44 protein-coding genes and 1 tRNA gene (1 of these 45 running past the window's edge) are annotated in these 57,671 nt (G+C 63.0%); 19 read left to right on the plus strand and 26 right to left on the minus strand.

The genetic code is table 11. The annotated features are described in order from the left end of the window. Nucleotides 1–120 precede the first annotated feature (120 nt). Nucleotides 121–206: transfer RNA gene (locus ACODSP_RS04355), tRNA-Leu, on the minus strand. A gap of 151 nt (nt 207–357) precedes the next feature. Here ACODSP_RS04355 and ACODSP_RS04360 point away from each other — a divergent pair. After that, nucleotides 358–873: a GNAT family N-acetyltransferase gene (locus ACODSP_RS04360; RefSeq protein WP_488964406.1), complete on the plus strand. Its 516-nt coding sequence runs from the start codon at nt 358–360 to the stop codon at nt 871–873. Here the strand turns inward: ACODSP_RS04360 and ACODSP_RS04365 are convergent, their stop codons facing one another. Continuing rightward, the gene (locus ACODSP_RS04365) at nt 874–1,728 is read right to left on the minus strand and encodes a hypothetical protein (RefSeq protein ID WP_488964407.1); all 855 of its coding nucleotides are present in this window, start codon (nt 1,726–1,728) and stop codon (nt 874–876) included. A gap of 175 nt (nt 1,729–1,903) precedes the next feature. Between ACODSP_RS04365 and ACODSP_RS04370 the strand changes: the two genes are divergently transcribed. Further along, the gene (locus tag ACODSP_RS04370; RefSeq protein WP_488964408.1) at nt 1,904–2,113 is read left to right on the plus strand and encodes a hypothetical protein; all 210 of its coding nucleotides are present in this window, start codon (nt 1,904–1,906) and stop codon (nt 2,111–2,113) included. 36 nt (nt 2,114–2,149) lie between these two features. Here ACODSP_RS04370 and ACODSP_RS04375 read toward each other — a convergent pair whose 3' ends face one another. Next, nucleotides 2,150–2,845, minus strand: a complete 696-nt coding sequence (locus ACODSP_RS04375; RefSeq protein ID WP_488964409.1) for a tRNA-uridine aminocarboxypropyltransferase — start codon at nt 2,843–2,845, stop codon at nt 2,150–2,152. A gap of 201 nt (nt 2,846–3,046) precedes the next feature. Here ACODSP_RS04375 and map point away from each other — a divergent pair, with 201 nt between their 5' ends. From map to ACODSP_RS04390, 3 genes are all read left to right on the plus strand, one after another. Then, the gene (gene map / locus ACODSP_RS04380) at nt 3,047–3,865 is read left to right on the plus strand and encodes a type I methionyl aminopeptidase (RefSeq protein WP_054167742.1); all 819 of its coding nucleotides are present in this window, start codon (nt 3,047–3,049) and stop codon (nt 3,863–3,865) included. A gap of 246 nt (nt 3,866–4,111) precedes the next feature. Beyond that, nucleotides 4,112–4,939 (plus strand): RadC family protein, encoded by an 828-nt coding sequence (gene radC / locus ACODSP_RS04385; protein ID WP_488964410.1) that lies wholly within the window; start codon nt 4,112–4,114, stop codon nt 4,937–4,939. 109 nt (nt 4,940–5,048) lie between these two features. Then, a complete protein-coding gene (locus ACODSP_RS04390) occupies nt 5,049–6,614 on the plus strand; it encodes an alpha-N-arabinofuranosidase (protein ID WP_488964411.1) in 1,566 nt (521 codons plus the stop codon). A gap of 64 nt (nt 6,615–6,678) precedes the next feature. On the opposite strand, the gene araD1 is transcribed toward ACODSP_RS04390, so the two are convergent. Continuing rightward, the gene (gene araD1, locus ACODSP_RS04395; protein ID WP_488964412.1) at nt 6,679–7,674 is read right to left on the minus strand and encodes an AraD1 family protein; all 996 of its coding nucleotides are present in this window, start codon (nt 7,672–7,674) and stop codon (nt 6,679–6,681) included. Between the two features lie 186 nt (nt 7,675–7,860). Between araD1 and ytfQ the strand changes: the two genes are divergently transcribed. The 5 genes from ytfQ to ACODSP_RS04420 are packed head-to-tail and all read left to right on the plus strand — an operon-like array spanning nt 7,861 to nt 13,068. Then, nucleotides 7,861–8,856, plus strand: coding sequence for a galactofuranose ABC transporter, galactofuranose-binding protein YtfQ (ytfQ, locus tag ACODSP_RS04400; protein WP_488964413.1), 996 nt, complete (start codon nt 7,861–7,863; stop codon nt 8,854–8,856). Beyond that, nucleotides 8,856–10,388 carry a sugar ABC transporter ATP-binding protein gene (locus ACODSP_RS04405; RefSeq protein WP_488964414.1) on the plus strand — a complete coding sequence of 511 codons (1,533 nt, stop codon included), beginning with the start codon at nt 8,856–8,858 and terminating at the stop codon, nt 10,386–10,388. The genes ytfQ and ACODSP_RS04405 overlap by 1 nt, the downstream gene beginning before the upstream one ends. Further along, nucleotides 10,385–11,383 (plus strand): ABC transporter permease, encoded by a 999-nt coding sequence (locus tag ACODSP_RS04410; RefSeq protein ID WP_488964415.1) that lies wholly within the window; start codon nt 10,385–10,387, stop codon nt 11,381–11,383. Before ACODSP_RS04405 ends, ACODSP_RS04410 begins: the two co-directional genes overlap by 4 nt. Next, nucleotides 11,380–12,357, plus strand: a complete 978-nt coding sequence (yjfF, locus tag ACODSP_RS04415; RefSeq protein WP_488964416.1) for a galactofuranose ABC transporter, permease protein YjfF — start codon at nt 11,380–11,382, stop codon at nt 12,355–12,357. The genes ACODSP_RS04410 and yjfF overlap by 4 nt, the downstream gene beginning before the upstream one ends. Nucleotides 12,358–12,360: 3 nt before the next feature. Further along, the gene (locus ACODSP_RS04420) at nt 12,361–13,068 is read left to right on the plus strand and encodes a FadR/GntR family transcriptional regulator (RefSeq protein ID WP_054167737.1); all 708 of its coding nucleotides are present in this window, start codon (nt 12,361–12,363) and stop codon (nt 13,066–13,068) included. A 9-nt stretch (nt 13,069–13,077) separates the two neighbouring features. Here the strand turns inward: ACODSP_RS04420 and ACODSP_RS04425 are convergent, their stop codons facing one another. Next, nucleotides 13,078–14,004 carry a Gfo/Idh/MocA family protein gene (locus ACODSP_RS04425; protein ID WP_488964417.1) on the minus strand — a complete coding sequence of 309 codons (927 nt, stop codon included), beginning with the start codon at nt 14,002–14,004 and terminating at the stop codon, nt 13,078–13,080. 144 nt (nt 14,005–14,148) lie between these two features. On the opposite strand from ACODSP_RS04425, the gene ACODSP_RS04430 reads away from it, so the two are divergent. After that, entirely contained in the window at nt 14,149–15,231 is a 1,083-nt protein-coding gene (locus ACODSP_RS04430; protein WP_488964418.1) for an aldose epimerase family protein, read from the plus strand. Nucleotides 15,232–15,240: 9 nt separating this feature from the next. Here ACODSP_RS04430 and ACODSP_RS04435 read toward each other — a convergent pair whose 3' ends face one another. The 12 genes from ACODSP_RS04435 to rhaM all read right to left on the minus strand — a co-directional run bounded on the left by ACODSP_RS04435 (nt 15,241) and on the right by rhaM (nt 31,824). Continuing rightward, entirely contained in the window at nt 15,241–16,032 is a 792-nt protein-coding gene (locus ACODSP_RS04435) for an IclR family transcriptional regulator (protein WP_488964419.1), read from the minus strand. 117 nt (nt 16,033–16,149) lie between these two features. Further along, nucleotides 16,150–17,448, minus strand: a complete 1,299-nt coding sequence (locus ACODSP_RS04440) for an oligogalacturonate lyase family protein (protein ID WP_488964420.1) — start codon at nt 17,446–17,448, stop codon at nt 16,150–16,152. Beyond that, a complete protein-coding gene (locus tag ACODSP_RS04445; RefSeq protein ID WP_488964421.1) occupies nt 17,445–18,950 on the minus strand; it encodes a rhamnogalacturonidase in 1,506 nt (501 codons plus the stop codon). Before ACODSP_RS04445 ends, ACODSP_RS04440 begins: the two co-directional genes overlap by 4 nt. Continuing rightward, nucleotides 18,947–19,936 (minus strand): hypothetical protein, encoded by a 990-nt coding sequence (locus ACODSP_RS04450; protein ID WP_488964422.1) that lies wholly within the window; start codon nt 19,934–19,936, stop codon nt 18,947–18,949. The genes ACODSP_RS04445 and ACODSP_RS04450 overlap by 4 nt, the downstream gene beginning before the upstream one ends. Then, nucleotides 19,923–20,882, minus strand: a complete 960-nt coding sequence (locus ACODSP_RS04455; protein WP_488964423.1) for an alpha/beta hydrolase — start codon at nt 20,880–20,882, stop codon at nt 19,923–19,925. The genes ACODSP_RS04450 and ACODSP_RS04455 overlap by 14 nt, the downstream gene beginning before the upstream one ends. 111 nt (nt 20,883–20,993) lie before the next feature. After that, complete coding sequence (locus ACODSP_RS04460; protein WP_488964424.1) at nt 20,994–22,205, minus strand: rhamnogalacturonan acetylesterase; 1,212 nt, start codon at nt 22,203–22,205, stop codon at nt 20,994–20,996. A 179-nt stretch (nt 22,206–22,384) separates the two neighbouring features. Continuing rightward, complete coding sequence (locus ACODSP_RS04465) at nt 22,385–23,602, minus strand: glycosyl hydrolase 53 family protein (RefSeq protein WP_488964425.1); 1,218 nt, start codon at nt 23,600–23,602, stop codon at nt 22,385–22,387. Then, a complete protein-coding gene (locus ACODSP_RS04470; RefSeq protein ID WP_488964426.1) occupies nt 23,599–24,507 on the minus strand; it encodes an amidohydrolase family protein in 909 nt (302 codons plus the stop codon). The genes ACODSP_RS04465 and ACODSP_RS04470 overlap by 4 nt, the downstream gene beginning before the upstream one ends. A 184-nt stretch (nt 24,508–24,691) precedes the next feature. After that, complete coding sequence (locus ACODSP_RS04475) at nt 24,692–26,167, minus strand: MFS transporter (RefSeq protein WP_488964427.1); 1,476 nt, start codon at nt 26,165–26,167, stop codon at nt 24,692–24,694. 196 nt (nt 26,168–26,363) lie between these two features. Next, nucleotides 26,364–27,470 carry a beta-galactosidase BglB gene (gene bglB, locus ACODSP_RS04480; RefSeq protein ID WP_488964428.1) on the minus strand — a complete coding sequence of 369 codons (1,107 nt, stop codon included), beginning with the start codon at nt 27,468–27,470 and terminating at the stop codon, nt 26,364–26,366. Between the two features lie 200 nt (nt 27,471–27,670). Next, complete coding sequence (locus tag ACODSP_RS04485; RefSeq protein ID WP_488964429.1) at nt 27,671–31,492, minus strand: beta-galactosidase; 3,822 nt, start codon at nt 31,490–31,492, stop codon at nt 27,671–27,673. 17 nt (nt 31,493–31,509) lie between these two features. After that, entirely contained in the window at nt 31,510–31,824 is a 315-nt protein-coding gene (gene rhaM / locus ACODSP_RS04490; protein WP_488964430.1) for an L-rhamnose mutarotase, read from the minus strand. Between the two features lie 707 nt (nt 31,825–32,531). Here rhaM and ACODSP_RS04495 point away from each other — a divergent pair. Continuing rightward, nucleotides 32,532–35,450, plus strand: coding sequence for a TonB-dependent receptor (locus ACODSP_RS04495; protein WP_488964431.1), 2,919 nt, complete (start codon nt 32,532–32,534; stop codon nt 35,448–35,450). A gap of 69 nt (nt 35,451–35,519) precedes the next feature. Here the strand turns inward: ACODSP_RS04495 and ACODSP_RS04500 are convergent, their stop codons facing one another. The 3 genes from ACODSP_RS04500 to ACODSP_RS04510 all read right to left on the minus strand — a co-directional run bounded on the left by ACODSP_RS04500 (nt 35,520) and on the right by ACODSP_RS04510 (nt 38,570). Continuing rightward, nucleotides 35,520–36,221, minus strand: coding sequence for an RES family NAD+ phosphorylase (locus ACODSP_RS04500; RefSeq protein WP_488964432.1), 702 nt, complete (start codon nt 36,219–36,221; stop codon nt 35,520–35,522). Further along, on the minus strand, nt 36,218–36,607 hold the full coding sequence (locus ACODSP_RS04505; protein WP_488964433.1) for an antitoxin Xre-like helix-turn-helix domain-containing protein: 390 nt from the start codon (nt 36,605–36,607) through the stop codon (nt 36,218–36,220). The genes ACODSP_RS04500 and ACODSP_RS04505 overlap by 4 nt, the downstream gene beginning before the upstream one ends. 64 nt (nt 36,608–36,671) lie before the next feature. After that, a complete protein-coding gene (locus tag ACODSP_RS04510) occupies nt 36,672–38,570 on the minus strand; it encodes a rhamnogalacturonan lyase (protein WP_488964434.1) in 1,899 nt (632 codons plus the stop codon). A 266-nt stretch (nt 38,571–38,836) separates the two neighbouring features. Here ACODSP_RS04510 and ACODSP_RS04515 point away from each other — a divergent pair, with 266 nt between their 5' ends. Both ACODSP_RS04515 and ACODSP_RS04520 read left to right on the plus strand, forming a co-directional pair. Beyond that, nucleotides 38,837–41,515 carry an exo-rhamnogalacturonan lyase family protein gene (locus ACODSP_RS04515; RefSeq protein WP_488964435.1) on the plus strand — a complete coding sequence of 893 codons (2,679 nt, stop codon included), beginning with the start codon at nt 38,837–38,839 and terminating at the stop codon, nt 41,513–41,515. 239 nt (nt 41,516–41,754) lie between these two features. Beyond that, complete coding sequence (locus ACODSP_RS04520) at nt 41,755–42,975, plus strand: hypothetical protein (protein WP_488964436.1); 1,221 nt, start codon at nt 41,755–41,757, stop codon at nt 42,973–42,975. A 22-nt stretch (nt 42,976–42,997) separates the two neighbouring features. On the opposite strand, the gene ACODSP_RS04525 is transcribed toward ACODSP_RS04520, so the two are convergent. Both ACODSP_RS04525 and ACODSP_RS04530 read right to left on the minus strand, forming a co-directional pair. Continuing rightward, on the minus strand, nt 42,998–43,846 hold the full coding sequence (locus ACODSP_RS04525) for an alpha/beta hydrolase (RefSeq protein WP_488964437.1): 849 nt from the start codon (nt 43,844–43,846) through the stop codon (nt 42,998–43,000). After that, nucleotides 43,843–44,538, minus strand: coding sequence for a hypothetical protein (locus tag ACODSP_RS04530; protein WP_488964438.1), 696 nt, complete (start codon nt 44,536–44,538; stop codon nt 43,843–43,845). Before ACODSP_RS04530 ends, ACODSP_RS04525 begins: the two co-directional genes overlap by 4 nt. A 678-nt stretch (nt 44,539–45,216) precedes the next feature. Between ACODSP_RS04530 and ACODSP_RS04535 the strand changes: the two genes are divergently transcribed. The 3 genes from ACODSP_RS04535 to ACODSP_RS04545 all read left to right on the plus strand — a co-directional run bounded on the left by ACODSP_RS04535 (nt 45,217) and on the right by ACODSP_RS04545 (nt 48,381). Next, entirely contained in the window at nt 45,217–46,527 is a 1,311-nt protein-coding gene (locus ACODSP_RS04535; RefSeq protein ID WP_488964439.1) for a CmpA/NrtA family ABC transporter substrate-binding protein, read from the plus strand. A 20-nt stretch (nt 46,528–46,547) separates the two neighbouring features. Beyond that, nucleotides 46,548–47,420, plus strand: coding sequence for a nitrate ABC transporter permease (ntrB, locus tag ACODSP_RS04540; RefSeq protein ID WP_488964440.1), 873 nt, complete (start codon nt 46,548–46,550; stop codon nt 47,418–47,420). Between the two features lie 163 nt (nt 47,421–47,583). Further along, nucleotides 47,584–48,381 carry an ABC transporter ATP-binding protein gene (locus ACODSP_RS04545; RefSeq protein ID WP_488964441.1) on the plus strand — a complete coding sequence of 266 codons (798 nt, stop codon included), beginning with the start codon at nt 47,584–47,586 and terminating at the stop codon, nt 48,379–48,381. Here ACODSP_RS04545 and ACODSP_RS04550 read toward each other — a convergent pair whose 3' ends face one another. Then, nucleotides 48,382–48,873, minus strand: coding sequence for a DUF1579 domain-containing protein (locus tag ACODSP_RS04550; protein ID WP_488964442.1), 492 nt, complete (start codon nt 48,871–48,873; stop codon nt 48,382–48,384). 178 nt (nt 48,874–49,051) lie between these two features. On the opposite strand from ACODSP_RS04550, the gene ACODSP_RS04555 reads away from it, so the two are divergent. Then, nucleotides 49,052–49,681, plus strand: coding sequence for a flavin reductase family protein (locus ACODSP_RS04555; RefSeq protein ID WP_488964443.1), 630 nt, complete (start codon nt 49,052–49,054; stop codon nt 49,679–49,681). An 84-nt stretch (nt 49,682–49,765) separates the two neighbouring features. Next, a complete protein-coding gene (locus ACODSP_RS04560) occupies nt 49,766–50,959 on the plus strand; it encodes a class I SAM-dependent methyltransferase (RefSeq protein WP_488964444.1) in 1,194 nt (397 codons plus the stop codon). Nucleotides 50,960–51,055: 96 nt separating this feature from the next. Here the strand turns inward: ACODSP_RS04560 and ACODSP_RS04565 are convergent, their stop codons facing one another. The 3 genes from ACODSP_RS04565 to ACODSP_RS04575 all read right to left on the minus strand — a co-directional run. Further along, the gene (locus tag ACODSP_RS04565; protein ID WP_488964445.1) at nt 51,056–53,080 is read right to left on the minus strand and encodes a methyl-accepting chemotaxis protein; all 2,025 of its coding nucleotides are present in this window, start codon (nt 53,078–53,080) and stop codon (nt 51,056–51,058) included. A 138-nt stretch (nt 53,081–53,218) separates the two neighbouring features. Continuing rightward, on the minus strand, nt 53,219–55,780 hold the full coding sequence (locus ACODSP_RS04570) for a tetratricopeptide repeat protein (protein WP_488964446.1): 2,562 nt from the start codon (nt 55,778–55,780) through the stop codon (nt 53,219–53,221). Between the two features lie 82 nt (nt 55,781–55,862). Beyond that, nucleotides 55,863–57,671 carry the 3' portion of an FkbM family methyltransferase gene (locus ACODSP_RS04575; RefSeq protein WP_488964447.1) on the minus strand. 828 nt of this gene lie beyond the right edge of the window, so only the last 1,809 of its 2,637 coding nucleotides appear in the window; its start codon lies off the right edge, out of view; its stop codon occupies nt 55,863–55,865.

Genomic DNA, 57,671 nt, shown 5'->3' on the forward strand with positions numbered 1-57,671 from the left:
CAGGACCAAGCTTAACGCCGAACAAAAACTGTCCGCTCACCGGGGACCAGCTCTGTGCATGCCACCCGCACATTATATGATTTACCGAGTGCGCTAATTGGTGGTCGCTTCAAATCAAATTGGTGCCTGCTACCGGACTCGAACCGGTACGCCCCGGAGGACAACAGATTTTAAGTCTGTGGCGTCTACCATTCCGCCAAGCAGGCCCTTATAGGGATGGGGAACCTAGCCGAAGGTGGGGCTAAATGGCAAGCGTGTGGTTGTCTGTCAGCTAGCCATCACACGCTATTCCAGGTATGCCCCACCCCCGAACCTGTCATGGCGGCAGATGCCGCCCCTTGTTGAAGGACGCACCGCATGCTGATCCGCGACGCCGTTGATGCCGATGCCCAGGCCATCGCCGCCATCTATAATGACGCGGTGGTCAACACGACGGCCATCTGGAACGAGGTGCAGGTGGATGCGGCTAACCGGGTGGGCTGGATGGCGGACCGGCGGCGGCTGGGTTATCCCGTGCTGGTGGCGGTGGACGGTGACGGCACCGCCCTGGGTTACGCATCCTTCGGGGACTGGCGGGCGTTCGATGGCTACCGGCACACGGTGGAGCATTCCGTCTATGTCCGGGGTGACCGGCGTGGCGGTGGGATCGGCAAGGCATTGATGCAGGCGTTGATCGCGCGGGCGCGTTCCATCGGCAAGCATGTGATGGTGGCCGCCATTGAGGCGGGAAACCAGGGCTCCATCGCGCTGCATGAAGCCTTGGACTTCCAGCATACCGGCCTGATGCCGCAGGTGGGAATGAAGTTCGGGCGCTGGCTGGATCTGGCATTCCTGCAACTGATCCTGGACGACCGTCCCACCCCCGAAGCCTGATCAGGCCGCCGCCTTCGCGGCGCTGGTGCTGCCGCCACTCCCCTGCCCCAGTTCGGGTTGACCAGAGGCATTGTCGCCGCTGCTTTCACGACGGTCGCGGTCCTTCTTTTCGGCGGCCTCGGCGTCCTCTGCGGCGGCGACGACACCGGTACGGCGGGTGCGGTCGGTCAGGCGCATCATTTCGCGCCACATCTTTTCCTCGTCCGACACCTGCGTCGGTTCCGGCGGCATCAGTTCCTTGCCCATACCAGTACTTTCAAGGGACAGTTTGCCATCGGCATCCAGCGTGAAACCCTTGGCCCCGCTGATCTTCTGGCCCGCCGCCACCAGACGCTTTGATGCGGCCTCCGCATCGGCGCCGGCATTGACCTGGCTGTAATAGCCCTCTACCGCGTCGGCATGTTCCATCATCTGCGCGTCACCGACCAGCTTGCGCAGGCGGTTCTGCAACTCCGGTTCCCGCGACAGGACCTTGTTTACCTCCGCCGCGCGCGGGTCGTCGCCATCGACCTTCACCGTGCCGGATGTATCGACGCGGAAGGCCAACGGCGGCTCACTCTTGATGCCGGCCATGGCCAGCACCATGCGTAACTCGTCCCCCACCTTCTGCGTATCGGCGGCCACACTGTCACGGCTGGGCAGTTCCAGCGTGGGCAGCCCCTCCACCATGGAATGGTTGGTGGCCGTCAGGCCGCCCACCTGCATGGTCTGACCGGTAGGCGCACCGTGGAAGCCCACCTTGTCCCCGGCGTCCACCGATCCGGCCTTGCTGCCCGACACGCCGGTCGTGCCCGCGGCACCGGCGGCTGGTTGCCAGCGGACACGGTTGCTGCTGCTTGATCCCTGGATATCCATGGAACGATCCTTCCCATCACCAAGCAAAATTTGCCCATGCCCCTGGGCAGGCTTTGCCGGCACCCAGGCAGCGGAAAGAAGCGGTTACCCTTGGCATCCGGCGGTTTTTCCCGCATGCCTTTGTCCCGGACACCCCGCCCGCGCGGGGAAGGGTACGGGTTAAAAAGCAAGCGACGTGCCAGCCCTTGCGGCGGCAATGGGCACAGCCCATATCGAAGGAATGACAGAGAACCAGATACTGGCCCTTATCTCCTCCGTCCTGGTGTTGATCCTGGTGCTGCGCGGCGCGCGGTTCCCGCGTCAGGGCCTGTTGCCGCAGATCGCGGTCTGGCTGCTGATCTTCGCCCTGGTCGGGCTGTCCTATAAATTCTTCGGGCCGGGGTGACGCGGGCGGAGATATCAGCCCGCGTCCCAAGAAGGCTCACACCGGCGGCGGCAGGCCCGGCTTGACCGGACGGCTTTTGCGCTTGCGCCAACGGGACAGCAACTCGTCAAACGGCTTCAGCAGCCGTTCCTGCAGACCCGGATCGCCTTCCAGCTTGCCATAGACGAAGGCGCCCGCTTCCAGCGTGGAGACGCTTTCCTTGCGCGGTTCCTTGCGGACATTGCCATAGGCGGAGCGGAAATCCGGATGGATGACCATGCGGCGCAGCTTCAGCATCCAGGCATTGCGCCACCACAGGGTCTTAGCCTGTGCCCAGGTCCCGTCGATCAGGACGATGCCTTCCAGATCGGACAGGATCAGGTCGCTGTCAGGGGCCACATCCTTGCGCCCGAACACGGCGATGCCGCCGCGCGGCACCTTGGCCACTTCTTCCTTACCGCCCATGAAGAGCACGCCCCAGCGCTTGGCATCCACCTGCCGGCCCAACGCCTTGGACAGGGACGGCCAGGACAGGCCGATCTTCAGTACGCTGTTTTCAATCTGCCCGGTCAGCAGGCGGGCGGTGCCCAGCTCCACATCCTGTTCCTGCGGATGCATCAGCACCAGCAATTGCAGGCGCGTGCGTTCCGGTACCAGGGCGGCGCACAGGCACAAATCTTCGGGCTTGCCGCAGGTAGCGCAAGGGGGCGGCGGGGCCGGCGGTGGCGGAAGGATCAGGTCGTCTTCATTCATGGTGGCGGCACCATAGCGCATCACGCGCCAAGATGGCAGGGGGTGGGTACGCAATGCCGCCATGGCAAGGCGTGAAGCGCCCCCGATCCATGCTTGAGGCAGGTCCCAGGCATTGGGATGCCGGATTTGCGGCCCGGGCACCGGTTCGTGTAAGGTGCCCGGCTGAACCGTGAATTCCGTATCCTGAAAGTACCGATACCGATGACCCAGGCCGAACTCGCCGACGAATACGAAGACAAGCGCTCCATCAAGCTGCACAAGCCCGAGGATTTCGAAGGCATGCGCAAGGCTGGCCGTCTGGCCGCCGCCACGCTTGATTACATCACGCCCTTCGTCGTTCCCGGTGCCGTTACGGAAGAGCTGGACGACAAGATCCTGGCCTTTGTGGAGGCCAATGGCGGCACCTCGGCCACTGTCGGGTACAAGGGCTATACCAAGGCGTCCTGCATCTCCATCAACCATGTCGTGTGCCATGGCATTCCGGGGCCCAAGCGTCTGGTCAATGGCGACATCACCAATATCGACGTCACCGTCATCGTCGATGGCTGGTTCGGCGACACGTCGCGCATGTACATGGTGGGTGATGTCGGCGTGAAGGCGAAGCGTCTGGTCGATGTGACCTATGAGGCGCTGATGCGCGGCATTTCGGTGGTGAAGCCGGGGGCGACCCTGGGCGATATCGGCCACGCTATCCAGTCCTATGCCGAAAGCTTCCGGTTCTCGGTTGTGCGCGATTTCTGCGGCCACGGCCTGGGCCGCGTGTTCCATGATGCGCCGTCGGTGTTGCATTACGGCCAGAAGGGCCGGGGTGCCGTGCTGGAGGAAGGCATGTTCTTCACCATCGAGCCGATGATCAATGCTGGCCGGTATGAGGTGAAGGTCCTGTCCGATGGCTGGACCGCCGTGACGCGGGACAAGAGCCTGTCGGCGCAGTTCGAACATTCCATCGGCGTCACCAAGGACGGGTTTGAGATTTTCACCCTGTCGCCCGCCGGTTACACCAAGCCGCCCTACGCCTGATGCGAGCCGCCCTGATCATGAAGGCATGATCAGGGCCCTCAGTCGCCGGCGCGTCCATCCAGACGCTTGGCTTACGCGCGCATGAGCGCGCGGGCGCTCAACGCGCCAACCAAAGAAGACGAGACACATTCGTCTTCTTTGGTGTTTTCATCTTGTTCCGCTTCCCGTCTGGCATCCCATCATCACCGCTGCTACACTTGTAGGCAAGTGAGTGATGATGGTCTTACACATCATGGGTGTGGTGGGATGGCGGTGAAGCGGACGGCGAAAGCAACACGGATGGATGAGGCGGCGGTAAAATCGCCACCGCCCGACGATGACCTGCTGGCCGCCTTGTTGGCCGGCAAACCCGCCCCCGTGAAGCCGGCTGCGGTGGAAAAGCCGGAACCGGCGGAGGAAACACCGCATTATCACGGCCACCGCGACCGGCTGCGTCAGCGTTTCATCGCATCCGGTCCCGATGCGCTGCAGGACTATGAACTGCTGGAACTGCTGCTGTTCCAGGCCATTCCTCGGCGGGATGTGAAGCCGCTGGCCAAGGAACTGATGACGGCGTTCGGCAGCCTGTGGGCCGTCACCCAGGCATCGGCAGAGGCGCTGCGCAACCGTTTCAATTTCTCCGACGCGACCATCGCCCATATCCGTGTGGTCGGGGCCATCGGCCTGCGTATGGCGCGCCAGCAGGTGATGGGGCAGCCCATCCTGTCATCCTGGCAGAAGCTTCTGGATTACTGCGCCGGGGCCATGGCGCATGAACCGGTGGAACAGTTCCGCCTGCTGTTCCTGGATCGCAAGAACACCCTGATAGCGGACGAGGTGCAGCAGCGCGGCACCATCGACCATACGCCTGTCTATCCGCGTGAGGTGGTGCGCCGCGCCCTGGAACTGGGTGCCAGTGCCGTGATCCTGGTCCATAATCATCCCAGCGGTGACCCCACGCCCAGCCGGGCCGATATCGACATGACCAAACAGATCGTCACCGCCGCCACGGCGCTGGGCGTGGTAATCCATGACCATATCATCATCGGCAAGGGTGGAAAGTATGTGAGCTTCAAGAGTGCCGGACTGATGTAGCCATCGCCAATCATCTCAATAATCATATTATATGATGATCCTACCTTTAAATTCGGGTAGGATGCGCCCCCGTTGGAAAAATCAGAAACATGCGGGGGAGGAAATACGCATGAAGGGTTTGCATCGCAGCCTGGCCTTGTGCCTGGGCTTGCTGACCGCCGTTCCGGCCTTTGGCCAGGATGCCAAGGTCACCGTCAATGGCGTACAGCCCGGCCCCGTCCTGGCGCCGGAAATCCAGGGCCAGTTCGCCGAACATCTGGGCCGCCTGATCTATGAAGGCATCTGGGTGGGGGAAAAGTCATCCATCCCCAATGTCCGGGGTTATCGCAAGGATGTGCTCGACGCGCTGAAGGCCATCCGCGTGCCACTGATCCGCTGGCCCGGCGGCTGCTTTGCCGATGAGTATCACTGGCGCGACGGTATCGGCCCCCGTGCCAAGCGGCCCGTGGGCGTCAACACCAACTGGGGCGGTGTCGCCGAAACCAACGAGTTCGGCACCCATGAATTCATGGATTTCTCCGAACTGGTCGGGGCCAAGACCTATGTGAATGGCAATATCGGCACCGGCTCTGCCCGCGAAATGGCGGACTGGGTCGAATATATGACCAATCCGTCCAAATCCACTCTGGCCCAGACGCGCCGCGCCAATGGCCGTGACAAGCCCTGGACGTTGGACTGGTTCGCCATCGGGAACGAGACCTGGGGCTGCGGCGGCAATATGCGGCCGGAATTCTATACCGACCAGTTGCGCCAGATCCGCACCTTCATCAAGCCCGCCCCCGGACAGCCGACCAAGATCATCGCCAGCGGCGGCAATTCCGACGATCTGAAATGGACCGATGTCGTCATGGCCGGGTCGGCCAACATGATCGACGCCATCAGCCTGCATCATTACGCCCTGCCCTCCTTCGGCCGGCCCACGCGCGGCACCTGGAAGGAAAAGGGATCGGCAACCGAGTTCGGGGAAAGCGACTGGTTCGCGCTGATGGTGACGGCCACGCAGATGGATGATCTGCTGACCAAGCACAGTGCGGTCATGGACAAATATGACCCGAAGAAGAAGGTGGCCCTGGTCGTCGATGAATGGGGCAACTGGTTCGACCCCACGCCCGGCACCAATCCTGGGTTCCTTGAGCAGCAGAACACGCTGCGCGATGCCGTGACGGCGGCGATCAACCTGAACATCTTCCACAAGCATGGCGAACGTGTGCGCATGGCCAACATCGCGCAGATGGTCAATGTGCTGCAGGCCCTGATCCTGACCGACGGGCCGAAGATGCTGCTGACCCCCACCTATCATGTCTTTGACATGTATAAGGATTTCCAGGGCGCGACGCAGTTCCCGGTGACCGTGGCGGGTCCCAAATACAGCTATGCCGAACGTAGCCTACCCGCGATCAGCGCCTCTGCCGCCCGTGCCAAGGATGGCAGTGTGCTGGTGGCCCTGACCAACATCAACCCGAATGAGGCGGTGCCAGTCACAGTCAGCCTGGATGGCGTGACGGCGGCGGGCGTGTCGGGCCGCATCCTGACGGCCCCGGCCATGAACGCCCATAACAGCTTTGCCCAGCCGGACGCCGTGAAGCCGGCTTCGTTCACCGGGGCAACGCTGACCGGGTCTACCCTGTCAGTGACCCTGCCGGCCAAGTCGGTCGTGGTGCTGGTGGTGAAGTAGCGCGGATTAGCGAAGCGTAATCCGCGGGACCTCGCATCGGGGTTCCGCGGATTACGGCTACGCCTTACAACCCCTTCACAACCACCGGCACCGTTGTCGCCTGTGCCAGACGGTTGCGCAGCGGCAGGCCGAAGGGGGCGGCCTCCATCTCGAACACATCGCCGGGCTGGGTGGTGAACCCGTCGCTGAAGGACAGGGTGGCGGTGCCGAAATAATGCACATGCGCGTCGCCGGGCCAGCGGAACCCATCATACTTGAAATGATGATATTCCAGGTTCGACAGGCTGTGGGACATGTTGGCCTCCCCGGACAGGAAGGGCTTCTCCCAGACAATCTTGCCATCGCGCACGATGCGCGTCGTGCCCCGAATATCGGCGGGCAGGTCACCCAGCAGCAGTTCCGGGCCGATGGCGCAGACGCGCAGTTTGGAATGGGCCAGATAGAGATAGTTCTGGCGTTCCGTCACATGGTCCGAAAACTCGTTGCCCAAGGCATAGCCCAGGCGGAAGACACTGCCATCCGGCCCCACAATATAAAGCCCCGCAATCTCTGGCTCCTCCCCGCCATCCAGGGCGAAAAAGGGTGAGACAAGGTCGCCATCGGGCCGGGCCAGGATGGAGCCATCGCCCTTGTAAAACCATTCCGGCTGCACGCCGACCTGTCCGGGGGCCGGCTTGCCACCATCCAGGCCCATGCGGAACATGCGCATGCTGTCGGTCTGCTTGGCGGGATCGGCCAGATCACGATGCATCTTGTCCCGCCCCTCGGCGGAACCCAGATGCGTCAGGCCCGTACCGGCCACCAGCAGATGGGCCGCATCCGGGTGGTCCAGCGGCGGCAGAACGCGGCCATCGGCCAGGGCGGCGGCCAGATCAACTGGGTCCCCCGTCGCCTGCGCCTGGGCCAGCGACAGCAGGGAACTGCCCGCCGCGATGGCCTGCTGCGCCAGTTCATAGGTGGTGGTGGCACCGCTCAGGCGACGGGCCTGCGCATCATCCTGGCGCAGGGCCACGGCCCGCTTGCCCTGCTTGTCCACAAACTGCGTCAGACGCCACGCCATCGCGCTCACTCCTTGGGATTTGGTATATTCTGTCTCAGGTCATGCCCCGCGCCGCCAGGATATGGCATTTGGCGCTGGACTAAATGATATAATAATACTAATCATTTTTTCCTAGCATGAAATGGCAGGGCAGCCCCGGCAAGAAGGCGGTGCCCGGTCCGGGGACGGAAACGACAGAGGGTTGCGATGAAGGCTTTCGCGAAATATGGGGCCGTGGCGTTGATGCTGGCCGCCATGACGGGCTGCGGCGACAAGGGCGGGGCGGACAAGGCGGCGGATGCCGGCAAGGCCGCCGGCGCCCTGACCATCGGCTTCTCGCAGATCGGGTCGGAATCCGGCTGGCGTGCCGCAGAAACCAAGCTGGCCAAGTCAGAGGCAGAAAAGCGCGGCATCACCCTGAAAGTCTCCGACGCGCAGCAGCAGCAGGCCAACCAGATCAAGGCCATCCGGTCCTTCATCGCCCAGGGCGTGGATGCCATCCTGCTGGCTCCCGTCATCTCGTCCGGTTGGGACGAAGTGCTGGGAGAGGCCAAGGCCGCCAATATCCCCGTGGTTCTGCTGGACCGGCAGATCGATACCGCAGACGCTGGCCTGTACCTCTCCGCCGTCACCTCTGACACGGTGGAGGAAGGGCGTGTGGCGGGCCGCTGGCTGGTTTCGACGCTGGCGGGCCGTGACTGCCGCGTTGTGGAAATCCAGGGCACCATCGGCGCATCACTGGTCGCCAACCGCAAGAAGGGGTTCGAGGAAGGCATTTCCACCGCCGCCAATGTGCAGATCGTCCGCACCCAGTCCGGCGAATTCACCCGCGCCAAGGGCAAAGAGGTGATGGAAGGCTTCATCAAGGCCGAAGCGCCGGGCAGCATCTGCGCCGTCTATGCCCATAATGACGATATGATGATCGGGGCCATCCAGGCCATGAAGGAAGCGGGCCTGAAGCCGGGCAGCGATATCCTGGCCGTGTCCATCGACGCCGTGCCCGACATCTTCAAGGCCATGGCCGATGGTGATGCCAATGCCACCGTCGAACTGACGCCCGACATGGCCAGCCGCGCCTATGACCTGCTGGCCGCGTACAAGAAGGACGGGACGCAGCCGCCGAAATGGGTGCAGACGCCGTCCACCCTGTACCTGCCCGACAATGCTGCGGCGGAGTATGAGCGGCGCAAGGACCTGTACTGATGACCGATACGGCGGCGACGCTGCTGTCGGCACGCGGGCTGACGCGCACCTATCCAGGTGTGCGGGCCCTGGACGGGGTGGATCTGACCCTGCGCGCCGGGGAAATCCATGCGCTGCTGGGCGAAAACGGGGCCGGAAAATCCACCCTGATCAACCTGCTGACGGGCGCGCAACCTGTCGAAGCGGGGTCCATCCATCTGGATGGGCTGGAGGTGCGGCCCAAAAGCCCCGCCAATGCGGCGGCCAGTGGCATCGTCGCCGTCTATCAGGAAATCACCCTGCTGCCCAACCTGTCGGTGGCGGAGAATATCTATCTGGGGCGGGAGCCGACGCGGTTCGGTCTGGTGGACCGGGCGCGGATGCGGCGTGAGGCGGCGATATTGCTGTCCCGCTTCGGTCTGTCCATCGATCCGGCCCAGCCGCTGTCGGCCTTTTCCACAGCGATCCAGCAATTGATCGCCATTGCGCGTGCCGTCGACATGTCGGCGCGTGTCCTGATCCTGGATGAACCGACGGCCAGCCTGGACAGCGCGGAGGTGGCCGTTTTATTCCGCCTGATGCGCGAACTGGCAGCGTCGGGAATGGCGGTACTGTTCGTCACCCATTTCCTGGATCAGGTCTATGAAATCACCCACCGCATCACCGTCCTGCGCGGTGGAAAGCTGGTGGGCGAGCGGCTGACAGCGGAGCTGCCGCGCCTGGACCTTGTCGCCATGATGCTGGGCAAGCTGCCCAGTGGCGACAGCCATCTGCAACGCCATGCCGCGCGCGAACCGGGTGCGCCGTTTGTGACCGTAAAGGGCCTGGGCAAGCGGCATCTGGTGGCGCCGTTCAGTGCCGAGATGCGGCAAGGCGAGGTGCTGGGCGTAGCCGGCCTGCTGGGGTCTGGCCGGACGGAGACGGCGCTGCTGCTGTTCGGGGCCGAACGGGCCGATGCGGGCGAGATCATTGTGGATGGGGCGGCGGTCACGCTGCGCGGCCCGCGCGATGCCATCCGCTTAGGGTTCGGCTTTTGTCCGGAGGATCGAAAGCTGGACGGGATCGTGCCCGACCTGTCGATCCGGGAAAACATCGTGCTGGCCTTGCAGGCCCGCCTGGGCTGGGTCCGCCAACTGCCCTTGGCGCAGCAGCGGGAACTGGCTGACACCTATATCAAGCTGTTGAACATCCGCACGCCCGACGCGGAAAAACCGATCCAGCTTCTGTCGGGCGGCAATCAGCAGAAGGCGCTGCTGGCCCGCTGGCTGGCGACCAAGCCGCGCCTGCTGATCCTGGACGAACCGACGCGCGGCATCGATGTCGGCGCGCATGCGGAGATCATCCTGTTGCTGGAAAAACTGCGGGACGAGGGCATGGCGCTCTATGTCATCTCGTCGGAGGTGGAAGAGGTCGCGGCCTATGCCGACCGGGTCATGGTGATGCGTGAACGCCGTCAGGCCGGCATGCTGACCGGGGGGGATGTCACCCCATCGGCCATCATCGACGCCATCGTCACGCCGATGGATATGCCGCCGCCGGGATGTGCAGCATGAGCGGTTGGTTCATGGAAGCGCGGTCGCGGCTCGCTCTTCTGGCGCTGGTTTTGCTGGCCAATGTGCTGGTGGCGCCGGGCTTTCTGGAATTGCGGCTGGTTGATGGGCGGTTGTTCGGTGGGATCATCGATATCCTGAACCGGGGTGCGCCCGTCATGCTGCTGGCGGTCGGCATGGCACCGGTCATTGCCACGCGCGGTATCGACCTGTCGGTGGGGGCCGTCATGGCCATCGCGGGGGCCGTCGCCGCAGCAACGGTGAATGCCGGCCATGCATGGCCCGTCGCGGTAATGGCGGCACTGGGAACCGGCCTGGCCTGCGGCCTGTGGAATGGCGTCCTGGTCACGATTTTCCGCATGCAGCCCATTGTCGCCACCCTGATCCTGATGGTGGCGGGGCGTGGCATCGCGCAGATGATCACGCAAGGCCGCGTTCTGACCTTCACCGATGATGGTCTGGCGGGTGTCAGTTCGGCCAGCCTTCTGGGCCTACCCCTGCCGGTCCTGATCGCGCTGGCCGCCGCCATCATTACGGGCCTGCTGGTGCGTGCAACGGCGCTGGGATTGTTCGTCGAGGCGGTGGGGACCAGTCCGCGGGCCGCGCGTCTGGCCGGCGTGCCGGCGCCCGGTATCCTGATCGGCGTCTATGTCTGGTCGGGACTGATGGCGGCCCTGGCCGGGCTGATCGCCGCCGCCGATATCCGGGGTGCAGATGCTAATAATGCCGGCCTGTGGCTGGAACTGGATGCCATCCTGGCCGTCGTCATCGGCGGGACCAGCCTTTATGGCGGGCGGTTCAGCATCGGCCTGTCGGTGCTGGGTGCCCTCGTCCTGCAGGGCATGCGGACCTGCATCCTGCGTTCCGGCCTGCCCCCGGAACTGAACCTGCTGCTGATGGCGCTGGTGATCGCCCTGGTCCTGGTAGTGCAGTCCCCCGCCTGCCAGCCAGCCATCGCACGCCTGACAGCCCGTCTGACACGAAAGGGAACGGCATGATGCGCATCAATGCCCGCACCCTTCCCTTCCTGGCCACGCTGGGCGTCTTCATCCTGCTCTATGCCCTTTGCGCCATCCAGTATCCGTCGATGCTGAGCACCCGTGTGATCGGCAATCTGTTGACCGACAATGCATTTCTGGGCGTGCTGGCGGTCGGCATGACGTTCGTCATCCTGTCGGGCGGCATCGACCTGTCGGTGGGGGCCGTGATGGGCTTCACCACGGTGGCGCTGGCGGTAATGATCGAAGGGGCAGGCCTACACCCATTGGTCTCCTTCACCATCGTGCTGGTTGGGGGGGCTGCGTTCGGGTGCGGCGTGGGGGCGGCGATCCACTGGCTGAAGGCCCCACCTTTCATCGTCACCCTGACGGCCATGTTCCTGGCGCGCGGGGCGGCGCTGCTGCTGTCCACCGACAGCATTCCGGTGCGGCACGAATTCTATCAGACCCTATCGGGCCTTTCGCTTTCCCTGCCCGGCGGCGGGCGTCTGGGCCTGATCGCGATGCTGATGCTGCTGGCCTTTTTGGTGGGCGGGGTGCTGCTGCATTTCACAAGGGTCGGCCTGAAAATCTATGCGCTGGGCGGCAATGCCCGCTTTGCCGGCCTGATGGGCATCGACACGGCCCGGACCACCATCCTGGTCTATGGCGTGTCCAGCACCATGGCCGCCCTGGCCGGCATCATCTTCTCCCTCTATACCCGTTCCGGCTATGCCTTGACCGGTGTGGGAGTGGAACTGGATGCCATCGCGGCGGTGGTGATCGGCGGTACCTTGCTGTCGGGCGGGGTGGGCGGCATGGCGGGATCGCTGATCGGTGTGCTGATCCAGGGGTTGATCCTGACCTGGATTACTTTCGATGGCAGCCTGTCATCCTGGTGGACGAAGATTGCCATCGGCATGCTTTTGTTCATATTCATCGGGCTGCAACGCCTGATACTACAATTCTCCGCTCCCACCGGGCGCACGGGGTAGAACATGTCCATTGCCCGCTGGGCCGCCGACCGTCCGCTGTCCAACCATGAACAGATCGTCCGCACCCTGGGCCTGGAGATCCTGACCGGGGTGCATGCGCCCGGTGCCAATCTGCCGCCGGAACCGGTGTTGCTGTCCCGGTTCGGTATCTCCCGCACGGCCCTGCGCGAGGTTTTGAAGACCTTGTCGGCCAAGGGGCTGCTGATTTCCAAGACGCGGGTGGGTACCAAGGTGCAGGACCCGATCCATTGGAACTATTTCGATGCCGATGTTCTGGCCTGGCTGGTCAGTCAGGGCCTAGACGAGACATTGCGCAAGCATCTGCTGGAGGTTCGGACGGCCCTGGAGCCACAGGCGGCGGCGTTGGCCGCAAAACGGCGGACAGCGGACGATCTTGGCGAATTGCGCCGCTGTATCACCGCAATGGCCGATCCTCACCATGACCAGCACAGCTTTGCCCAGGCCGACCTGGATTTCCATGTGGCGGTGGGCAGCGCGTCGGGGAACCCGATGATGCGGTCCTTCGCAGCGGTGATTGAGGTGGCGTTGCTCGCCTCCTTCTCCCTCACCTCCCCCGTTGATCGTCCGGACCTGCATACGGAGGTTGTGGCCGCCCATGCCGCCATCGTCGACGCCATTGAAGCAGGCGACGCGGCGGCAGCGGCAGCAGCGATGCGCGCGGTCATCCAGTCAGGATTTGACCGGGTGTAAGGCCCGCGATCATTCCACAAAATCCTCCACCCGTACCCACCGGCCCGTCATATAGGCATCGGCCACGATGCGCAGAGGGGCCAGATCGGCATCGACGCGGCGTTCGGCCACCAGACGTGCGAACAGGGCGTAGAGATTGGCGTATTCCTGTTCCTTCTGTTCGATCTGGGCCACGCCATCGATGCTCATCACCGCGCCGCCGCGCGACAAGGTCAGGGTGCCCTGATCGGTTTCGATGATGATGTCCCAGGTCTGTGGCCCCGTCTGACGCCAGTCAAACTCCGCCGTGACGGGCAGGCCCTGATGGTCATGCATTTCCAGCGTGGCGGCGATCGGCGCCTGTCGGTTGGCCGGAACCTCCAGGGTCGCCTTATCCACGATCAGGGCATTGGGCAGCAAATGGGTGATGATCGACAGCGCATTGATGCCCGGATCGAAAACACCCAGTCCCCCCGGCGCCCAGATCCATTCCTGTCCCGGATGCCAGTGCCGCACATCTTCCTTCCAGGAGACATGCACGCGCAGCAGCTTCTTGCCCGCCAGCCAGGCCTTGGCCGGCTCCACCGCCGGGGCATAGCGCGAATGCCAGGTGGCCAGCAGGGCCAGTCCCTTAGCACGGGCCAGATCAATCAGATCATACACTTCCGTTAGGGTAGCGCCCGGCGGCTTTTCCAGCATCACATGCTTGCCCGCCTGCAACGCCTGACGGGCAAGGGCGTGGCGGGCCTGCGGCGGGGTACAAAGACTGATGGCGTCAACATCGCCGGCGCCGTTCAGCAGGGCGGTCAGATCGGGGAAGTTGGGAACATCCTCCACACGCCCATGCCGGCTGGCCACCGCCGCCAGTTCATAATCCGGATTGGCGGCAATGACGGGCAGGTGCTGATCACGGGCGATTTTGCCGATGCCAACCAGACCGATCCGGATAGGGGACATGGACGCTTCCTTGGGTAGGGCCGAAACAGGTGCGTCTGGATACATCATTTTATATGATAATTCCAGCAAAGAGCACCGGCTTCAGCTTGAATAGTCGTACTATTCAGCCTAGAAAGACGGCGGTAACATCGCGAAGGTTCCGCCATGCCCACCCCAGAGAGCGTCCCCACCCTTCCCGACCGTGGCCTGTTCGGCACCATGCCGGATGGCACCCCGGTGGAATGGGTGACACTGGTCAACCGCCATGGCTGGGCCGCGCGGATTATCGGACTGGGGGCCAGTTTGCAGGCTCTCTGGGTGCCGGATCGCCATGGCGTGCTGGATGACATCGTGCTGGGGCATGATGATCTTTCCACATATCTGGACAACCGCACCTTCCTTGGCGCCATCGCCGGTCGTTATGCCAACCGCATCGCGGGCGGGCGCTTCACCCTGGACGGGCGGGAGTACCAGGTCGCGCTCAATGACGGATCGAACTGCCTGCATGGTGGAATGAAGGGGCTTGACCTGCTGCCCTGGACCCTGGCCGAGCAGGGACCGACGCACGCCGTCTTTACTCTGCATAGCCCGGATGGGGCGGAGGGGTTTCCCGGCGCCGTCGATATCCGTGCCGAGTATACGCTGACCGATGACAGTCTGCTGATCGTGCTGACGGCCACAACCGACGCGGTCACCATCATCAACCTGACCAACCATGCCTATTTCAACCTGGGCGGTGCCATGTCCGGTGCCGATATTCTCAGCCATGATTTGACCCTGGCCGCCGATCAATACACGCCTGTTGACGCCAACCTGATCCCCACCGGGGAATTGCGGCCCGTGGCCGGCAGCGTCTTTGATTTCACCAATCCACATCGGATCGGCGCCCGCCTACGCGATGGTACGGAGGCGCAATTGGCATTGGCCCGTGGCTATGACCATAATTTCGTGCTGCGGTCGGGCGGCGGGGTGGAACCGTCCTTCGCCGCGCGCCTGTCCGATACGGGGACAGGCCGGGTGATGGAATTGTCCACCACGGAACCGGGCCTGCAATTCTATTCCGGCAATTTCCTGCCCGGCAGCCTGATCGGCAAGGGCGGGCGGCTTTACCGCCAATCCGACGCCCTGTGCCTGGAACCGCAGAAATTCCCCGACAGCCCCAATAAACCATCCTTCCCCAGCGCACGGCTGGAACCCGGACAGACTTACCGGCATGTGTCGCGGTATTGGTTCGGGGTGACGGAATAAAGGGACGGCTTAACGCCGCCCCGTCCCGCCGCTCCAGCCCATGCCTTTGCTGATGGCACGCGCTGTGTCCTTCACTGTAGCGATCAGTTCCTGCATGCGCTCATCATTCATATATTGAGCAGCGCTGGACAGGCTGATGGCGGCAATGATCTTGCCGCTGGCACCCCGAATGGGGGCCGCGACGCAACGGATGCGGTCCTCATTCTCCTCCAGGTCGAAGGCATAGCCGCCATTGGCATAGTTGCGCATGCGCTGATGCCAGACGGGCCAGTCGGTCTCGCTGAAATGCTTATCGTGGAAGCTGCGCCAGCGCGCCTCACTCTCATCCAGGATCAGGGCCTTGCCCAGACCGGTGGAGGCGATGGGATGGCGTTCACCGACGCGCGAACCGATCTCGATACGGCGGCGGCCCGGTATTTTGTCCAGATACAGCGCCTCCTCCCCGTCCAGCACGCCCAGATGCACCGTATCCTCGGTGGCGGCGGCCAGATCCTCGATATACGGGCGGGCAACGCGGGGGATGTCCATCTGCTGCTGCGCCAGGTAGCCCAGTTCCAGCAGCTTCGGTCCCAGTTGATACCCTTCGCGCGGCGTCAGGATCAGGAAGTCGCGTTCCACCAGGGCAGCGGCCAGCCGATGCGTCGTGCTGCGCGTCAGATCCAGGCGCTGCGCCAGCTTGGCAAGGCTGATCGGACCGTCGGCCACAGCCTCCAGCACGTCCAGCCCGCGCAGCAGCGTCTGGCTGCCGCTGGGGGTGGCCTTGGGGGCATCTTCATCATGCTCGGCGGTGGCGCTGCTCATCTGCTCGTATCACTCTCTCAATTTGCGGAACAGCATCCCATAATCGCGCCAAAACAGCAAGGTCGGGGACGGGGTGCGCCTGGGTGAAAATTGTGGAAAACCAAGGGGCTGCGCCGGTCAGGGCGTCGCCACCTCTACCGCATAGACATGCACATCACCATGCATGTTGGCGCGGAAGATGATCCATTTCCCGTCGGGCGTGAAGGTGATGTTGGGTTCCAGCCGGTAATCATGATCCTTCATGTTAACCAGTTTCTCCGCCCGCAGCACGCCGGGGCGGATCAGGTCATCGGCATTGGTGGCATGGATGCCGGCAACATCGGGAATACCTTCGGGCCGGAACAGGTAAATCCATTTGCCGTCCTGGGCCTTGGCCACCATCTCCGCATCGCCGCCATCGCCCGCGAACAAGGTGCCGTCGCGCGAGACATTGAAATGCACCGACCATTCATCGCGGGTCAGGTGGTACCAGGTGCGTTTACCCGTTGCGATCTCGTACCCGGCCAGCCAGAAATCCTCCCCACGCGGGGTTTGCAGGTCGTACCAGATGGTCTTGCCATCGGCGCTGAAGAACTCATGCCCCGCGATTTCCATATTCATGGTGCGGGTATGGATCTTGGTCAGGCCGGTGCCATCGGTACGGATGGTCCAGATACGGTCCACCCGGTGCCAGGGCCCCTCATGACAGAACATGATCAGCGTGGGATCGGTGGGGGAGAATTGCAGATGGTTCAGCCAGTCCGTGGCCTTGTGGACCGTGCGCTGCGCACCGGTTTTCAGGTCGATGGTGAATATCTCCATCGGTACCCGCGCTTCCAGCCGCTGGTATAGCCGCACCTCCTTGGCATCGGCATAGACCATGGGTTTGCCGTCCGGCCCGACATATTCATAGTGATTGTCGAAGCGGGTATTCTTCGGGTCGGGCGCACCGGGCTGCAGCTCGAACTTCCGTTCGGCCAGCACGCCCAGCAGCAGGGTCTCATCGGCATTGATCGACCCGATCTGCCCCTTTCTCACCTGGGCGACCTTCTTCACCTTGCCCGTCGCGGGGTCGGCGGCGAAGACCTCCACCCCCTCCCCCTCGGCCAGTTGCGGTTTACGGGTGAAGAAGACACGGCCGGTTTTCGGTCCCGTGAACAGCAGGTTCAGGTCGGCGCCGGCCACCAGCCGCTTCTGCACGCGGGTGGCAAGGTCGATCGTGTCGATACCATTGGGATTGGTGACGATCAGGGTCTTGCCGTCGGGCGTATAGCCATTCTGATGGAAATACAGGCTGCGCGTCCCCGGCTCTGTCGACAGACGGATGACGCGGTGGCCCGTATCCTTGTCCACCCATTCGCGCGGCACCTCCGCCGCCGATACCGACAGGCCGGCCAGCAGGGCCAGGGCCGCCAGACCCAAGCGTTTGATCATCATGGCATCATCTCCCCCGTCAGGCCGCGCACATCCCGGCAGACCAGGGGCGGGGTCGCAGCGTGGTTATTCAGATTGACCTGTTCAAAATGCACAGCCTCCACATCGTCCAGCCACAGGGCCGGGCGGCCATCGGGCTGGGTCGTGGAAAGGCTGGCGCCCTGCACCCGCACGTCCGCCGCGTGACGGATGAACAGGCCCCAGGCCGGCAGCGGGCCGAACATGCTGGGTTCGGGATAGGCGTCGGGCTTTTCTGGGACGGGCACATCCAGGGCGGCAAGACCGCCGCGATAGGTGATGTCGATATCCGACAGCACCACATCGCGCACCGGGTTTCCCGCCTGCCCCGCGATGATGCTGGCAAAGCGCGGATCGACATCGGTTGCCCGCACCCGTTCGATACGCACACCCCGGATGCCGCCGGGCGGCGTTCCCTCCGGTGCGCGCATCCGCGCCCCGGCATAGATGAACAGGGCCGCCGTGGTAATCTCCCGCATGGTGATGTCGCTGACCCGCACATCGGTCAGCATGCCGCCATCCACGGTTTCCAGCGCCAAACCGCGTGAGCGTTCAAAGCTACAGCTTGTGATCTCGATATCGTGAAAGCCACCGTTGCTTTCGGTGCCCAGCTTGATACGCCCCGTCATCCCATCCTGATCGGGGGCCTTGTCCTGCGTGCGACGGAAACTGCCGTCCAGCATGGAACCGGGGTCAAAGCCGCTGACATGGCAATCATGGATGCGCACATGCGCCGTGGGCCGTAACTGCCCCAGCGCCAGGGAGGATTTCAGGACGATGGCATCATCATTGGGCGTGTTGATGCGGCAATGGCTGACCACGCAATGGCGCACACAATCCAGGTCCAGCCCATCGCGGTCGGTATCGATGCGCAGTCGGTTGATGGTCAGGTGATCGACGCCCGTCGCCAGCACGGCGAAATGCCCGCCCCTGGCGATGGTGAAATCGCTGAGGGTGACGTAGGTGCAGTGTTTCAGGGCGATGGCCTTGTTGCCCTGGCCCTGCATGGCCGCCTCTTCCGGGTCCTCGGCGGCCAGTTCAGTCGCACTCATCCCTGCCATGCTCTCGGGGAAGTACCCTTTACGCTTGGCCCATTTCGCCCCCGGCCCCTTGGAGGTCAGGCCGTGCCCATCGATCAGTCCGGGGCCGGTGATGGCGATATCGGTCAGCCCCTCGCCCCAGATCAGGCTGTTATGCCAATGGGAATGGCCGAAATCCTGATAGAGGTCGTGCGGGTTTGCTTCCGGCAGGTCATAGGCGCCCCCCGCCCCCGGCACCGCCGCGCAGATCACCGCGCCTGCATCCAGATGCAGCCGGACATGCGACGCCAACCGGATGGAGAAGCATAGCCACACCCCCGCCGGCACGCGCACCGCCCCACCCCCTGCGGCGGCAGCGGCCTGGATGGCGCGGTTGATGGCGGGGCTGTCGATGCTCACCCCATCGCCGACGGCGCCATGGTCACGGATATCGATCCATTCGGTCATGGTGGCAGCAGCCTTACATCCACGGGGGCTTCGCGGTCGGCGGTCAGCCAGCCATCCTTGAACCGCAGTTCGGCCACCTGGATCACTGACCGGCGCTGCCATGTCGGGTCACTGGCCGCCTCCGGCTCCCCACCCTGCTGCACGAAATAGAACAGGAAGGCGCGACCACCGCTGACCACCACATCGGGATGCCCGCCCTTGGCCCGGTCGGTCAGGGCGGTGCCGGGCTGTTTCAGCAGATTATCGGGCTGATGTTCCCAGTTGGTCAGGTCCTTGGAGCGATAGACGCCCAGCCCGTCCCAGGCATCCATGATCAGCCAGTACCAGCCCTGCCATTCGATGATCTGCGGCCCTTCCCCGCGCGTCTTCACGGCGACGCCGCCATGGGTCCAGACCTTCAAATCCTTGCTGTCGGCATAATGGGTGGCGGACCCGTCGCGTTCATCCTTGTACCAGAGGCGCCAGCCGCCGCCCGGCAGCGGATGCACTGCCGCGTCGATCACCCGATCCGACCCCAGATCGACCTTGCCGGCAAAGTCCCAGACCTTCAGATCGCGGCTGATCAGGTGCACGATCTCGCGGCTGGCGTTCCAATCCTTGAAAACGCCCGGCACGATGGTCAGGAACATGTGCCACTGCCCGCCGATATACTCGACATTGGGCGCCCAATAGGTGATGTCCTCACCGCTGCCATAGCGAATGTCGGCAGTACCGTCATAGGTCCAGCTGTTGCCGCCATCCTTGGACACGGCCCGTCCGATGCGCGTGCCATGTACCCATTCCACCCCCTGCGCCCCCGCCAGGGTGGCGCGGCGGTTGGTGTAGAACATCACCCATTGCTGACCGGCAGGGTCATAGACCAGCGACGCATCCGCTGCCCCGTCAAACACGGGATCGCGGAACAGGGGTTTGGGCGCTTCGGCAAAGCTGGGGGTGGTGAGGGTCGCCAGCAGAAATGCCGGGGCCAATAGTTTACGCAAAACCATGCGTCCGGCTCCAATCCAGGAACAGTTGCGGCCATGCCGCTACCGGCGCCGCCTTTTCCGCGCGCAGGCCGAACCCGTGCCCACCCGCCTCGAACAGATGCATGGCGACCTTGGCCTTCTGCGCCCGCAGTGCCGCATACATTAGAAGCGCGTTTTCCACCGGCACCGCGCCATCATCGGCGGCATGGGTGATGAAGGTGGGGGGCGCGTCGGCGGGCACGCCCTTGTCGGCGGAAAATTCCTCGATCTTCGCAGCGTCGGGGTTATCGCCCAGCATCTGCTTGGCCGAACCGCCATGGGTGATGCCGGGCAGCATGGAGATGACGGGATAGCCCAGCGCCGCGATATCGGGCCGGGCCGACAGCGCATCCGCCGCATCCACGGGCGCGTAGGTCTGCTTGCCATACCGCGTGGCCGCCATGGAAGCCAGATGCCCGCCGGCGGAAAAGCCCATGACGCCGATGCGGTTGGGATCGAACCCATAGGTCCCGGCCTGTGACCGCATTACGCGGATGGCGCGCTGCGCATCCTGCAACGGCGCGTCGGGTCCGGCGGTCCAGCCATCGGCGGGCAGACGGTAGAGCAGGACATAGACCGTTATCCCCGCCCCTACCAGCCATTGCGCAATGTCATACCCCTCCTTGCCCACCACCACCCGCTGATACCCGCCACCAGGAATGATCAGCATGGCGGCACCATTGGGCTTGACCGGGCGGAACAGGGTCAGGTTGGGTTGGGTCACATTCAGGATGGCCACATCCTTGAAACGCGGATCGTCCGACCGGGCGATCTCCGATTGTGTCGCCGTTACCTTCTCCCCGCCCGGTGGCTTTCCGGGCCACAGCGGCAACACCGTTCCCGGCGCATCAGCGGCACTGGCCCCAGTCGCGATGCCCGTCATCAGGGCGGTTGCGGTGGCAGCGGTGAAAAGCTGGCGGCGGTTCATAATATCCTCCCTCATGTGCCGTAGGTCAGGTCGAGCCAAAGGCGAGCCCTGACAGCATCGGATTGAAAGCTTTTTCGTCAGGGCGAGGCTTCGCCTCGACCTGACCTACGTTTAGTTTCCTCGTGGCACCAAATCCGACCGGATCGGGCTTTCCGGCAGGATCAGCGCATCCGGCCCCGGCGGATGCCTGGGGTCGAACGGGAGCAAGTCAGGCCGGATATGGGATTTCAGGGGTAGGTCGCTGGCCGCGATCCCCGCCACCACGGCATGGGCCAACAGCCACGCCCCGTAATTATTGTGATGCGTGGGGTCCTTGCCGCCATTGCTGAAGGCGCGCGGGGCGATGTCCGGCCCCAACGCCTCATAAATATCCTTGGACATCGCGTTCAGGTCGATCAGGGCCACACCCTCTTGCGCCGCGACCTTGCGCACCGCGTCGGGATAATCGCCATGGCTGTTGGTGATGTGGCCTGCCGCATCAAAAGTGCGGCGGTGGGGAGAGGTGACCAGCACCGGTACCGCCCCCCGCCGCTTCGCCTCCGCGATGAAGACGCGCAGGTATGCAGGATATGTCGAGGCTGCATCGACATAGGTCTGCGGCCAAGCCGCCTTGCTGTCATTGTGGCCGAACTGGATGAACAGGTAATCGCCAGCTTTGATACTGGACAGTATCTTGTCCAGGCGCAGACCGGTGATGAAACTCTTCATCGTCTCGCCGGACTCGGCATGGTTGGCGACCGCAATGTCGGGCGTCAGCATGCTGGTCAGCATCTGGCCCCAGCTGGCGCCCGGTTCGGCGGGCTGATCCGTCACGGTGCTGTCGCCGGCCAAGTAAACCGTTGGAACGTCAACCTTTTCCACGCGCATGGCGGCGACACGCGGGGCCTTGTCGGCAAATTCCAGGGTCAGCTTGTCATCCCAATGCAGCTTCCCCACCTCCCGCTCATTGATGCGAACGGCGGTGCCGCCGGGGGCGTTCTGCGGCGGGGACGGCAGGGCGGTTGTGCGGACATTGACGATGAAGGACCGGGTATCGAACCGGCCCTTGCCCGTCTCCACCCCCCACAGCATCAGACGGCGGCTTTCCGCCTTCACGCTGGTCCGCGCCTTGGCCCTGGTGTCGCCAAGGGTCACCGTGACCCGGTAATTGCCCTCCGGCACCTTGACGGAGAACAGGAACGGCTTGTCTCCATCGGGTGCAAAGCCGGGTTCAAACCCATAACCCTTGACAGGGTCATAGGTTTCCGTCGCCGACACGGGCGTGCCGTCGCCCTTGCCATTGAAGTGGAATCCCCAGCGGTCGGGTTCGGCAAGGGCGGGCATGGCGATCCCGAGGCTTAGAATGGCAAAGCACACCCCCACCGTCATCCCGGCGAAAGCCGGGACCCAGGGGCCACGCGCCCAACGGCCCCGCCGCGTCGATCCAGGCAGCGGTGAGGTTTGATCCTGTTGCCTCTGGGTCCCGGCGTTCGCCGGGATGACGTGGAGGGGGGAATGCCGCATCACCTGCCCCCATATTTCTGCGACAGGCCGCGATAAAGCGTCAGGAACGGGTTCGCCTCATATCGCCCGCCCTCACCATGGCGCAGGGGACCGACGGGGGGTGGGGGCGCTGGAGTGCCGGGCTGGACGGTCCCCGGCGCCTCGGCGGCGTTGATGCCTTGTGACAGAAGGTTGGGTTTGGCCCCGCCACCGGCATTGCGACCCTCCTTGTCAAAGACCGCTTCCTGATGCCGGGTCGGTTCCCAGATGAAGCTGCCCCAGCCGCGTTTGCCCGGCGCATTGAAAACCAGATCGTTCAGGTGTTCCTTGCGACCGGAATATTCCACCGCACAAAAACCCAGTTTGGGGTAGCGCTTCACGAACTCCGTAAAGGTCCGCTCCCAATCTCCCTCTGCCAGCTGCTGGTAACAGGAAAATCCAACCAGATCGAAATCCACCCCGCGCGACAGCAGCGCGTCGGTCCATTCGCGCACGATCACCCAATGCCGGCCCAGATGATTATGCAGCATGATGCTGGCCTGGGGCGCCACCTCCCGCGTCGCCTTGATCCCAGCCTTCAGCAGGGTGGCGAACTGATCGTAGCCGCCAATGCCTTCGGGTTTCAGATGCACCGCATCGGTGGCGGGATTGCCCGTGGGCACCGGCAGGGCCACACGGCCTTCCGGCCACAACATGCCGAACGTCACCTCGTTCCCGACATGCACCATATCGGGCAGCACCCCCGCCGCCTTCATGGCGGTCAGGCTGTCGCGCGTATGCGCCTCCACCGCCTTCACCAGATCGGGGAAGGCCAGGGTCGCCCAAGCGGCTGGTTTATTCTGATGCTGCGGGTCGGCCCAGGTGTCGGAGTAATGGAAGGTCAGGGCGATCTTCATCCCCGCCGCCTTCACCCGCCGGGCCAGTTTGATCGTCTGTTCCAGCCCGCACCACGGGCTGTCTTTCTTGCCCGCCGAATAGCCATTTTCCGGGTTCACGAACAGGCGCAACCGGACCCAGTTGAACCCCGCCCCCGTCAGGATGGTGAAGATATCCTGGCGCTTTCCGTCCAGATAGTATTCGGCCCCCGCCGCCTCATCCTCCGGTATCCAGGAGATGTCGGCACCCAGGATATAGTCACCCTGCCGTTCCGGCCCCACCGCCGCCCCCGCCGGCAGGGCGAACAGGGCACCGGTGGCCAGCGCCGACAGGCCCAACTCCCGCCGTGTCAGCCCCCTCACAGCGTCACCGCCAGACGATAGAGGCGGGCGGCATTGCCGGCAAACATCGCCCGGCGGTCGGCATCGGTGAAATCCGCTGTGATGGTGTCATAGGCGGCGTAATGCGCGCCGAACCCGCCATACAGCTTGTCGACGGGGAAATTGCTGGCGAACATCGCCCGGTCAGTCCCGAACGCGTCGATGGCGTGGCGGACGAAGGGGCGCAGGCTGTCCACACTCCATTGCCGATCGATCATGGCCAGACCGGATATCTTGATCGCCACATTCGGCTGCGCTGCCAGCAGGGCCAGACCCTTCCGCCACAGCGCCAGCCCGTCCGTATCCTGATCCGTGGGCATGCCGGCATGGTTCAGGATGACCGGGATATTCGGGTGCCGTGCCGCCAGTTCCGCCGCCACCGCCATCTGAGAGGGGTAGATTTGCAGGTCGAAGGACAGGCCGTACTTGGCAAGCAAGGCATAGCCACGCTGCCAGTCGGCATCGCCGATCACATCGCGCGCGGAATAGGTCCGGGCCGGATCGCTGTGCCAGTTGATGATATGGCGGATACCGCGCACCGCCCCATGCTCGGCATGTGCGGCCAGCAGCTTCTCCACGTTGGGATCATTCAGCGCGGCGAACGCCACCAGCGCCATGGGCAGCCGCCCCTCATCCGCCACGCCTTGCAGCCACTGCGTCTCCGCCAGGGAATGGGCGGTGCTGGCGCCGGCCTCCACATGCACGACCCCACGCACGTCAAAACCCGCAATGTCGGCCAGATAATCGGAAAGACCATAAGGCTTGGCGATGGGTTCCACATTGCCGGCGGCGTTGGACGGCAGCGGCCTGTCCATCAGCCAGGAATAATGCTGACGCGTGAAATCCCACAGATGCATGTGGGGATCGACGATGGGCAGGCTGGTCATGGACGTCTCCCGGAATGCTGTTCTTTGACTGGCCCGCTATTCCCCTATTTCGTCATCCCGGCGACAAGCCGGGACCCAGGGGTCACGGGGAAAACATCTGCGCCGCTTCACATTACGCTGCGGACAGGTCGGGCGCTTGGCCCCTGGGTCCCGGCTTCCGCCGGGATGACGGGAAATTGGCCCCTCACCGCCCCCACAGCCGCTCGTACTTCCACCCGGTCAGGTCCTCCAGGATGGCGCGGCGGTCCGGCGTGGTGTCCATGCGGCCTTCCTTGAAGCGGGCGATTTCCTCCATCAGGATGACATGACGCGGCCCGTCCAGGCGGAAGCGGCGGGACACGGCGAAGCCGGCCAGCAGCACGCCGATGGTGCCGATGCCCATCACGGCCAGGATGGTGGTGATGGCCTGATCGCTCTGCACGGGCGCCTTCGGCATAAAGCCGCCAGCCTCCAGAATCAGGCCCACGCCCATCACGGCACCGGCCTGCGTCGCCTTGCGGATGAAGGTCATGACGCCTGCGAAAATCCCCTCGCGCCGCTTGGCGGTCACCACCTCGTCCACGTCCGCCATGTAGTTATAGGTGTTCCAGGGGATGTAGTTCAGACCACCCCGGCCCAGGCCCGACAGGATGATGGGCACGAACAGCCACAGATGCAGGTTCTCTGGCCGGAAGAAATGGATCGACAGAAAGCCGATGACGCCCAGGATATAGAAACAGACCGCCAGCCGGTAGGAGGGGGCGGGATGGAAACGCAGGCAGAGCTGGATGAACATCGCCACCGCGAACAGCTGCGCGATATACATGCTGCCCAGCAGGTTCGACGCCTCTGAGACTGACCCCGCCAGCACGAAGACGATGAAATAGGTGAAGACGGCGTTGAACACGTCCTGGCTGATATAGCCGCCCAGATACATGCCCAGATGCAGGCGGAAGGCGCGGATTTTCAGGGTGGAGAACAGATCGCTGTACAGCTTCTTGAAGCTGTCGCCCAGGGTCAGGGCCGGTTCGCCTGCCTTCATCTGTTCCACCTCAGCGACGGAGCGCTCATAGGTGAAGGCCCAGGTGAAGGACAGCACGATGGCAAAGGCCACGGCAAAGATGATGCCCATGATCAGGAACGTATCGGCGCTGTCCTTGCCACCGACCCAGCCGACAATGGCGGCGGGCAGGAAGCCGGCGGCGATGGCGGAGCTTTGCGCGAACAGGATGCGGATGCCGGCCAGCTTCGCCTTGATCTTGTAATCCTTGGTCATTTCGGCGGCCAAGGTTTCATAGGGGATCAGGACGATGGCATAGACTGTTTCAAACAGCACGTAGGTTGCCAGATAATACCAGAAGCCCTGCCCGCTAACCCACATCAGGGCGAAGCTGGGCACCAGCGGGATACAGATCATCAGGAAGAAACGCCGCCGCCCGAACCGGCGGCCCAGGCGGGTGCGGTAGAAATTGTCGGACAGATGCCCGACGATGGGGCTGACAATGGCGTCCAGCAGGCGCGCGATGGCGAAAATCGCCGCCGCCTGCGTCGCCGACAGCCCGCAGAAGGTCGTGTAGAAAAACAGGATCCAGCCGCTGATCACGGCCATCGACCCCGCCCCCAGGATATCGTTGGCCCCATAGGCCAGGTAATTGATGGGCTTCACACTACGCTGGCTCATCGGTGTTTCCTCTGGGGTTTTGTTTTTGTGGTTGATCGCCGCCCCCTCTCCACCCGTCATCCCCGCGAAAGCGGGGACCCAGCGTGAGCAGCGATAGCTGCGACATAACTCATATCGGCGCTAACCGCGCCTTATGCTGGGTCCCCACTTGCGTGGGGATGACAGTTGAGAGAGGAGTTAACAGCTCACTCAACCCTCAAATAAACCGACGCAGCATTTCCGTCAGGCAGACGATGGCCAGCGACTGGCCATAGGGCATGGAGGTCAGCTTGACGTCGCGGTAGTACTGCAAGTCGCTGCCGAGCGCCGTGCCGAACGACACTTCCTGCAGCTCCCCATCCGGGGCGATCTTGTTCAGGACGGCGTGCACCGCCTTGATGGCCATCGGCTCATATTCGGCACTGATATAGCGCTTGCGCACGGCCTTCATGATGCCATAGGCGAAACCGGCGGCGGCCGAGCTTTCCAGATACGAGGTCGGGTCGTTGATCAGCGTGTGCCAGCGGCCATCCTCGGTCTGGTACTTGGCCAGCGCCTTGACCTGATTTTCCAGCGTGTCGATCAGGAAGGTGCGCAGCGGGTCGCCGGGCTTCAGATCCAGCAGTTCGATGAATTCCGGGATGGCGATGGTGACCCAGCAATTGCCGCGGGCCCACAGGGCATCGGCGAAGTTGTGGCGGCCATCAAAGGTCCAGCCGTGGAACCACAGGCCGGTCTTGGTGTCGAACAGATACTTGATATGGATGAGGAACTGGCGCTTGGCCTCCTCCACATATTCCGGACGGCCCAAAAGCAGGCCGATCTTGGCCAGCGGCAGGACCGACATCATCAACGTGTCGTCCCACAGCTGCTGCGGGTTCTCGCTATTGAACACGATATGCTGGAACCCGCCCTCTTCCGTCTTGGGCAGGCCATGCATGACCCATTCGGCCCAGGTGTCCAGGTACGGGATATAGGTCTGGTTGCCCGTCTTTTCATAGAGATAGGCCAGCGTCAGGAAGGGGCTGACGGTGTTGATGTTCTTGGTCGGCGTGCCGGCAGCGAAACGGTCGCGGAACCAGTCCAGCATGATCTGAAAGGCACGCTCGCTGCCCGTCATCTCATAATATTTCCACATCCCGTACAGGCCGATGCCGTGGGTCCATTCCCAGTCGTTCCAGCCCTTGGTGTCGATGATGCGGCCATCATCCAGCCGCAGCAGGAATTCCCCCGTCTCATCCTTGATATCGACAAGATTGCTGATCAGCAGGTCGATGGTTCGGGTGACATCTGCGGCCTGCAGGCCATGGGCGAGGTTGGGCATGGGATGGTCTTTCTTAGATACGTAATCTTGGGTTGGTCAATCCGCCTTTCCCCCGTCATCCCGGCGAAAGCCGGGACCCAGGGGCCAGGGGTGCTACGATAGGGTTTGGGTCGCTGGGTGTAGGCTGAAAGGTCGGGCATGCGGCCCCCGGGCCCCGGCTTTCGCCGGGATGACGGGCAGAGAATGGATAGGGTGACCTTTCACTTCACCACCTCCTTGTACCCCGGCGCCGGGACCGTGCCGACGGTCAGGGATGAACGGGCATTGCGCAGGCTGACCAGCTTCACGGCTTCCAGCGTATCGCCCGGCTTGCCATCCGACGTCACGGCCAAGGCCAGGGTATTCTTGCCATTGGGGTTCAGGATACCGGTGGGCAGCACGAAGGTGCGCTGCGGCCCGACATCGGCGATGAACTGACCCATGTTCCAGCCATTCAGGAAGATCAGGACGCGATAGGAGCCGACCGAGCGCGGGACCGTGGCATCGCCGAACGACAGACCGACGGCGCTATCCTGACCCTTGGGCAGGTCAAGCGTAAATTCCGTACGGTACCAGACCGTCCCCGGCTGTGCGGCATTGGCCGGCACCGACGCTGTCGTCCAGCCCTTGTCGTCAAAGCCCGGCAGGTGCCAGCCGTTGCGCTCCCCATACTGGCCGCCATTATTGAACACGCCGCGCACGGGATCGGCAATATCCTCGCCACCCAGATTGCCCTGGATCTTCCAGGCGATGGGCACCGCAAAGCTTTTGCCCGTCGGCGTGGACAGCGAGGCGGAAATCAGGCCGCGCGCTTCCTTGTGCAGATCGTCAACATCCAGGTCCCAATGATGGGAATTATTGCGGACCATGACGGACAGCACACGCTCGCCCGGCGCCTGCAAATCTTCGGGAATGGTAAAGGTCGCCAGCCCCTGGCCCGGCGGGCGCGGCAGGCCGGTCGGCAGCACATGCTGACCGATATAGCGTCCATCCAGCCAAGCCTGAACCATGCCGGCACCCCCGGCCCCGTAATGCAGTTCCAGCTTGGAGGCACCCGGCTGCACGGTATAGCGGCCCCGGTACCAGACATCGCCGTGATGGAAGTTGTAATCATCCATGTTCAGCAGCGGCTGACCACCCGGCGGCTTCACAAAGCTGGCGGTGCGACCCGGCTTGGCCACGGCCCAGGCGCTGTCATCGAACTCCTTGGCGGCCTCGGGCGATCCGGCCTGGAACCGCCATGAAGCCTTGGTCAGGTCGGGCAGATTGACCGCCACGGGACCGGACAGGTCCTTCTTGGCGATCAGGCTGCCGCCCACCCCCTTCTCCACCGCGACCGACGCGCCGTTCCAGCGCACCGACGTAACGGCGGCAGGTCCCCAGACCTCCAACGGGCTGTCACTTTCAGTATCGCCCGTCAGGTCCAGGGTCTTGCCCTTGACCGCGGCAGTACGGACCAGGGTGGGGCCACGTTGCAGCAGTACGCCATCCTTCGTCTCCTGCTGCCAGAAGGTCTCGGCGGTGGGAAGATCGGCGAGCAGCAGGGTCAGGGCGGGCCGTCCCCCGCCGCTGATCCGCACGCGGGCAAGACCCTGGTGGCTGTAATTCAGGCGCAGGTCACCCTTGGCCGCGTCAAAGACGCTCTCAACCTTGCCGTCCAACACGGTGACGGTGGGGGCGCTGCTGTAGCGCAGCACCATCTCCCCATCCTCCCCCTGTCGTCCATAGAACAGGGCAAGGTCGCCAGCACCTTGGCGCAGATGGGTGAACAGTTCAGAGGTGGAATAGACCAGCCGCTGGCGTTCCAGATTATAGCCGGCCAGCCACAGCTTGGCGTCATGCCCCTTCAGGCGCAGGGTGCCTGCCTGTGGGATGCTGTATTCGCCATCGGGCAGCGGGACCTTGAAGCTGAAAACATCATCCGTCTGGGCATTGTTGGGCGCGTGCGTGGCGACCAGCAGGCGCGTTCCCGTCTCAGGGTTCACATTGTGATAGAGGCGGACATTCGGGCTGCTGGGGACCAGGCCGGTGGCCCGGTCCATCTGCGCCAGGTCCTTCACCGTTTGCAGGAAGTGACCCATCAGCTTGATGCCGCGTGCCTTTTCCCGCAGCCCCCGCGCCTCGTCGATGGCGGAGCCGTAATCGTAGGACGTATAGACCACAGGTGCCGGCATCCAGCCCCAGCTGGTGCCGCCATAGGTCATGTAGAAGCTCTGGATGGTCAGGCCGTTGGCGATATTGGTGCCATAGAACACCCGCTGGTACCCGCTGCCCAGACGCTGCGCGTTGCAGCCATAGGCGCCATTGCTGCCCCAGTAATCGAACCAGCCACCGCCATACTCTGCCGCAAAGCCTGGTGTGTTGGGCGACGCGCTGGCCCCGCCCGACGCACCGCCGGGACCATACATCCCCCAATCGGGGGCGAGGTTCGGCTTGCCCACCGTGGCGTCAACATCGCAGGACCCGCCGGGATAGCCGTCAAAGGCGTAAAGGTCGTTCGGCCCCTCCACCGTGCCCGGCACATTGCTGCCCCTGGGCACCCAATTGCCGTTGCGGCCCTTGTCATTGTGGAAGATGGGAACCGTGATCCCGTCGGCCCGCGCCTTGTCATACAGGTGCTGCATATAGCGCGCTTGAGTCGGCTGCGTCACATCCAGTTCGTTTTCGATCTGATAGGCGATGACCGTGCCGCCACCGTCGGTGATCTGGTGCTTCTTCAGGATACTGTTGATGGCCGTCAGCCATTCATCGGATGCTGCCAGATATTCGGGATGATCGGTGCGGGCCTTGGCCTGCTGCTTGACCAGCCAGCTGGGGAAGCCGCCACGCGTGACCTCGGCATTCATGTACGGGCCGGGCCGGACGATGACGTAAAGCCCCGCCTCCTTGGCCATGGTCAGCACGCGGTCCATGTCGCGCACGCCCGTGAAATCATACACGCCGGGCTTGGGCGAGTGATAGCCCCAGCCGAAATAGATGGCGACGGTGTTGTACCCGGACGCCTTCATCTTCTGGAACACGTCGCGCCACAGGTCGGGGCTGGGCAGGCGGAACGGGTGCATTTCCCCGCCCCAGCTGAAAATCCGCTCACCACCCACCTTCAGGGAATAGTGATCCCAGGTGACGGGCGTCGCCAGCGGGGCGGCAACCGGCTTCTTGGCCGGCAGCTCATCCTTCAGCACCGTGAAATGCCGGACCTTGCCGGACAGGCCGCCGGGCAGTTCCACCTTCGGTGCCCATTGGCCGGTGAAGCCGGGGCCGATGCTGTCGCTGTACCAGTAGCGTTTCTCGACATACTGGTCGAAATAGATGCGCCAGCCACCATCGGGCCGCTTCACCACCGCCGGCCCCTCCACCAGCGTGCCCCACCCGGCCCAGTCGCCAGTGCGGATGAACACCCAGGGACCATCCAGCTTCGGCGCCGTCGCCAGCTCGATGAACTTGGTCGTCTCGTTCTTGATGAAGGCGTAGTAGCGGCCCGCCTCCTGGATGATCTTGGCGTCGATATGGTTGGGGCCCAGACCGTGCAGCACCGACGGCGCTGTCCAGTTGGACAGGCTGTCATCTTTGGCGGTCAGGCGATAGGTCTTGAACTGTCCGTTCGGGCCGTTGGTGGACACGGCCAGGATGATATGGACCGACCCATCCGCATCCACGAACCATTCCGGCGCCCAGGAATTGGTCGTGCCGGGAATGGAAATCTTGTGGTTGCCCAGGAAGGTCCATTCCTTCAGGTCCTTCGATCGGGCAAAACCGATCAGGTCATTGTTCCAATCGGTCGTGTAGGTGACATAGTACCAGCCATCCTTATGCCGGATGATGCTGGGGTCACGCAGCAGGCCCTGCGGCGGCTTGAACGCCTCGGCCTTTTCCAATGTGAAATTCACTGCGTCCGTGGAGCGGTAGACCGACATCGATTTGGCATCGCCATTGATGAAGGATGTCAGGATATAGGACGGTGCGTCCGCCGCCATTGCCACCGGTGACAGGAGCGGGGCCAGCATCAGCGCCAGACGGCGCGCATTCCGGGAAATCTGCGTCATGGGTCGGGGCGCCTCGATCACGGGAAATAGAACATGCTGGGCAACGGCACCTGCACGGGGCTGTTGTCCGGGTTCACATCCATGATGTCGGCCATATAATCCCACCAGCGGCGCATGACGGGCAGTTTGGGCAATTCGTCGGCCTTGTTGTCTTGCGTCAGCCGCAGGACCGCGAACAGGGAAAGGCTCTCCTCATCGAGGAAAATGGAGTAATCATAGATACCGGCATCGCGCAGCGCGTCGGCCAGATCCGGCCAGAGCACGTCATGGCGGCGCTTGTACTCGGCCACATGTCCGGGCTTCAGTTTCATGCGGAACGCAATGGGCGTCATTGATCCACTCCCTTGCCAATGGTGCGGCCCCTTCTGCGGGGCTCTCGTCAAATGTCATACAATTTAGTCATACAATGTGGATCAACATCACACAATATGAGATTTTTTTCGCAGCCACATTTTGGTGTCGGCCTGGATGATCGCCACCCCATTGCCGCCTACGAAAATCATCGACAGCGCACAATCCCATTATGTGACTTCATGTTCTGCAATGTGAAAAATTTTCTTGCTTCCAGGCCCGCCATCACGCATGGTCAGGGCGAAAGCTGACGCCGTCCAGTTTCCGAAATCGGATGGGGCCCTTTCAATAGATTACGTCCTTCCCGGCCCGTGGACACCCCCGCCGTGCCAGGGCCGGGAAAGACGTCACAGGACCGGCCGGCGCCCCCGCCGCCCGGTATCCAAACCCCGTCCGAACTGACGGGCGCCTTGGATACGCAGGTGATCTTTCACCTTGCTTCCCTCCTATAGCTACCCGGTCGGGCCCGTCCCGACCGGGGCTTTTCTCTCAATATCTGAAACAGTTTGACAAAAATTTGGGAGCGAATTTCACAATACGCTTTCATATGTCATGATTTGGTATTATATTATTTTTGGGACAACGTTCCATATGTTGGAATCGCGCCAACCAATGGCGCAAGACGCAACAAAAACACCCTGGCCGCCCCATCAGATTGGCGGCCCGCCTTGTGGGGAGGAGTTGAGAGATGAAGTATGTGAAGAGCCGCACGGCGCGGTCGGGGAAACTGCTGGCCAGCGCTGGTTTCGGCTTGTTGATGACAGCGGTTTCCATGCCCGCCCTGGCGCAGACTGCCCCGGCTGAGACGGTTGAACTGGAAGAGATCATCGTTGTCGGCACCCGCGCCTCCTTGCAGTCGGCCATCGACCGCAAGAAGAAAGCCAGCACGGTCGTCGACAGCCTGGTTGCCGAAGATGTGGCCCAGTTCCCGGACAAGAATGTCGGCGAAGCCCTGCAGCGTATCACCGGCGTTCAGCTTTCCCGCTCCTTCGGCGAGGGTGAGTCCGTCTCCATCCGTGGTGTCGAGCCGGATCTGAACCGCGTTGAAATCAATGGCGTTTCCGTTCTGGGCAGCGCCGGCACAGGCTCGCGCGGGTCCGATCTGCGCGACATGGCGTCAGAACTGATCAAGTCCATCGACGTGTTCAAGGGCTATACTGCCGACATGACCGAAGGCGGCGTCGGCGGTACCGTGTCGGTGCAGACGCGCCGGCCCCTGGAACTGAAGAAGACGCTGTTCGCCGTCACGGCGGCGGGTCAGTATCTGGACCTGGAAAAGAATGTCACCCCGCGCGGGAACCTGACCTATGGCGACAAGTTCCTGGACGACCGTTTCGGCGTGCTGGTGAACGTCACCTATGACGATGTCGAAACCCGAGGCGATTTCCTGCGCAACACCGAATGGGTGGCGCTGGCCGATTACGACAATTCGCCCAACAAGACCCGCAATGTGGCCGGTTTTGAGAGTGTGGCCACCAAGGCCGCCTGCGCCAGCCAGAGCACGGCCGCCAACCGCACCAGCTGTGAATCGCAATGGTACGATATGTCGCCGCGCATTCCGCGTTACGGCATCTGGCAGCGCGAGGACAAGCGCGTCACGGCGATGACCACGCTGCAGTATCAGGTCACGGACGAACTGGATGTCTATACCGACATCAACTGGAACCAGCGTGACCAGTTCCTGACCGACTATAACTATACGGTCGATCTGACGGCGGCGTCGCGCATCAATCCGGTCGGCGTGTCGGTGGATGAGAACCACAATGTCATCGGTCTGACCACCGCCGCCACAGCGCCGACAGTCACCACCGGTGCCGGCCGCATCTTCGGGTCGCAGATGCGCGGCTTCGACTACAAGCTGAAGTCCCACTATTACACGGGCGGCTTCAACTGGAACCATGATGCGCTGCGGATGAACGGGTTCTATACCTCGTCCGAATCCACGATGCGCAGCAACACCAACTCCGCCGCGATCAGCGCAACGGTGCCGGGCATCCGTGTCGATATCGCCGATAACGGCATCCCGTCCTTCACCTTCCCGACAGGTTTCGACCCCAGCAACCCGGAAACCTATCGCAGCGGCGGCGCCGAGGTTCAGTACCGTCCCGAAGAAGTCGACGTGACCGAGGATTCGGCCAAGTTCGACATTGATTACGACCTGGACCGCTGGTTCCTGACCACGCTGGAGACCGGTGTTCAGTGGCGTGAGACGGGGTCGCTTCGCTATGCCGGTGGCGGTTATACCGCGCCGGGCGGTGTCGCCATTCCGACCGCCAATGTCACCAGCACCGTGTCGCTGGGTACGGCCACCAATGGCCTGATCTGGACGCCGCAGCGTCTGGTCGATTTCGTCCGGGCCACCGCCAGCCTGACGCCGCAGAACTTCTTTAGCGGCTTCGGCGGCAATACCGGCAATATCCCCAAGGGTTGGATGGCGCCGAACGTTGCCGCCATCGGCGACTGGTTCGATATCTCCAACTTCAACCATGACCGGGTCCGCAGCGCCAACGGCATCGATCAGATCCCGGCCCATGACCTGACCGAAACCATCAAGGCCGGTTATGTGAAGGCCAACTATGCCTTCGACCTGGGCGACATGCCTGTGGACGGCAATTTTGGCGTACGTGTGGTGGAGACGCAGGTCGATGCCGTCGGCGCCCTGGCCAAGACCCGCCGCTTCACCAACAGTGCCGGCGTGATCACAACGGAAACCATCGGCTCCACCGCCGTGGCCGTGAAGGAAAAGTACACCGACACGCTGCCGGCCTTTAATATCTCGCTCGGCCTGATCCCGGATGAGGTCATTGCCCGCCTGGGCTATGCCAAGGTTATGGCGCGTCCGAAGCCGACCGACCTGATCGCATCGTCGGGCAATCCGAACTGCGTGATCGATGAGACGAACGACACGCAGGCCGATGTCTGCACCTTCGGCAACCCGAACCTGGACCCGTACCGCGCCGACCAGTACGACGCCAACCTGTCCTGGTTCATGAATGCCGACACGCTGCTGAGCGCTGCCTATTTCTACAAGGATGTGAAGAGCTTCATTCTGGCCCGCACCCTGGTGCGCGGTGTGGATGTGTTCAAGGATGGCACGCTGTACGACGTGAATATGCCGATCAATGGCAGTGGTGCCAAGATCAACGGCCTGGAACTGTCGGCACAGACGGCCTTCACCTTCCTGCCCTCGCCCTTTGACGGGCTGGGTGCCAGCGTGAATTACACCTACTCCAAGGCCAAGAATGTCGGCCTGTTCAACTCGCTGACCGGTGAGGAACTGCCCTTCCCCGGCCTGTCGACGCACAGCTACAACCTGATCGCCTATTACGACAAGGATGGCATCAATATCCGCGTCGCCTATAATGGCCGTACCAAGTGGCTGCAGGCCGCCTCCGAACGCTCGGGCAATCCGGTGTTCCGCGATGGTACCGGCTATCTGGATGCCAAGGCCACCTATCGTCTCGGCGACACGGGCGTGTCCTTCTTCATCGAAGGCAAGAACCTGACCGGCGAAAGCGAGCGCACGACGTCGGGCGACGATATCCGCCTGGGCGAGCTGGCCTATTCCGGCAAGCGCTTCTATAGCGGCGTATCCTACAAGTACTGATCGCTACAGTGATCTTGAAAGGCTCCGCTGCCGGCACGGTGGCGGGGCCTTTTTCTTGTGCCCAGGGTCCTATGCTACGGTCACACCCTCAACGCCATAATCCGGCGTGCCGTCCCACAGGATGTCCCAACTGGCCCCCGGTCGCACATTCTGAACCGCACCGGGTTCAAAGGCGACAAGGCAGCGTTCGCCCGGCTGGCGAACCGACGGATAGATCAGTCCCCGGTGTCCCTGAAGCCGCAGTGACAAGGCCAGGGTCTGTCCCTCCGGATAGCCCACCGCCGGATCGGGCGTCAGGGCGGGATGGCCCGGCTCATCCGTAATGTCGGGAAAGTCCCCGATGAAATCGGCCAGCAGTTCCACATACCGGGCCCGGTCGCGGTAAATGCCGATGAAACCCAGTTCGCGGGTACGATGGAACGCCACCTCCGCGATGGAGGTCAGCGTCAGCCAGCTGCAATACCACGCCCCCCGTCCTTCATCATTGAAGCGGTTGCCGCCAGCACGGGTGTAGCTGAAGGCCGCATTCACATGGCTCTGTCCATAGAGGGTGAGATCATGGCGACGCCGGGTCCAGGCCAGTTCCCGGCGATCGAGATGCAGATTGCGTCCGCGTTCCGCGATCAGACGATTACTGGTCAGCCCCTCGATCTCCGCCAGGACCGCCATCTCGGCATCGCTATCCACCAGCCCGCGCAGGCTGGGCGGCTTGTGATAGGTGGCGGGAACCAGACGGACCAGAGCGCGGTCGCTGATCGACGCGATCCTCACATCCCCCCCCGCAGCGCATCCAGATAGGCGCGCACGCGCAGGAATTGCGGCAACCCATCCTCCACCATCGTATCGATGGGCCGGGCGCCGGCGAATAACGGCCCCTGATTGGGCAGGCTGGGCCAGCGCCGGGCAATCTCCCCCTCGAAGTAAAGGGATAGCGCCTTGTAGATGCCGATCACGGCACTGAACCGCAGCAACTGATCATGGGTCAGGTCGGGCACATATCCCGGCCGACGCGCCCGCTTCCAGGTGCTCTCCGACATGTCGGCCAGGGCCGCCGCCTCCGCCAGGGTCAGGGCCCATTCCTGCACAATACGGCCAAAGGCCTTCAACGCGATGGCGCTGCGGCTTTCGGCATGCTGTTGCGGCAAGGCAATGCCCATTATCCCCTCCTGACGATAGAGGGATGATGGGATCATATGGACTTTATTTCAAGTCCAAACGGACTTATTTTCCTGACATCTTCATGCCGGTGCCCAGGAAGTAGCTGGTGTGCGGCGGCTGGTTGTAGGCCACGTTCTGCCACGCCACACCCAGCCGATAGACCGGGTCCTGCATCAGGGTCACCAGACGATACTCCGTGGGGAACGGCGTGGTGTAGATGTGCAGGGCCCGGTTATCCTTGGTCCGCCAGATCACCTCTTCCCGCCAGTCGCCGATGATATCGGCGGACAGGGCCGGCGTGGCCTTGGTGCCATTGTTGGAGGAAACGTCGGGTGGCGACAGAAGCGGCACCGCCTCCCCCTTCTGCCAGTCCCATTTCAGGACCTGTTCCTTGTCCAGCAGTTCGCGCGACAGGTCGCCATCCCACCAGACGCCGAAATTCACCTGTTTGGGGTGATTGGCGGCGATGACCGTCCCTTGCGCGCTGTAGAGATAGGGCGAATTGCTGGCCCAGGCCTCCGCCCCCGGTGAGCGCGGGTCGATATCCATGGCGACACCCCGGCCCGTATCCTTGTCGGTTGGCGTGGACCACAGGACCTTACCCGTGGCGGCGTCCAGCATGGCAGCGCCGATGCCGCCATTGCGTGACGGCACCTCGTGCACACCGAACTTTTCCAGGCCGGGGCGCAGCGGGTCCAGGTCGCTGACATGCATGGTGTCACCATGCAGCAGGCCCGCCGACCACAGGCCCTTGCCGTCATCATCCAGGGCCATGGAGCCATAGATGATCTCATCCTTGCCGTCACCATCGACATCGGCCACCGACAGCTGATGATTGCCCTGTCCGCCATAGGCCTCGTTCCCTGGCGCGGCGCTGTCAAACTGCCAGCGCGGGGTCAGTTTGCCATCGCGCCAGTCCCAGGCGGCCAGGGTTGTGCGGGTATAATAACCGCGCGCCATCACGATGCTGGGCAGCTTACCATCTAGATAGGCAACCCCGGCCAGGAACCGGTCGGACCGGTTGGCATAGCCATCACCCCAGACGGCCTGCAACTGATCGGGCGTGGGGTCATTGGTGTCGGGATGGCGGGCGGGCCAATAGGGGGCGCTGGCCAGGGCCTTGCCCGTCAGACCGTCAAATACCGTCAGATATTCCGGCCCCTTCATGATGCGGCCCTGCACACGCGCCACCTTGCGCCCGTCAGGCGTAGTGGTAGCACCGGTACGGTCGGCCTGCGGCACCTCCCCATCATGGGATCGCCAGTCGGCATTGGCATCGCCCAGCACGGCGCCGGCGCCATCCACCGTCCCATCACTGGTCCGTACCGCCAGTTCCGCCTTGCCGTCCCCGTCGAAATCCATCACCAGGAACTGGGTATAATGCGCACCCGCCCGGATATTGCGGCCCAGATCGATACGCCACAGCCGCGTGCCATCCAGCTTGTAGGCATCCAGGAACACCGGGCCGGTATAGCCGCCAAAGGCATTATCCTTGGAATTGCTGGGGTCCCATTTCAGGACAATCTCATACTGCCCGTCACCATCCAGATCGCCGACACTGGCGTCATTGGCGTTGTAGCTATAGGCCTCCCCCGCCGGGGTGACGCCATCGGCGGGCGGTTGCAACGGGATCGACAGGTAACCATCGCGCCAAACCTGGGCCGTGGCCCCCGTGGCTGCTCCCGCCAGCCGCACCTCATAACGGGCCGTGCCATCGGCGCCTTTATCCAGGAAACTGGTGGCCTGGGTCAGCGGTTTGGTGTTCAGCTTCCTGCCATCGCGGTACAGGTCAAAGCCGATGCCGGTGGGGTCTGTATCCAGCAGGCGCCAGCCGACCAGCACGCCACCATCGGCGGCCACCGCCACCAGACCACGGTCCAGCTTCTCCATCTGCCGTGCCGTTGCGGGCGTTGCGGCAATACCGCACAGCAGGGCCGAGATGAGCCATTTCCGGGTTGCCATGTTTCCTCCCTGAACCGGTTTGATCTTACCTTACCCATATTCATATGATATTTGAATTCCAATATTAAGGATGCTGTATCACATTGTGGTAGAATCTCTTCCATTTCGTCATCCCGGCGAAAGCCGGGACCCAGAGCCGCAGTCACTACCGTTGATGCTGCCTTGATTGAGGCTTGGCGGAAAGGTCGGGCAAGCGGCCCCTGGGTCCCGGCTTTCGCCGGGATGACGAGTGGGGTTATAGACAACAAATCGGGAAGGAAACGACGATGGACATGCCTAGCTTCAACCGGCGGCAATTCATGCAGGCAACGGCGCTGACGGCCCTTGCCAGCGGTGGGGCCGGCATAGCAGCACAGGCCAAACCATCGGCGCCCGACACGCCCGTCGGCTGGATCGACGGTGCGGCCCCTGCCCGCCACCTGGGCCAGACCTGGGGCGTTCCGTGGCCACAGGGCCTGTATAAGCCGGCACAGCGCTTCCGCCTGACCGATGGGTCGGGGGCGGCGGTGCCGGTGCAATCCTGGCCGCTGGCTACCTGGCCCGACGGATCGCTGAAATGGTCGGCGCACAGTATCGGGGCGGGGGCCAGTCCCGCCGGTCTGACCCTGTCCGCCGGCAAGGCCACAGAACCGGCGCAGCCCGTGAAGGTCAGCGAAGGGGCCGACGCCATCACCGTCACCGCCGGCCCCCGGCAATGGCGTATTCCCCTACGTGGCGACCGCCTGATCGACATCGCCACTGTTGATGGCCGCACGGTTCTGCGCGACCTGCGCCTTGTCTGCCTGTCACAGGATCAGCCCGACCTGACAGAGGCGGAAACCGTCAGCCAGCGCCGCTCCATCGGCACCGTCACCGCCGTCACGGTGGAACAGCGGGGACCGGTGCGGGCGGTGGTGAAGCTGGAAGGGGCGCATCGCAACGGGGAGCGTTCCTGGCTGCCCTTCACTATCCGGCTTTACTTCCATGCCGGGGCGGAATCCGTCCGTATCCTGCATTCCTTCATCTTCGATGGGGATGAGAACAGGGATTTCATCCGGGGCCTGGGCGTCACCGCCACCGTGCCGATGTCCGACGCGCCGCACGACCGGCATGTGCGCTTCACGGGCGAAGGTGACGGGCTGTGGGCGGAGGCGATCCGCCCCCTGACGGGCCTGCGCCGTGATCCGGGCAAGGATTACCGTCAGGCACAGATCGATGGCCGCGCCATCCCGGCCTTGTCCGGCATGGCGGAAACAGTGTCAAAGCGTCTGGACTTGATCCCGACCTGGGGCGATTTCACCCTATCACAGGCCAATGCTGATGGCTTTGCCATCCGTAAACGCACCAAGCCCGGCCATGGCTGGATCGACGCACAGGCGGGCCGCCGCGCCGGGGGTCTGGCCTATATCGGTGGTGCGGCGGGTGGTGCCGCCCTGGCCATGGCGGATTTCTGGAAGCGCCATCCGGCCCGCCTGGATGTGCGAAACGCGGCGACCGAAACGGCGGAACTGACCGCCTGGCTCTGGTCGCCGGATGCCCCTGCCATGGATCTGCGCTTCTATCATGACGGGCTGGGCATCAAGACCCATCCCCAGGAACGCGAAGCCCTAGAAATCACGTACGAGGATTATGAGGAAGGCTGGGGCCGGCCCTATGGCATCGCCCGCACCACCGAACTGCATCTCTGGTCCCTGCCGGCTACGCCGGCCCGCGACTGGTTCACCCAAACCGCCGCCATCCTGGCCGCCCCCCCGCGCCTGATGGTGCCGCCGGCCCGGCTGCGTTCCGTACCCATCTTCGGTGACTGGGATCTGGTCAGCCGCAGCAATCCCGCCCGCAACCGGATCGAGGATCAGGCCGATTTCCTGCTGAACCTCTATCGCGATCAGGTGGAACAGCGGCGCTGGTACGGGTTTTGGAACTATGGCGATGTCATGCATTCCTATGACAGCGACCGTCATGAATGGCGCTATGACATTGGCGGCTATGCTTGGGCCAATTCCGAACTCTCCCCCGATCTCTGGCTCTGGTACAGCTTCTTGCGCACGGGCCGGGCGGACGTGTTCCGGTTGGCCGAGGCGATGACCCGGCACACGGGCGAGGTCGATGTCTGCCATATCGGCCCCTACAAGAGCTTTGGCACCCGCCACGGAGTGCAGCATTGGGCCGACAGTTCCAAACAGCCGCGCGTGTCCAACTCAGCATATCGCCGCATCTACTACTACCTGACCGCTGATGAACGGGTGGGTGACCTGATGCGCGATCTGGTGGACAGCGACCGGACGCTGGCAAATGTCGATATCAGCCGCAAGCTGCCCGACCCTACCCCGCCCGGCGTGATCGAGGCCGGGTTCGGCACCACCTGGTCCTCCCTGCTGGCCGCGTGGCTGACAGAGTGGGAAAGGACGGGCGACAAGCGCTGGCGTGACCGCATCACCAACGGCATGCGCACCATCGCGGCCCTGAAATACCGCTGGATGGCCGGCGGCGCGCCCTATGATGCGGATACGGGCAAGTTCTCCGGTCCCGGCGACAAGATCAGCGTCTCCCACCTGTCCGCCGTGTTCGGCGCGGTGGAGGTGCATGCAGAACTGCTGGCCCTGCTGGATGTGCCGGAATACCGCGCCGCCTGGCTGGAATATTGCACGTTCTACAACGCCCCGGCGGCGGAGTTCCGGGCAAAGTTCGGTCAGGATGCGAAGGGGCGCGGCCTGCGTCTGGCCCATTCCCGCCTGACCGCCTATGCCGCGCATCAGTTGAAAGACCCGAAACTGGCCGCCCGCGCCTGGGCGGAGTTCGCCGATAAGGGCGAGCAGATTGCCGGCACCCGCACCCATATTGCCGGTAACGCCGTCCTGAACCCCGTGGATGAGGTGGCGGGCATGTCCACCAACGGCGTCTCGCAATGGGGCTTGGCCGCCTATCAGAACCTGGCCCTGATCGGGGATGCGCTGCCGGTGGAGTGATCAGCAATGAGGCGCCCAAAAATCATGCGGCACTGCACCATAAATGGGCGCAGCTTTATGACAGTTTGAGGAAAACAGCGCTTCGCATCTGCGGCACGAAACTTGCGTTAACCATCTGGCGGGGACCAATGGCGGTTCCCCTTCATAGGGCCGGTCCGCCGGTCCCGCCGGACAATGGCGTCTGAACATCTGGGTGACCCCCGGATCGTTTAGGCGCCTTTTTTTATTTGGAGCCTCAGATGACGCTGCAGAAAAATGCGCGCACCCTGTCCTTGATCCTGTCCCTTCCCCTGCTGGCACAGCCGGCCCTGGCCGGTGATGCCGCCAGCCTGCTGAAGGATGGCAAGTTCATCCTGGATTTCCGCTACCGTCTGGAAGATGTCGATCAGGCGGGTCTGGCACAGGATGCCCATGCCCAGACCGCCCGCGCCCGCACCGGCTTTCAGACCGGCAAGATCAACGGCTTCTCCCTGCTGGCAGAGGCGGAAACCATCGCCCATATCAGTAGTGCCTTCAACGATGGCCTGAACGGCAAAACCCGTCGCCCCCTGGTCGCTGACCCGGAAGGCATGGAGTTGAACCGCCTGCAGGTGGATTATACCGGCATCACCAAGACCGCCATCACGCTGGGCCGTCAGCGTCTGAACCTGGATAACCAGCGTTTCATCGGCGCTGTCGGCTTCCGTCAGAATGAACAGACGCTGGATGCCCTGAAAATCACCACCCAGGCCATCGACAAGCTGGACCTGACCTATGCCTATGTGGCACAGGTCAACCGCGTCTTCGGCCATAAAAGCCCACAGGGCGAGTTTGAAGGCGACAGCCACCTGTTCAATGCCGGCCTGACCCTGTCGCCCGCCGCCAAGGTGACCGGCTATGCCTATCTGCTGGACCTGGAGGAACAGCCGCTTCTGTCCACGGCAACCTATGGCGGGCGGGTATCCGGCAAGTACATTCTGGACAAGGTCACCCTGACCTATGCCGCTGAATACGCCCACCAGACCGATTACCAGTCCAACCCCCGCAACCTGTCGCTGGACTATGCCGGCCTGGAACTGACCGCCACCTATGGCGGCCTGTCATTCGGCGGTGGCTATGAAAGCCTGGAGGGCGACGGGGTGCGCGGCTTTGCGACACCATTGGCCACCCTGCACAAGTTTCAGGGCTATGCCGACGTGTTCCTGACCACACCAGCCAATGGCATCAACGATGCCTATGGCCGTATCGGTTACGAAACAAAGCTGGCAACAGGCCCCATCACCGGTCTTTCCGCCGCCCTCTGGTATCATGATTTCGAAGCCGAAAGGATCGACCGTTCCTATGGAAGCGAGATTGATGTGGAGGCGGCGGTGAAGCTGGGGCCCAAGGTGACCGTCAGCGCTAAATATGCCGATTATGACGGCGACGGCGCCTTCCCCGACCGTCGGAAATTCTGGCTGGCCTTTGAATATTCCTACTGATGCGATCAGAAAGTGGTTCCGATTACGGCGGCCAGTTCGAGGGCTGGGCGCCGTGACGGAAACAATAACCTATGAAGTCCGCAGGACGATGCCATTGCGTACTGGATGTGGCTGCGGGCGACGATGACGGCAGATAGTCTCCATGGTCATAGAGGTAGCGCTTGGGGATCGGCGCTGAGTGGAGATGCGGCGCACTTATATGCTTGGGTCCCTTGAAACCCAATGCACCGGTAAACGGATCATCACTGTCGCCCAGGAACAAGTCAGACACCAGGTCGCCCGCCGGATAAGCCAGCTTCAGAACATGATCGAACCGGGATGACAGGACCATCACCGCCTCAGCCCCGTCACGCGCCTGCGCATACTGGGCGTCCAGGCAATCCCAATCCACAGCAGCTGCGGTCAAGCAGACGCTACGCGGTTTGCGTGGCAGGTTCAAACCCGCCACAGCCTGCAGGATCAACCGGCCACCAAGACTGTGCGATGCCAAGGACAGGCTGTTCGCCTTCCTTAGATGCTGATTGCAATATTCCGCCAGCAGGTCACCGCACCGAACGGCATCTTCAGCCTCGGCAGGATAGTTGATGACCGGCAACCAATAATCGCCAGGCCAGAGGATGCCGACGAAGAGTTCATTCTCCACAGGCTGCAAATATGCCTCCAGACGGGAGAGGCATCGGACCCCCTCAACCCGTGAGACATTGAAACCATGGGCAACCAACAGAACGTCCCTGCCCTCAACTCCGGCAATTGCATCATGTGGGGAGACCTTCGTCAGGGCGTCCCCTGTACTTGCATCACCGACCATCATCTGCGGTTTAACAACATCCCCGCCGACACCCTGTGAGCGGAAGTTTAGGAACCAGGTCATGGCGCCCGTCCCTTCACCTTTGACAAAGCCGAGGCGGCGGCCTGAAGGCTTGAGGCCACATCTTTCGCGATCGGGGCCAGCGGTATTGCCAACAGCCCAACAAGTAGAGCCAATGCCGCGTCCTTGCTGACGAAATAGGCAAGCGCGCCCACCGCATCTTCTCCTTGCAGGAGGTAGCCCCCCCACAGGGCCAGAACGATGGCAACAATCGACGCACATAGTTTGGACATGTTGCGGTAGGCCTGATCGGCCTGTTCGAAAGCCGCATCAATCTTGGCATCGGCAAGCGCATCCAGGCGCCCAAGCAAATCCTGCTGCTGCTGGGTCAGCGGTTGTCCACTGGCCATGTTAGCGGCCGCCTCAGTGAGCGTATTGCCATCAATATTCAGCGCTGCAGCCAGTTTTGCCGCCGTCGATGCGTTGATGCTAAGCCGGATCAACGTACGGGTTATCGCCTTTTGTTCAGCCTTCGGCTTACCGTTGATCCAGTTGCTGCGCAGCAGATTTTGCCAATTATCGACCGTCTGATCCAAAGCCGGTGCAAAAGGCTTCAAGGCGGTCCGAATATGTTTGAAACCGACAAGACTGATGCCACCTGATATCGCCTTGGAAGCATCAACAAGGCCAAAAGCTGCCGTACCCAGCGCGCCTACGGCCAGTACAACTTCGGCCGCTCCATTAATGCCGTCCATTTCTTTCCCCTGGAATTGCCTGACAAAAGGCAGTGTTTGGAACGGCCATGGCGGCCCAGACCTCAGCGATCAGGCACTCAGGCCATTTTCTACCTAGAACGCATAAAAGTCATATTTCTATAAACTGTTTACTATAGGCCGGACGATTGTTTTGTTCGCATGAAAAATTAAAAATACACGCACTTATTGCATACATGCGGAACTGAGAAATGCAAATTGAGATACCAACCGAGCAACGAGGACAGAAGGGATGGTTGGCACTGCCGCACCAGCGCCAAAAAATCACCCGCCCCCGCATTTGCACAAATCCGCGCCACCAACTTCTGCAACTTGAACGTTTTCTTTGCACAGGCTGGCCGCCACCATCACCCGGCAACCAAAATCCATCAGCCACAGGCTTGATAAACAACAATTAAACAATTGCCTTTCGCGACATCGGCACTTGGCATGCTTCTCGCAAAAGCCTTCTCGCACTCGCGGCATGAAGGTGACGATGCCTTTTCTCCGGGCCGGTAACGCTCCGGGGCCGCGGTGCCGAAATTGCGGTTCCGACGCTGGGATCGCCTGGAGCAACGGCGCTCCGATGACAGACATGGGCCATTGGCCTCTGCTGATCGTCGGAGCGCCTTTTTTATTTTCAGCCCGGCCCCAAGGCCGGAACAGGGGAGCCCGCGTATCATGAGCCAGACCGACAAGCCTTCCGCCGGCCTGACCCGCCGTTCGCTCTTGACCCGGACGGCGCAGGCCGCCGGTGCCGCAGCCATTCTGACCGCCGCCCGCACTGCCCTGCCCGGCGGTGCCGCCTGGGCCGCCGCCGCACCGGAAGTCACGGGTGCCACGCTGGGCTTCATCGCCCTGACCGACAGCGCGCCGCTGATCGTGGCAAAGGTGAAGGGGCTGTTCGCCAAATATGGCATGCCCGACGTGAACGTCGTTAAGCAGGCCAGTTGGGGCACGACGCGCGACAATCTGGAACTCGGTGGCGGGGCCGGCGGGATTGACGGCGCCCATATCCTGACGCCCATGCCCTATCTGATGTCCACGGGCAAGGTGACGAAGAACAACCAGCCGCTGCCCATGGCCATCCTGGCGCGGCTGAACACCAACGGCCAATGCATCTCCGTCGCCAACCGGTACAAGGAGATGGGCATCACCACCAAGGCCAAGGGCCTGAAGGAATCCTTCGCCAAGCAGAAGGCCGAGGGCAAGGAGGTGAAATGCGCCGTCACCTTCCCCGGCGGCACGCATGATCTGTGGATGCGCTACTGGCTGGCGTCCAACGGCATCGACCCGGACAAGGATGTCTCCACCATCGTCGTCCCGCCGCCGCAGATGGTGGCCAATATGAAGGTCGACACGATGGAGGCCTTCTGTGTCGGCGAACCCTGGAACGCGCAGCTGGTGAACCAGGGCATCGGCTTCACGGCCCTGACCACCGGTGAGCTTTGGCACGACCACCCGGAAAAGAGCTTCGCCATGCGCGCCGACTGGGTGGAAAAGAACCCGAACGCCGCCAAGGCCCTGCTGACCGCCATCATCGAGGCACAGATCTGGTGCGACAAGGCGGAGAACAAGGAGGAAATGTGCCAGATCGTTTCTGGCCGTGAATGGTTCAAGGTGCCGGTGGAGGATATTCTGGGCCGCGCCACCGGCACCATCGATTATGGCGACGGGCGCGTCGTGAAGAACAGCCCGGAGATCATGAAATACTGGGCCAACCACGCCTCCTACCCGTTCCAAAGCCATGATCTCTGGTTCCTGACGGAGGATCAGCGCTGGGGCTATTTGCCGGGCGATCTGGACACCAAGGCCCTGATCGCCAAGGTCAACCGCCAGGACCTGTGGCGCGACGCCGCCAAGGTCGCGGGCGCCGCCGACCTGCCCGCCGGCACCTCTCGCGGTATCGAGAAATTCTTCGATGGCCGCAGCTTCGATCCCGCCAACCCGGCGGCCTATCTCGCATCGCACGACATCAAGCGTATCGCCTGAGTTGGGGGAGGAAATAAACCATGTCGACGATCAGCGAGAATGGCCCCGTGGCGCGGGTGCAGGGTGGCGGCGGGCTTTCCGCCCTTGCCGCCACCCTGCAAACCGTCCTGATGCGGGCACGTCAGAAACTCTTGGACCTGTTGCCGCTGCTGCTGGCGCTGGTCACCCTGCTGGGTATCTGGGAGGTGGCCTGCCACGGGGCCGGTTCCTCCCTGCCGCCACCGTCGCGGGTGGTCAGCGATACCTGGCAATTGATCATCGATCCGTTCTTTGACAATGGCGGCGTGGATAAGGGCCTGTTCTGGCATCTGACCGCCAGTTTGAAGCGGGTGGCCGTGGGCTTTGCCCTGTCATCGGTGACGGGCATCGCGCTGGGCGTGTTGATCGGGCAATCCAGCCTGGCCTATCGCGGGCTGGACCCGATCTTCCAGGTGCTGCGCACGGTGCCGCCACTGGCCTGGCTGCCCATCTCGCTGGCCGCCTTCCGGCAGGCGGACCCGTCGGCCATTTTCGTGATCTTCATCACCTCTATCTGGCCCATCATTCTGAATACCGCCGTCGGTGTGCGGCAGATCCCCCAGGATTACCGCAATGTCGCCCGCGTGCTGCGCCTGTCGCCGCTGGAATTCTTTTTCCGCATCATGCTGCCCTCCTCCGTGCCGTTCATCTTTACGGGCTTGAAGATCGGCATCGGCCTGTCCTGGCTGGCCATCGTGGCGGCGGAGATGCTGATCGGCGGGGTCGGTATCGGCTTCTTCATCTGGGATGCCTGGAACAGCTCACTGATGAGCGAGATCATCCTGGCGCTGGTCTATGTCGGGCTGGTCGGCTTCATCCTGGACCGCATCATCACCGTGATCGGCAACCGCATCGCTGGCCGCAAGGTTAGCTGACGCCCTCGTCATCCCGGCGAAAGCCGGGACCCAGGGCCAAGCGCCAGCCGATCCGGCCCTTTATCAAGTGCAGCGTCAACGTTTGTCGTGTTGCCCCTGGGTCCCGGCTTTCGCCGGGATGACGAGGAAGGGGGGCAGCGATCGGAAACAAGGACCATCTCCCATGACCCATCCCTACCTTTCACTTGAAAATGTCGGCATGGATTTCACGGTGGCAGGCCGCACCTTCCATGCCGTGACGGACGTGAACCTCGCCATTGAACGCGGCCAGTATGTCTCCATCATCGGCCATTCCGGGTGCGGCAAGTCCACGCTTTTGAACATCGTCGCGGGCCTGACGCGGGCCAGCAAGGGCGGCGTCATCCTGGACGGGCAGGAGGTGAACAGCCCCGGCCCCGACCGGGCCGTGGTGTTCCAGAACCATTCCCTGCTGCCCTGGCTGACGGCGTATCAGAATGTGCGCCTCGCCGTGGACAAGGTGTTCGGTTCTGCCAAGTCAGCGGCGGAACGCCATGACTGGACCCTGCACAACTTGCGTCTGGTCCATATGGACCATGCCGTGGACAAGCGCCCGGATGAGCTGTCGGGCGGCATGAAGCAGCGCGTGGGCATCGCCCGCGCGCTGGCCATGGAACCCAAGGTTTTGCTGATGGATGAACCGTTCGGGGCCCTGGACGCCCTGACCCGCGCGCACCTGCAGGACACGGTCATGGAAATCCAGACCCGCCTGAACAGCACTATCATCATGATCACCCATGATGTGGATGAGGCGGTTCTGCTGTCCGACCGTATCGTGATGATGACCAACGGCCCGTCCGCCACGATCGGGGAGGTGCTGGAGGTTGACCTGCCCCGCCCGCGCCGCCGCCTGGACCTGTCGGATGATGCCCGCTATGTCGGCTATCGGGCATCGGTCCTGCGGTTCCTTTACGAACGGCACGCCAAGCCGGAAGCGGCCTGATCAACCCACCCGCTCAAACCGCATGTACCAGTTCACCTCCCAGGTCTCTCCCCCGTCGGGGGAGAAGGCTTGTTCCCAGCGGGCACTGGTGGGGGTGATGTGGGACCAGATGAAGCGCACCTTGATGGGCCTTCCGTCCAGCGTGTCATCGGCCAGGAAGGTGCCCACCCCGTCCTGGAACCGGCCCTGCATGGGTGCGCCGACCTCGCCATGGCGTCCATCGAACCACCAGATGTTCCACAGCCCCGTCCGGGGGCTGATCCGGCGAAAGGTGGCGGCGCGGTAGGTGCCGCTGGGATCATGCAGGATATTGTCGTCGCAATTGCCCAAGCCTGCCATCACCTCCCGCGCCTCACAGGTGCCGGTGAATTCCTGCCAATCGGTAGACCCGACCAGCCGTCCGTTCAGCTTGCGGTGCTGCACATGCCATTTGCCATTCAGAAAGGCGAAGTCGCCCTGTCCGGTTCCTGTGGGGATAACTGTATCGGTCATGATCGGGTTCCTTTGTTGAACTGCTCCCCTTGTACAGGCCGATACCTGACAGACTATGTCAGGTATTTTCCGCGCTTACGAAAAACATGGCCCCTGGGTTGCGTGCCCGCCCCCTTGCCGTGCTGCGGGGGCTGGTCCTAACTGACGGGTAAGATTGGCCTTTCAAGGACCCTGCCCCATGCGCTTTGACCTGCGCGCCCTGCCGCCATCGGCGCGGTACAAGATCATGACCGCTACCATCACCCCGCGTCCCATCGCCTGGGTGACGTCCGTGTCCGCCGATAGCGTGCGTAATGCCGCACCGTTCAGCTTTTTCAACATGGTGGGCGATGACCCGCCCCTGCTGGCGCTGGGGCTGATGCACCGACCCGACGGGCGATTGAAGGATACGGCAGCCAATATCCTGGCCACCGCCGAATTCACGGTGAACCTTGTGTCTGAGGATGACGCCCAGCGCATGAACCGCTGTTCCGCCGACGCCCCGCCGGAGGTGGACGAACTGGCCTATGCCGGGATTGAGACCGCTCCCGCCAGCGTGATCGCCGCCCCCTTGATCGCCAGCGCACCCGCCAGTTTCGAATGCCGCCGCCACAGCGTGATCGAAACCGGCCCGCGCCAGACCCTGATCCTGGGCGAGGTGCTTGTGGCGCATGTGGCCGACCGGTTCGTTCTGGATGCCGACAGCCAGCATCTGGACACACCCGCCATGAAGCTGATCGGGCGCACCCATGGCCGCGGCTGGTATGTGCGCAATGGCGACACGATGCAGATGGACCGCCCCGCCTATGATCCCAACTGGCGGCCATAGCGTGTGAATAGCACTGGTCGCGGGCGCGGACGGGCGCATAGGATGCGGCCCCTTTCCCGCCCACGATGATTGATTGCGTTTGCCATGGCCAGCCCCCTTGCCCCCGCCCTTGCCGAAATCCGCGCCCTGCTGCTGAATGGGGACCGGCTGGTGCGCGCCGTGGCCAGCGGGCGCATGCGCAACATAACCCCGCCCTGGCGGCGGGTGGAGCTGCGACCTGTGGCGTTGAAGGCCGGCGCGCATCTACAGACCGTCGCCTATGATGACCGGCAGGCCCATACCAGCAACGCCGCCTTTGGCCCCGCCGCCGAACAGGCCGTAGACGCGCTGCTGGCCCTGGGGCTTGGCAATTGGCATGTGGAGACGCTGGACGCCACGGTGCAACTGCGCATCACCAAGAAGGGGGAGGCGATGATCAGCCGTACGGCAGCGGCAGCACCCACGGAACGCGCGCTGGACCATGACCGCGCCAAGCCGCGCCTTCTGGACCCCGCCGATCCCTTCTGGCGCGCGGTCGGCATTGCTGATGCCGAGGGTCGGATCAAGCCAACACGGCAGGACAAGTACCGGCAGGTGGAGGAATTCATCCGCGCCCTGGATGCCGTGCTGAAGGGGGCGGACCTGCCCGAAGACCGCCCGCTGCGCGTGGTCGATCTGGGCTGCGGCAATGCCTATCTGACCTTCGCGGCCTATCGCTTCCTGTCGCGTGTGCGGGGGCTGGCCGTGGAATTCACGGGCGTGGATACCAAACGTCAGGCGCGTGAACGCAATACCGAACTGGCACAGAGCCTGGGCTGGGACGGGTTGCGCTTCATGGAAGGAACGATTGCCGAGGCGCCGGTGGACGGTGCCGATATCGTGCTGGCCCTGCATGCCTGCGACACGGCCACCGACGATGCCCTGGCCCGGGCCGTTACATGGGGCGCCAAGTATGTGCTGGCTGCACCCTGCTGCCACCATGACCTGCAAAAGCAGCTGCGCGCCGGGGAGCCGCCCGCCGCCTATGGTCTGCTGACCCGGCACGGCATCCTGCGCGAACGCTTCGCCGATGTCATGACCGACGCCCTACGCGCCAGCCTGATGCGGCAGGCCGGATACCGGACGGAAATTATCGAGTTCGTCCCCTCCGAACACACCCCCCGCAACACCCTGCTGCGCGCCGTCCATACGGGCGCGAAAGCAGACGCAAAGGTGATCGAGGAATACCGGACGCTGGTGGCCGAATGGTGTGTGACGCCGAAACTGTCGGTGCTGCTGGGAGCGGATGCAGGGTTCTAGAGTTTGTCAGAGTCAACTCGCGCGATGAGTGTTGAGAAAGCCCAACCCGATTCCATCAAAACCTGACAGACTCTCAAATCTGAACAGGATTGGAACTTACGCCGCCTGCAGGCGCAGACCGTCCAGGCGGCTGGCAAGCGCCTGCTGACCAGCATCGTCATGGTCAAACCGGACGGAGCAGCTGCCCAGTTCGCTGGCCACGATGGTGAAGCTGATGGGGGTCGGCAGCTGGCGCCAAGTCAGTTGCCCCTTCTGCCCCACAATGACGCCATCCAGGGACAGTAGGGCACCACCGCTGGATATATTGTCCAGGCTGGCCTCCAGGGACCGGCCCCCGATCTGCACGCTGACCGTCTGGCCCACCTGATACCGGCGGCTCCCGCGGCGGTCGACATCGGAAATGGCGGTGCGGACAACACGGACCAGGGTCTGGCGCAGGGCGTTCACGCCATCGGTGACATGGGTCGATACCTCGCGCAGCAGCAGGGCCTTCTCGCCCGTGCCCTGCGCTTCGTCCGACACCAAGGCGATGCGGCGGGACACCTCGCGGTTGGCGTTGGCCGTCTCCGACACGTTGCGGGCAATCTCCTTGGTCGCCGCCGACTGTTCCTCCATCGCGGCGGCGATGGTGGAGGAGATATGGTCCATGTCGTTGATGGCCCCGCTGATGGAGGCCACGGCCTCCACGGCGGCGGCGGTGGCTGACTGGATCTCGCTGATCTTGCGGGTAATGTCCTCGGTCGACCGGCTGGTCTGGGTCGCCAGGTTCTTCACCTCCGACGCCACGACCGCGAAGCCCTTGCCGGCCTCACCGGCGCGTGCCGCCTCAATGGTGGCATTCAGGGCCAGCAGGTTGGTCTGGCCGGCAATGTCACCGATCAGGTTGGCGACCTCTCCGATCTGGCCCACCACCTCGCGCAGGCTTTCGATGGTTTCGCGGGTACGCTCGCCCCCTTCCACGGCCTTGCGGCTGACGGTCATGGCGTGGGCGACCTGGGCGCTGATCTCCTGGATGGAGGCGGTCAGTTCTTCGGTGGCGCTGGCCACGGCCTCGGCATTGGCCAGCGCCTGCTCGGCCGCGGCGGCCACATTCTGGGCATTGTCGCTGACCTGGGCCGCCGACTGCTCCATGCCGGCGGCGGTCTTGTCCATGATGGCGGCCTCAGCAGCGACATTATCCACCGACACGCGGCTTTCGCTTTCCACCGTTTCGGCCATGCCCGTCAGGGCAGCCACGCGTTCCTCCCGCGCCTTGGCCTCGGCCTCCACCTGGGCCTCACGCAGGCGGACATTGTCCGCGGTCCGTTCGTGCAGAATGGCCAGTGCGCGGGACATGTCCGCGATCTCGTCCTTACGCTCACCCGCCGGGGGCACTTTCACCGACAGATTGCCGTCGCCGATGGCGGCCAGCACATCGGTCAGTGTGATCAAGGGCCGCACGACATGACGGTTCAGGACGAACATCACCAGCGCCGACACCGCCACGCCGACCACCAGCAGGACCAGCGACAGATCGGCCAAATCATCGGCGATATCGACGGCGCTGCCCAATTCACGGTGCATGCTGTCGGTGGCCTGTCCGGCAATGACATCCACTTCCCTCACCACCGCTTCCAGGGCGTCGGTCAGGGCCTCGGTCTTGGAATCCAGCTCACCCATCAGCTTGTTGCCCTGGGCGGGACCGTCCTTCACATAGGCGTGGGCCATCTTCAGGCCCAAATCATAGAACGGGTCCAGCGCGGCACCGACCTTGTCCAATTCGGCGAGCAGTTTAGCTTGCCCCATGGCCTTGGCCAGTTCGCGGGACTTGCGAAGGTTCTCACGGGCCCCGTCGCGGGCCTTCTCGGCTTCCGCAAACCCGTCATCCAAACCGTCCAGACCGCGCGTGGCCGAGACATCGGTCAACCATTGCTGGACCTGCACCAGATTGATCGACAGCAGGCGCGCCGAAGAGACGAGGTCCAGCGACTGCACCGCCGCCATGTCGGCAGCCCGGTTCGCCTCTGCAATCTGCTTCTGCTGCCGCCCGGCACCCAGCAGCATCAGTACCGTCGCCGCAGCCAGCAGCAGCAATACCAGCAGGTTGGAAAACATGATCTTCTGGCTGATGCCGATGCGCATGATGCGATATCCCGACTGTCCCGATGGAACATTCATCACAGGGATAAATGTTCCACATACAGGGGTATTAGTAGCATCCGCGACGCCACTACCGCATCTATCCGGTCGAATAGGCGTTCGGCCTTGCGCTTGTCCCCGTCACAGCAAACGCGGCAGCATATGCACCACGGCCTGCCGTCCGGCGGGTACACAGATCAGGTTGCAAACACTGACATCGGGGAAGGGATCGGTGCTGTTCCCCTTAAAGTTGGGTACCACGTGCAACGGCACAGTATGCCGCCATACGCGGTAATTCATTTCCCGCAGCAGATTGAGCGTGGCCTGATCGGGCTTACCGGCATTGCAGCGTAGATACAGACACGGGCGATGCCGCAGAATGCTGCTCCTTGCCCCTGTCAACACAGGCAGGACCAGTGCATCGACACTCACCTTGATCAGATGCAGGGTTTCCAGCCCCTGCGCATCAATGCCGGTGCCATCCCCCTGCTGCGGCGTCAGGCTACCGTGATGAACATGGGCCATGTTCCACTGCATCAGTTCCCGCAGATGCATCTCCGGCTCGAACGCGTAGACCTTGAATTGTTTTGACAGGGCCAAGGCATGCAGGCCGATACCGGCCCCGACCTCCACCACGGTCTCGCCAGGTTTCAGGGTGCGGGCGCAGGCTTCCACCTCACCCTCCAGCCATTCGCCATTGGCTTCCAGGCAACGACCCAGAATCCTGTCGAACGATGGGTAGCGCAGGACGCCCAGGCGCGTTGCGGCTTCCGGAGCATCCTGATTGCCGATGGTCACCACCTGCTGCGACAGGACCGGTGGGCGTTGTGCCGGTAACGGCGGGGTCGGCACGGGCGGGAAAGGCAAAGGCGGCGGACGCGGCGGTGGGGAAGCAGGGCTCAACCGGGACGCATCGCCATCCTTCAGCAAGGCCACTTCGGTGGCCAGACGCTGGAAAACACCGGCCCAGTCACCAGCCGTGGACTGCCGGAACAGCCGCATGGTTCGCGGATACCAGGGACTGTCTTCCCGGTCGCGCATCCACCGCCAATCGGGCGCAAACTTCAACGGAACCCAGACGGGACAGCCAAGCGCACCGGCCAGATGGGCCACCGACGTGTCGGACGAAATGATAAGGTCCAGATGCTGCATGACCGCAGCCGTGTCCATGAACGCGTCCGGGCCTTCATCGAAATCAGGACCCAGTGTTTGAACCTTCATCCCATCGGGCAACCGATCAAGCTGATCCAGGCCAAAGCCCTTCTGCAGGCTGATCAGCGTGACACCCGGCACGCGGGCGACCGGAGCCAGATGTTCCAGGCCAAAGGAACGGCCACGATCAACACCGGTTCCTGGCTTGCCCTGCCATACGACACCGATACGAAAACCACCCTTGGGCAAGCGATCCCGCCAGGCATCAATCCGATCCCGGTCCGTCTTTAGATAGGGGATGGGTGCCGGCACACGATCCACAGTCACGCCCAGCACGCGCGCCAAGCTCATGATCGGGACATGCACATCGAAGGGCGGCAACGGTTCACCGAAGGTCGCCAGGGTCACTCCGGTCACGGCCAGACGATAAAGGGCCAGAAGATTGGATGGCACCTCCAGAATGACATGGGCGGCCCTTGCCACCACCTGCTGCACAAAGCGGACAAACTGGATACTGTCACCCAACCCCTGCTCATGATGGATCAGGATGGTTTTGCCGCTGATATTCTCGCCCTGCCATTCCGGAGGACCAAAATCACGCAGGGGAACGGGCAGGTTGGGCCGCAGCCAGCGCCATTCGAAATGCTGCCAGCCTTCTTCCCACTGCCCCAGGGACATGAACAGCCCTGCTGCCGTCGTGTGCATTAACTGGTCGCGGGGATGCACCTCCAGCATGCGGCGGGTGTGATGCACCGCCGTGACCATATCCCCGGCTTCCATGGCAAGGCTGGTCAGGTTGTTCAACGCATCGCGATAGGTGGGAGCCTGCGCGATCACCGCCTCGAAACAGCGGCGGGCACCATCCAGATCACCGGTATGGATGAACAACGCATTGCCAAGGTTGACCAACGCCTCCGGCATGCCGGGACGCAGGCTCAGCGCGATATGGTAATACCCGATAGCTTCGTCGGCTTTGCCCAGGCGGACAAGATTGTTGGCAAGATTGACATACACTTCCGGAAGATCGGCGCGGACCTTAAGGGCCTCGCGGTAGCGCTGTACCGCTTCTTCCACCAGCCCCCCATCGACCAGAAGATTGGCGAGATTGAACAGGCATTCCGCAGAATTGGGTTCCAGTGCGAGGGCACGCTCATAACTGTTCCGGGCACCGGCAAGGTCGCGTGATGCATGCAGCGCCTGGGCCAGAATTGCATGTGCCCCGGCAGCATCGGGCCGCAGCGCGGCTGCCCTAAGGCTGGACTGCACAGCATCGGCGGCGCGGCCCAATGCCAATAGCGAGTTGGAGAGATTGATCAGCGCGTCATAATCCTGAGGAACCAACGTCACCCAATGGCCGATCGCCTCCGCCGCCTCGGCATGCTGCCCCAGCTGCTGAAAAGCGATGCCAAGCGGATGCAGCACGTCGGCAAAGGTCGGATGGGCTTTCAGCAAGGCCTGATACCGACGGATAGCTTCCTCCAGCTTGCCGGCCAGATGCACGGCCTTCGTCGCGTTCAGTTCCGCCAGGGCTTGCTGCTGAATATCAACCATTCTCCACGGCTCCCCTGTACCGTCTGCCTTGATTACCGACGCGTATTTCCGGTTGACCGGACGCAGTTCTAGAAAAGCACTGTCATCTAGGGCGGTTCGCCGAGAGCAACCCGATCACCACGGGCTTCTTCTCCGCAGGTAAGGCCAGCAGGTTCTTGGGGGCGGTATCCGCGCTTTCATGATGCCACCACAGGCGATAGCCCAGCTCCGTCAACCGGTCGATGAGGGCACGGGCGTGTTCCGGCACATTGACTTTGATGTAGAGGGTCGGGCGGCATCGCATGATCGTATTCTGCGCACCCCGGACCACATTCATCCCCGTCCCCTCCACATCCACCTTCAGCAGGTGCAGGGATGGCAGATCAAGGCTGTCGATGGTGATCAGGGGAACGGGATCACCGCCCGCACCAGACAGGGAGATGGAATCGGTACTGGCAGGGCGGACAAGGATATGTCCCTTGACGTCGCCGACAGCGGCCTGCCGGACATGCACCTGATCAAGCCGATTCTCCTGCACATTCCAGCACAGCAAGTCATATTTAGCGTGCTGCGGTTCGAAGGAATGCACCCGGCCCAGCGGCCCAACTGCGCGCGCCAGGGCCAAGGTGAAGGATCCGGCACCAGCCCCTGCCTCCACAACCACATCGCCTTCGGCCAGCAGATCGGCACATAGCGCCGTTTGCAGGGCAAGCCCCTCACCGGTCGGCGCCGCTTCGGCCAGATGCCGGATGCGACCGAGCGGCGTGAGGATTTCCGCAACCCCACGGCCCGCTTGCTGGGCTGTGGCAGCAGTAGCGGGGGGACCGATCCCGGCCACAGGCACAGCGGCGTCCCGCAATTTGACGGGCGGCATGGGGGTCGGCAATGGCGGGGCCGCGACCGGCGGGAAGGGTGCGGCTGGTGAACGTGGCGGCGGGGCCGGCGGTATCAGCTTCGAGCGGTCGCCATCCTTCAGCGCTGCGACATCGGCGGCCAGACGCTGGAACACTGCGGCCCAGTCGCCGGGTTCTGCCTGCCGGAACAGACGCATGTTGGTGGGATACCAGGGACTGTCCCCGCGATCGACCATCCAGCGCCAGTCGGGCGAGAATTTCAGCGGCACCCATACCGGACAGCCCAAGGCACCGGCCAAGTGCGCCACCGATGTATCGGAGGAGATGATCAGATCCATATGCTGCATGACGGCAGCAGTATCCAGAAACGCACCCGGCCCTTCGTCGAAATCGGGCCCCAGGGTTTCGACCTTCATGCCCTCGGGCAGACGCTCCAGCTGATCGAGACCATAGCCCTTCTGAAGGCTGACCAGCGTCACGCCCGGTACACGGGCGATGGGCGCCAGTTGATCCAGAGTATAGGAACGGCCCTTGTCGACACCGGTTCCGGGCTTGCCCTGCCAGACGATGCCGATACGGAAGCCATCCCGAGGCACACGGTCGCGCCACATCTCCACCCGCGCGGGATCGGCATGGAGATAGGGAACCGTTGCAGGCACGCTATCCACCGTCACGCCCAGCACATAAGGCAGGCTCATGACCGCGATCTGCACATCGAAGGGCGGCAGCGGCTCGTCATAGACGGCCAGGGTCACACCCGGAATGCATTGGTAAAGGGCGAGCAGGTTGCGCGGCACCTCCAGAATGACGTGGGCCGCACGCTTAACCATCTCCAGCGCAAAGCGAACGAACTGGATGCTGTCGCCCAGCCCCTGTTCATGATGGATCAGGATGGTCTTGTCGCGGATATCCTCACCCCGCCATTCGGGCTTTCCGAAATCGCGCAGGGGGACGGGCAGGTTCTCGCGCAACCATCGCCATTCGAAATGCTGCCACCCTTCCTCCCACTGTCCCATCAGCATGAACAAGGCTGCCGCCGTACCATGGCTGGAAGAGGC

The organism is Niveispirillum sp. FG156 (assembly GCF_057809555.1).

Coding starts and splice junctions, on each gene's coding strand:
- ACODSP_RS04570 (WP_488964446.1), bottom strand. CDS start 55,780: ATGGTTGATATTCAGCAGCAAGCCCTGGCGGAACTGAACGCGACGAAG.
- ACODSP_RS04390 (WP_488964411.1), top strand. CDS start 5,049: ATGAAGGGTTTGCATCGCAGCCTGGCCTTGTGCCTGGGCTTGCTGACC.
- radC (WP_488964410.1), top strand. CDS start 4,112: ATGGCGGTGAAGCGGACGGCGAAAGCAACACGGATGGATGAGGCGGCG.
- ACODSP_RS04405 (WP_488964414.1), top strand. CDS start 8,856: ATGACCGATACGGCGGCGACGCTGCTGTCGGCACGCGGGCTGACGCGC.
- ACODSP_RS04360 (WP_488964406.1), top strand. CDS start 358: ATGCTGATCCGCGACGCCGTTGATGCCGATGCCCAGGCCATCGCCGCC.
- rhaM (WP_488964430.1), bottom strand. CDS start 31,824: ATGACGCCCATTGCGTTCCGCATGAAACTGAAGCCCGGACATGTGGCC.
- araD1 (WP_488964412.1), bottom strand. CDS start 7,674: ATGGCGTGGCGTCTGACGCAGTTTGTGGACAAGCAGGGCAAGCGGGCC.
- ACODSP_RS04375 (WP_488964409.1), bottom strand. CDS start 2,845: ATGAATGAAGACGACCTGATCCTTCCGCCACCGCCGGCCCCGCCGCCC.
- ACODSP_RS04470 (WP_488964426.1), bottom strand. CDS start 24,507: ATGACCAGCCTGCCCATCGTCGATCCCCACATGCATCTGTGGGATTTC.
- ACODSP_RS04460 (WP_488964424.1), bottom strand. CDS start 22,205: ATGCCCGCCCTTGCCGAACCCGACCGCTGGGGATTCCACTTCAATGGC.
- ACODSP_RS04455 (WP_488964423.1), bottom strand. CDS start 20,882: ATGAACCGCCGCCAGCTTTTCACCGCTGCCACCGCAACCGCCCTGATG.
- ACODSP_RS04520 (WP_488964436.1), top strand. CDS start 41,755: ATGACGCTGCAGAAAAATGCGCGCACCCTGTCCTTGATCCTGTCCCTT.
- ACODSP_RS04410 (WP_488964415.1), top strand. CDS start 10,385: ATGAGCGGTTGGTTCATGGAAGCGCGGTCGCGGCTCGCTCTTCTGGCG.
- ACODSP_RS04445 (WP_488964421.1), bottom strand. CDS start 18,950: ATGACCGAATGGATCGATATCCGTGACCATGGCGCCGTCGGCGATGGG.
- ACODSP_RS04440 (WP_488964420.1), bottom strand. CDS start 17,448: ATGATGATCAAACGCTTGGGTCTGGCGGCCCTGGCCCTGCTGGCCGGC.
- ACODSP_RS04510 (WP_488964434.1), bottom strand. CDS start 38,570: ATGGCAACCCGGAAATGGCTCATCTCGGCCCTGCTGTGCGGTATTGCC.
- map (WP_054167742.1), top strand. CDS start 3,047: ATGACCCAGGCCGAACTCGCCGACGAATACGAAGACAAGCGCTCCATC.
- ACODSP_RS04535 (WP_488964439.1), top strand. CDS start 45,217: ATGAGCCAGACCGACAAGCCTTCCGCCGGCCTGACCCGCCGTTCGCTC.
- ACODSP_RS04550 (WP_488964442.1), bottom strand. CDS start 48,873: ATGACCGATACAGTTATCCCCACAGGAACCGGACAGGGCGACTTCGCC.
- bglB (WP_488964428.1), bottom strand. CDS start 27,470: ATGCCCAACCTCGCCCATGGCCTGCAGGCCGCAGATGTCACCCGAACC.
- ACODSP_RS04530 (WP_488964438.1), bottom strand. CDS start 44,538: ATGGACGGCATTAATGGAGCGGCCGAAGTTGTACTGGCCGTAGGCGCG.
- ACODSP_RS04495 (WP_488964431.1), top strand. CDS start 32,532: ATGAAGTATGTGAAGAGCCGCACGGCGCGGTCGGGGAAACTGCTGGCC.
- ACODSP_RS04515 (WP_488964435.1), top strand. CDS start 38,837: ATGGACATGCCTAGCTTCAACCGGCGGCAATTCATGCAGGCAACGGCG.
- ntrB (WP_488964440.1), top strand. CDS start 46,548: ATGTCGACGATCAGCGAGAATGGCCCCGTGGCGCGGGTGCAGGGTGGC.
- ACODSP_RS04435 (WP_488964419.1), bottom strand. CDS start 16,032: ATGAGCAGCGCCACCGCCGAGCATGATGAAGATGCCCCCAAGGCCACC.
- ACODSP_RS04555 (WP_488964443.1), top strand. CDS start 49,052: ATGCGCTTTGACCTGCGCGCCCTGCCGCCATCGGCGCGGTACAAGATC.
- ACODSP_RS04420 (WP_054167737.1), top strand. CDS start 12,361: ATGTCCATTGCCCGCTGGGCCGCCGACCGTCCGCTGTCCAACCATGAA.
- ACODSP_RS04450 (WP_488964422.1), bottom strand. CDS start 19,936: ATGGTTTTGCGTAAACTATTGGCCCCGGCATTTCTGCTGGCGACCCTC.
- ACODSP_RS04475 (WP_488964427.1), bottom strand. CDS start 26,167: ATGAGCCAGCGTAGTGTGAAGCCCATCAATTACCTGGCCTATGGGGCC.
- ACODSP_RS04525 (WP_488964437.1), bottom strand. CDS start 43,846: ATGACCTGGTTCCTAAACTTCCGCTCACAGGGTGTCGGCGGGGATGTT.
- ACODSP_RS04560 (WP_488964444.1), top strand. CDS start 49,766: ATGGCCAGCCCCCTTGCCCCCGCCCTTGCCGAAATCCGCGCCCTGCTG.
- yjfF (WP_488964416.1), top strand. CDS start 11,380: ATGATGCGCATCAATGCCCGCACCCTTCCCTTCCTGGCCACGCTGGGC.
- ACODSP_RS04545 (WP_488964441.1), top strand. CDS start 47,584: ATGACCCATCCCTACCTTTCACTTGAAAATGTCGGCATGGATTTCACG.
- ACODSP_RS04425 (WP_488964417.1), bottom strand. CDS start 14,004: ATGTCCCCTATCCGGATCGGTCTGGTTGGCATCGGCAAAATCGCCCGT.
- ACODSP_RS04430 (WP_488964418.1), top strand. CDS start 14,149: ATGCCCACCCCAGAGAGCGTCCCCACCCTTCCCGACCGTGGCCTGTTC.
- ACODSP_RS04485 (WP_488964429.1), bottom strand. CDS start 31,492: ATGACGCAGATTTCCCGGAATGCGCGCCGTCTGGCGCTGATGCTGGCC.
- ACODSP_RS04505 (WP_488964433.1), bottom strand. CDS start 36,607: ATGGGCATTGCCTTGCCGCAACAGCATGCCGAAAGCCGCAGCGCCATC.
- ytfQ (WP_488964413.1), top strand. CDS start 7,861: ATGAAGGCTTTCGCGAAATATGGGGCCGTGGCGTTGATGCTGGCCGCC.
- ACODSP_RS04365 (WP_488964407.1), bottom strand. CDS start 1,728: ATGGATATCCAGGGATCAAGCAGCAGCAACCGTGTCCGCTGGCAACCA.
- ACODSP_RS04565 (WP_488964445.1), bottom strand. CDS start 53,080: ATGCGCATCGGCATCAGCCAGAAGATCATGTTTTCCAACCTGCTGGTA.